The sequence below is a fragment of the Halobacterium salinarum DSM 3754 genome, from assembly GCF_008124605.1.
Lineage (GTDB): Archaea > Halobacteriota > Halobacteria > Halobacteriales > Halobacteriaceae > Halobacterium > Halobacterium salinarum.
On the sequence record NZ_VRYN01000006.1, the window covers coordinates 1 to 56181 of the forward strand.

Below are 56181 nucleotides of genomic sequence, written 5' to 3' on the forward strand. Positions count from 1 at the left end.
CGGATCGAAGAGCAGCAAGAGCGGATCGAAGAACTCGAAACACGTCTCCGGAAGTACGAGAATCCACACACTCCACCCAGTAAGCGACGGTCGGGGACCGACGAGTCCCCGACCTCGCAGGACGACGAAGACGACGATGTCCGAACTGATGGTGGTACTCCCGGTCGAAAGGACGGTCACAACCCGGAGTGGCGCTCTCCGCCCGATCCTGATGAAGAAATCGAGGTCACCTCTGACTGTTGTCCCGAGTGTGGCGACCACTTCGACGAGTCGGTGGGCGTCAGCCCCCGACTCGTCGAGGAAGTCCCGGATCCACAGCCACCAGAAGTCACCCAGTACAACCGACACCGCTACCAATGCGACTCCTGTGGAACTGAGACGGTTGCGACTCACCCCGACTGCCCCGATGAGGGGCAGTTCGGGGTGAACGTCATCGCGCAATCTGCCCTGTCACGGTACGATCACCGCCTTCCCTACCGGAAAATCACGGACCGCTTCGAGCAACTTCACGGACTCGAACTCTCAGGTGCATCCGCGTGGCACGCGACCGAGCGCGCTGCGCGCGCCGGTCGCTGTGAGTACGAGCAGATCCGTCGAGAGATTCAGGAGGCTGAAATCGTCCACGTTGACGAAACCGGCATCAAGCGTGACGGTGACCAAGCGTGGATCTGGACGTTTCGGACGGACGAGCATACGCTGTACGCGGTCAGAGAGAGTCGTGGGAGTGATGTTCCCGCGGAAGTCCTTGGCGAGGACTTCGCGGGAACGGTCATCTGTGATGGGTGGACGGCGTATCCAGCGTTCAGCAGTACGCTTCAGCGGTGCTGGGCACATCTTCTCCGGGAGGCTGAAGACGTTGCTAGTGACCACGAGGAGGCAGAACCGGTGTACCGGTATCTCAAGCAGATGTTCGTCGGTCTCCAGTCGTGGCTGGAGACCGACCCAGATCCTCGTGCGAGAGCACAGATGCATCGAGCGTGTCAGGACGGCCTCAGATCGCTCGTTGAGCGGTCAGTGACCGACGAACCAGTGGCAACACTCCTCGGGAAGATCGAAGGTGGACTCGACCACTGGCTCACCTTCGTCGGTGAGCCAGCGGTCTCCCCGACGAACAATGCCGCAGAAAACGCCCTTCGTGAACCTGTTGTTCTCCGGAAAATCATCGGAACACTCCGGAACGACCGTGGCATGTTCGTTCACGAGACGATCTTGTCCCTGCTGGCGACGTGGCGCCAGCAGGGACGCAACCCATACGAGGAACTTACGCGGGTTGTCCACGACAACGAAATGATCTCACGAGAGCAGACTGTGCCGGTTGTTGAGACCTCGGGGTAAACACGTACCTTTTTTGTAAGTGCGGTGTAAGTATCCCAACACAATAGTGAACGTTCGTTCCTGGCTCCGCCACGCCCTCCAAATCGCGCGCATCGAACGCACGCGGAACAAGCGCCAACCCGGCCACTCCGCTACGTGGCGGGCGCTCCGTATGATCACCCTCATTGTGCTCTCTATCGGGGGCGGCACCGGCGCATACTTAATTGGGAAGTTGATAGCTCGTGGCGACTTCACACTGCCGGTCAGCGCCATTCAGACCGCAGCAGTTGCGGGGTTCATCACATTTCTTTCGCTGGGAATACAGCGGACGTCAAGCGTGAATGAGCGTCTCGATACGGGCTACCTGTTGACGACGGTCGGCGCGCACGAGGCAGCGCTTGGACTGGTGTTCACCGTGTACCGCCAAGTGGCTGTCCCGGTGTTCCTCCCAGCTCTCGCTGTCGCCGTTGGGCTCGCACTCGGCTCACAAACACCCGCTACGGCCGTTACCGTCGGTGTCGCGGTTGTGGGATTTGTCACGCTCGCCGCCCTGCTCGGTGTTGTCCTCAGTCTGGCCACGAAACTCGCTACGAGCCGGTCGCCGCGCCTCCGGCGATACAAGAATTACACCTACGTCCTCACTTTCATTCTCGGGTTCCTCATCTGGATCACCATACTCCAGGGCCCCCTCTCGAATCAAGGTGCCTGTGACTGGCTTCAAGTAGTCCCACCGGGGTGGTTCGTCGATCTTGCCCTGTTCGGGCTGACAGACGTCCCCACTGAGCCAGCTCGCGGTCTCAGTGCGCTCGGCGTGACTGTTGTGGGATTTCCCGTCCTAATGGGAACCACGATCGCGTTGACTGAGCGTGTCTGGACGGCTGACCGCGTCAGCGGGTCAGTACTTCACCGCTCCCGGTCTCTGGTCGGCACAGGCCTCGCCGAGTGGCTGTTCGCCGGCTGGGTGTCGCGGCCGGTGTTGACGGTCGCACGGAAGCGCTGGCTCCAAGAGCGCCGTGTCCCCATTGGACTCCTCTTCCAGGGCTATCTGCTCATGCTCGCCCCACTCGTGTTTCTCCCGATCTTCGCCGCTGGCGAGGTGCCTGGCGTGGCACTTGTCGGACTCGTATTTCTGTCTGCGGTCGGAACGGCACTCGCCTTCGGAGCCGAGCTGGTTGGAACCGAATACGCATCGTTACCGATGACGCTCACCTCGGTGTCGGGACGACACTTCATTCGGGGGACCGTATTCGCTGGCATCACGATTAGCGGCCCGTTCACACTGCTGGTGGTTCTCTTGCTGGGCCTTGGGAGTCCACTTGTTGGCGTTGAACTGCTGGTGCTGGGTGTTGTAGGTATCGTGCTCATCGCGTGTAGCGTGGTGGTTTCGGCTATGCTGGGCCTGGATGCGCCGTACTATGCGATCCGAGCAGAGGCAATCCCATTCACCGACATCACAGCGTACACCGAGAGTGGTGGCGTTTTCAAGTGGGGAAAGGTGTTCGCAGTCGTTGGACTCGTCTGTATTCCGGCATACATGGTGTATGGAGCCAGATTCGTCGGCGGGCCAGTAGCGACGGCACTCGGCGCCTCTATGCCAGTAGTTCGAATCGGGGCACTCATCGTGACCAGCCTTTTCGCTATCGCCGTAGCGGCTCTGGCTTATCGACGGGCAGTCGCCCGATTCAACGAGTACACCCTCCCATGACCACGAGATCCAGCCATGGCGGGATTCTAAACGGTGCGAATGAGAACAGTAACAGTGGTTGCTGGCGCGGTTTCGTCATTCAGACGGTCCTGAAGCTGAAGCGACTGAATCGGTACGTACAGAGCGCGTGCCTGTCACGCCCCCAATACCCTAATTCAAGAAGTCCAACATGAAATAATACTTGGATATGGTTCCAGTGACCACTGTTTCGCCACAAGCAGTATCTATCCAATCGGTATTCACAGAGCCGCGAGGTCAAGAATTACTAAACAACTGCGCTCTCAGAACGATTGGTGTTTAGCGACGAGCTAAAACCGCCCAATTGCGGAGTGCTGCGGTGAGGCGGCCTACGACGATGGCGAAGACAGTTCGCATGTCATCTGGCGGCGGAAAGAGAGGGCCCCCGCTATTGCGACAGCGATCACTACCGCACCGGGGATGAATCTAACCTGTTGACTTCGCGGCGCATCCGTGAACGTGGTCTCGCTCATAGCCAACTGTTCATCATAAACGGAAGATAATAATTCCGGGAGGCTGATCAGCGAAACGTACGTATCGTCTGCGTTCGCTGATAACAAGGGCACTCTCAATACGGGCGAAGTTCAATACATCAAGTAATGACCGACCACCTGGCGATCACCACAGACGATCTCACGAAAGAATACGGCGATACGACAGCCGTTTCAGGCTTTACTCTGGCCATCGAAGCGGGCCACGTATATGGGTTTCTCGGGCCGAACGGCGCGGGGAAAACGACGACAATCCGCATGCTGACGGCGCTCACCGAGCCAACCAGCGGCGCCGGCCACGTCGCCGGCCACCCCATCACGAACCGACAGGCAATCATTCCCCACATCGGGTACTTACCTGAGTTGCCACCGATCTACGACGAACTCACCGCCCGTGAACAACTGGAGTACCACGGCGGCCTCCGCGATATGGACCCAGTCGAGATCGAAGATCGCATCGAGGAGTTGCTGGATCGGTTTGATTTGACGGGTGACGCAGACGACCGGATTTCGACGTACTCCAAGGGAATGAAACAGAAGACTGGGCTGGTTCAGGCACTCATGCACGAGCCTGATGTCGTTATCCTCGACGAACCAACCAGCGGACTCGACCCGCGGGCGGCGCGCACTGTCCGAGACACGATCACCGAATTAGCCGCTGGTGATCGGACGGTCTTCCTCTCAACACACATCCTCCCAGTCGTGGCGGAGTTGGCGACTGAGGTCGGGATTCTCTACGACGGCGAATTAGTCGCGGAGGGAGCGCCCGAGGAACTCAAAGACCGCATGGAAGCGGGCGGCGAGAGCACCCTCGAAGATGTCTTCCTTGAAGTCACCACCGACGAGGCCTACGAGGCGGATGAATCGCCAAGCGATACCGGAGTAAGCAGGTCAGCGTAATACTCCTTTTCTCCCCAACTGTGCATGGTCGACTCAATGACTAGGTGGACGATGCCGAGGAACGTTGCCGACGCTGTCTCGTTCGTGCTATGGCGTCACTTCCGAGATGATTGGCGAGACCAACAAGGGCGCTCGTGTCAGCGATGACCGTTCGCAGTCCCGGTCGCTCATCGATCGTCGTCGCTCGCAGACTCAACCGTCGTTACCCCCCGCCGCCCTCGTAGATGTCGGCGTCGTCTGGCACAGCAAGATCGAGAGGTTCGTCCTCGAGATCCGCTTTGAACAGGCGGAGTCGCTGGGCGGTCTCGGCACCGACCAGTTGCTTGACCGTCTCGAACTCGAGATGATTGTCGTAGTACTTCGTCGCAACTAGCTCTTGGAGCGACTCGCTGTCGGCCGTGTATTCCTGTTCACTCCGAAGTATCCTCCTCGGTGTCAGGGCCCCTCGCACAACGAGCGGGCTCGTTGCACGTAGCTCTTTGCGTCCCAGCTACGGGCGTCGCTGATCCCATCGTCGTAATAGCCGGCAGCGATCTCCTGGGTGAGTGCGTCGTCATGAGCGGCGTCTTGGAGGTACTCCCGAAGCGCGGTCACGAGGACATCTGTTCGGTCTTCCCCGGACGACTGCGGCCAGTGCGTCGGCCCGGTCGATGAGCCGATCGGGGGCCCGGAACTGTACGCGTTTCTTATCGGTACTCATAATGTGTACAATTGAGCCTCACTTGGCCACAGGATGTTTCTTGAGGTCACGAGTCCAGTACGTGGCGGGGCCCACCAGGGCGACACCGAGCACACAGTTGGAGCGATCCCTTGAGATGGGCGAGTTCGACGCGAAAGCGCGTTGACGACGATCCCACAGCCGTCCCAAGCGTGGTGATCACGCTCGATGGGTGGGAAAACGGCGACTTCGGCAAATACGTGACCACTGCCAGCATCAACAGCGACCTCTACTCGGCTATCCGAAACCAGGCCATTCGAGAGGCTAAATCGGATCAAAGTAACGATTGGGAGAATTCGCCACCCAGGGAGTCAGCCATTCGCCGTCAACAATCAGAACTGGGAAATCGACACAACCGAGAACGGTACGGTCGTCGTCGGCTTCCTGTGCGTCTCCCGATGAACCCTTCGTCACTCCTCAGTAACGAGCTGGGAAAGGGAACAGAAGAGATCGGTAAGCGTACCGTGGCGTGGTCTATCCGCCGGAGAGAACTGAACTGCCACAGCGTCGGCTTCCTCATGGACAGAGAGTGCCGAAACGGCATCACTTGGGAGATCTACCCGAGCAGCCGCCGCTCCGGCAAGCCCAAGGTCTCGACGGAGCGCGGCTGCAAGTGTTGTGGTGGGTACCTGTGAGTCCAGCGTCATTGACACACGAAGCTCTCCGTCGTCCGAGATAGCCCCATACCGACGTGTAACGTGGTCGTACACTGGCGGTTTCCGAACAGGGCTAACGGAGTTACACGGTAATTGAATGTCGCCGAGGCTGAACCGAAACGGGGACTGTCGCTGGGTCAGGGAGTACGTCCGAAGAGTCGATTCGCCGATTGGGTCCGTGTCACCATGCCAGACTCCGATGGTGTCCGCGACGATCGACGGGTGACCGACGACGAACGCGGTCTCTGCGAGCACGCTCCCGGCCGTTTCCCCGGTGGTGTACATTGGCCGACCGTGGCGCATCTCAGCCTGGCGGTCGGTGGAACTATCGACACCGACGAAGTCAGCGAAGTGTTCTTCCGTCCAGTTTGCCCAGACGACGACCGCACCACGACCACCGGCAGAGCCGATGAATGCGAGTTTTCCGATGCGCGACGCATCGACAGCCTGGGACGAACCCGTGGACATCAGCCTACGGAGTCGAGCGGGAACTGAAGCAAACGGAAGAGCTTCGGCGACGGATCCGGCGACGGCACGGACAGGCTCCGGAGGCTCTCCTCGGTTGATCTGAGCCACGGCGAGTGTGTCTGCACTCGCCGGAATCGTTCCGGCGGTAAGGTCATCAGCGCCGAGTTGGGTGGAACCAGTTGCGTTTCCGTTGACGGTGATGGCGTCAGTGCCGAAGGCTGCGACACTCCCGCCGAGTATGACGCTACCGGCACCCGCGAGGACTCGCCGTCGTGACTTACCGGATGGCATTTTTTCTAACAAGTAGACAGATATCTAAATAACTTGCTGTCAGGGATTCTCTCACCCCCAATTTTCGATCAAGGCATCTAACTCACCCGTGTTCGGGAACCTGTGAGACAGGCCCGTACTCGTGGGGAAACCAATCGTCGCAATTCTCCTCGCTGGGAACCGTGGAGGTGCCGGAAGTTGCATTTCGTTGATGTCAGCTTGGGCCTCTGCGAGCAGTTCGTCAGCCCCCCATGTAGTCGATCAGGTTTCGTCATAACTATGTGGTTACAAGTATCCACTGTCTGGAACGGTTATTAGAGAATATTTGAAACGATGGTAAAAAACACACTAACAGACGTTCGAAACGAGCTTGAAGAGGATCTCCGTCGTCCACTTCTCGGATACACGCTTCTCGGCTTGACAACCGGAATCAGCGTGTTAGCGACCGGAGAGTTGCTTTCGGCAGCAGCAGTCCCAGAGTCCGTCGTCGTCGCAGGTGTCCTTCTCATAGCGGGTGCTGTACCGACGTTCACGTGGTACGTCCTTCGCAAACTCGGACTCTAACCCATCCACATTCCACTCTCTGGTACGAACAAAACCTATGTGACTGTATTTCTTGCTCGTGGTAAATTCGCTCAGTTCTGGCTAGTATGGTTGCTTAATTGGTAATTCGTAGATTTCCAAACGCAGAATCTGTGCTCGAAAGTGACTGCATTCTATATATCAATATAAGATTTATTAGTCGTTCGATAGCTGCTGGGCACAGCGTGCTAGCTCATTGGTATGTAGAGAATAGCTCTCACCCAAATGAGTGTGATTAATTACTGCGCTAATCACACCCAATCTTTACAGAGCTAGCGCTGGCAATAGCTGATTACCGATGAAATCAAGGCAGTACGAGTCGCTACGGCAGCCCTGGTGGCGAGTCGACGCTAACACACGGGATCGGTCTGGTCGGGGGAATCACGGTGTCGCATAACAAATCCGGGACTCGGATCGAAGCGAGCTTCCAGCCATATCTCCGAGACATCGGCAAGGGTCGCGACGGAGGGGGCGGCCATTACCGGCGGAACGTCGAGCGAGAGCTCAATCAATTCCGTGACTGGGCAAGCGGTGACGGAGGACCGGACTCATGGGTCGGAGTTGTTCCGGCGGCTGACAGCCGCGAGCCACGGTTTAGCGACCTCTCTGAGACGGTGTTCCGCGACTATGCACGGCATCTCGCCAACGAGCGCGGGTTGAAGCAAAACACCACACAGACGTACTACGCTTACCTGTCCTCGTGGACTGGGTGGTGTGTGACGGAGGGATATCTCGATGTGCACTACGCGAAGCGCTCGACAGCTCGGGGACCACTGCCGGACGACGATGGGCGCCGCCCTGGAGATCAGCAAGCATGGAGTCCGGATCACCGTCATCAGCTCACTGAATTCGTGACAGAACAGTTCAAAACCGCACTCCAACAACACCGTCAGACAGGTGCGGAGTCACCGGAGCGCGCCAGCAGCAGGTATTACGCGATCAAGGCGGCACGGGATAGAGCGCTCGTGTACGTGGTTGCCTACACCGCGGTTCGAATCGGGGAACTGCTCCGAGATCCATCCGATCCTCGTCGACGGGGGCTTCGGTGGGAAGAAGTCAACGTCGACGACGGAAGCATCACCGTCTACCGGAAAAAGCAGCAGTGGGATACGGCAAGTCTGCCGGATCCAGTTGTCCAGCCACTCGAAGCATACCGGACTCTGCTCGATCCGCCCTCGGACCGTTGGCCCGTCTTCCCGACGTTTAGCCCGCGGAGTCTGGGGAACCTGCTTCGAGAGACGCTGGCCGATCGGGGGGTCACCGACGCGGAAATCGAGCGTCGCCGGGCAACCCATGCACGTGACTTGTTGTTGGCGCTTGATGAGAACGTTCGGCCACAGTCGATGACCACGAAAGGGGCGCGAAACGTGCTTGACCGCCTCACCGACGCGGCTGACATCGATGTTTCGGATCCGAACCACGACTATCTCGCGCCCCATGGTGGGCGTCGCGGGATGGGGGAAATCCTCGTGCGGTCGTTCGGGTATACCGTTGCAGCTCGGTACCTGGATAACTCCGAGGAGATGGTTCGACAGCGGTATTCACACATCGAAGCCGGGAAGCTCGGTGATAAGGCTACAGCGGGGATCGAAGACGTGGACCCGGCGCCGCGTTCGTGGAATGGAGACGAGGACAACCCCTCGTCATAAATTATATACCGCGATATCTTTTGCCTGGGTGCTGTTTGGATAGGGTCCTTTGCGCGTGCCTGCAAAGCGCACAGCGTTCAGCATGGAAGGTCGCTCGTATCTGTATACGGGTCATGGACCAGACTCCCGCATGAATTTGAGACATAGTAAGTCTGTCCCAGATTGCGGTTCGATCCATCCACGGGACGTAGGAAGCCAGTGAATACACTCTCAGCAGCATTTCCCAATAAAAGCGACAACGTTCAACTGAAGCACGAGAGTGTCGATCACCCCCGACAGACGATGTACAGCGAGTCGTTCGGACACGTCCGACCCGCCTCTATGGTGCACGACCGAATGCAACGGTCGCTGTTAATTCGTGATTTGAGGGTGGTCTCTCGACTGGGCTGTCTCGTGTGAGATGACATCCCAGTGTTCCGGTGACACCGTTTCACCGTCGAACGATCCAGCTTCGGGATACGCGGTTGTCACCAGGATCTCGGCCGTGTTCTCTAGATACTCGATCATGTGCCGAATGTGTTCCGCTGCGAGCTGTCCGATACCATCCAAAAGAATGCACGGAACCCGGTCGCCGACACTGAACGTTCGGTAGCCCGCCAGCGCCGTCACGATCCCAACCAGCTCGCGCTCCCCCTCGCTGAGAGTGTCTAAATCGGTTGTGTGGCCGTCGCGCGCCAGATTGATTTCGAATCCGACAGTGTCGTTTGCATCGGTCTTCTGGTCGAGGTACGCCCCGTCAAAGCCGGGTGCGAACCGACCGATGATGTCCGCCATCGCTGCGTCGAACTGGTTGACGAGCTCGTTGTACTTCTGTTTCCGGCGCTGTCTGAGGGTTTCAAGCTCGTCTCGCTTCGTCTCCAGCTGTTCTTGGCGGTCGTTTCGCTTCTGCAGTTCCGCTTCGATACGCTCGAGTTCGGCTTGGGCTCGATCCAACTTGGTTTCCGTGCTGCCGATCTTCTGCTGGATCGTTTTCAGTTCGGCGCTGTGCGATTCGCCCGCCTTCTCAGCCGCTTCGTACTCGGCTTCGCGTTGTTCGATCTCCGCCTGAAGCTCCTCGATGGTCGCTTCGATCGACCGGACCTCGTGTTGGTCCTCCTGAATATCGACGCGGAGTCGTTTGATCTCGTCTTCGAGCTCTGCCTTTTGCTGTCGCTTCGACTCGATCTCACGCGTTCGTTGCTGCATCTGAGTCACCTCCTCGGTGAGCGTGGCCCGCTGTTCCCGCAACGATTCCTGTCGGTCACTGATCTCGTTCAGCCGCTCGGTGACCGCTTCCGCCGTGGTCTCCGCGCCGCAGACGAAACACGAGAACGTGTCCCCGGAGAGGGTGCGTTCGACGTCCGTTATGAGATCTATTTCTCCCTCGTCGATGATCGCCTTGGTGCTGCGGTGGAGATCGTCAAGCAGGTCGATTTTCACTGCTAATTCGTCGATTCGGGTCTGCTTTTCGGCGATGTCCGCCTCTGCTGTGGGGGAGTCTGGGATGTCGAGTGATTCGAGCGCCGCCTCCTTGTCGTCGAGTTGCGCTTTCCGGCGGTCGACCTGGTTTTCGAGGCGTTCGAGGCGGGCCTCCTCGCGTTCGAGATCCGACTGTTTGGCCGTCAGTTCGTCCCGGAGGGCGCGCTGATCGGTTTCTTCGTCGACCTTACGTTCGAGTTCGTCACGTGTCTCGTTGAGGTCGCGAAGCTCCCCTTGGAGCCGCGTCACTTTCTGCTGTGCCGCGGGCAGGTCCGCGGAGGCGGCTTCGGCTGCGGCGACTTCGTCTTCGAGCTCCTTGATCTCGCGTTGGAGCGCCTCGATACGCAGGTCGATGTTCTCAGTCTCAAGCGGCTTCTTCAAGAGCTCGGTCAGGCGTTCTTGGTTTTCCTCCCGCACGGCGGCACGGATGGGATTGTCCTCGCCCAGAACAGCAAACAAGCGAGCAGCGATCTGGTCTTGGTCTCGTGTGAGATATGGCGTTCCGCTGCGCGAGATCGCGGGTTCGTCGCTGTCGGTCGCTCGCGTGAGAGAGACGGTGTACGTCTCTTCGTCGGTTTCAAGCGTGACCTTGCCGTCGTCTTCGTTCTCCATCAACGGGTGATCCTCTGTGAGCAGCCCGGTGGTTCCGATTGCGGTCTGGATCGCAGCGAGGAAACTCGATTTGCCCTGGAAGTTCGAAGCTTGAACGATGTTTGGGCCGGGGCGCAGTGTTGCCTCGCCGGAACGAATGCCACCGATGCAAGTTACATCTACGTTCCACATACTCTGAGTTCTAGTTAGATCGATAATAAAAGGAGCGATGTTATACACTCACTAGATGATCCGAGCCGCGGAAACAATAGCGTACTAACAATAACCGGGGCGTTCTAGGCCACGTCGGAATGGGCTCGACAGATGAACCCACGTGTTCGTGCACGGCTGAGCCGGGTCTGCGTAGAACACCCGTCAACGTGGCACTGGAGAATAATCTGTGTTCGTACAGTGGCGTCCGCGCCGTTCGGAAGCTCTCCCTTTCGGTCAAGGGATTGGAGCACGTCTTCGATGTTCGTCCGCATCGTGTCCCGCGCGTATTCGATCTTATCCGATTCCCAGTCGCTGTTCGAGCGCTGTTTGCTTTTGTTCGCGCCGAGACACTGGGTGAGATGGCGGTACATCGTTGATCGCGTGGCGAAGTCGGTGGTGAGCTCCGTTCCGTCGATCCCGTCGTCCGCGAGGTCGTCGATGATTTCGCCGCGCGTCACCGCGTCGTCTGATTGGAGGGCATCGTACTCTGATTGGATGTGGACGTCGATCGCCTTTCGGTTGTGGCTGTCGTAAACCGATTTCAGCAGCTCCGTGTTGAACCAATCCGTAAGCGGTCGTGTAGCAGTCTCAGGGAAGCCGTGGTCACCAACCCAGCGTGCCGCGAGTTCCTCGTCGAATCCGTCTTCGATGGCGCGCTCCCCCAAGTCGTAGGTGGCGATCGTGCGCCCGATCTTACAGCAGTGGTCCGTCATGGTCGTCTCGGCATGCTTCGTTCTCTGTATTCAAACCTGCTGATCAGAGATTGTGCGAATCATCCACGCGTTATTCGGGCCATCACAGCCCAAATGACGCTCCACCCGAGCGACCAGTAGACCATCCCTGATCCCGGTGTGCGTTTCGACCTTGGCGCGTTGTTTGATGTGCTCAAATTCACCGAGCAGACAACGAATAAATCCGAGAGTGTCGTGCAAAAGACATTCAAAGCAGTGCCTGCAGCTATCTGTACACATAATTTAGTCGTATCAGGAGTGGTTACATGCCTTTTTTGAGTACTTCAAACACTCACGGGATGCAGATTTCCATCCTCAATTATCAAAATCTTGTACTGCTAGGACATCGTTAAAGCCTCGTTTCACCAGTTACTGTGCGATACCCGTCTACAATGTGTATAATCGACCGTTTTAGAGAACCAACCAGCGGTACTTGGTCACGGGCCCACCGGAGGCGGAATCGCTTGTACAAGGCGAAAGACTCCACAATAGTGCCATCTCACGATCAAGGACGGTGTTTTTGATAGTTTCAATCCCTGGCCGTGTATTCACGGGAGTATAAACAGTTGCTATCCATACGAGTAGTATGGACCCAGAAGCCGCCAACAACGGTGAGCCGCGACGGATAACATCCGTTCTCAACGCGGTCGAAATCATCGACGCGATCAAAGAACACCGCGGGATAACGCTCCAAGAGTTGACCACCGAACTCGACCTGACGAAAGCGACGATTCACACGTACATGGCGACCCTGCGGCAAGTCGGAATCGTCGAACAAGACGGGGACGGAACGTACCAGCTTGGGGATTGGTTCGTTCCGGTCTCGAACTATGCCCGAAACAGTACTGATCTCTACCGGCTCGGACGCGAAGAGATCGACAAGTTGGCGACCCAGACTCGGCACACGGCTCACCTCGTCACGGAGTCAGACGGCCGCCAGATCGTCCTCTACGAATCGATGGGCGAGGAGTCAGTGACCACCGAGTATCACCTCCGAATGCGGGAGACGCCACGGAAACTCCACACCAGTGCGGCGGGCAAATCGATACTCGCGTTCCTGCCCGAGGGCCGTCGGGAGACGTTGATCTCGGAGATCGAGTTCGGCACGGAGTCGTCCACCCCGATCGGCAGCCCTGATGCCCTCCGCGAGCAACTGGCGACCGTCCGCGATCAGGGATACGCGATCAACGACGAGGAGGAGATCCATGGCATCAGATCGATCGGCGCACCGATTCGTGGCCGAACGGAGGACGTCGCGGGCGCAGTGAGCGTTACCGCACCGAAGACCCGGCTGCAGAACGCGGAGTTCGCGGGGGAAGTCCCCGCACTCGTGATGGAAGCCGCAAACATAATCGAGGTGAGGTTAGAGACAGCGTAGCCGCCGCGTGTCATAAACATCGGTATATTTTGGCGACGGCTTTATCAGGCTATATCCAGAATACTCAACTGAATTCCCATGAGTAGTGAATCACCGGAGTCCGTAGATGACAGCACGAAGGTGCAGGCGACCGCCGAATGGGACCCGCTCCAAGCGGTCCGGATGCACCTCCCGGGGGCCGAAACGTTCGTTGGCATCATGGACCCCGAGCCGAACCTGTTTCTGAACGACTTCTCGCTTGTCGACGCCCAACAGGAGCATCTGAGTCTCAGCCAGGACCTGGAGGCGGCGCTTCCAGCATCGAACCCGATCCATTATCTCCACGACGATCTCGCCAACGGCAACGGCATGAACGCACTGCTCTCCTCGCGAGTCAACTTCGATCTCAGTGAACTCGGAGAGGACGAGCAGGTCAACCGGCGCGACAAGATGTGGGCACGGCTGCACGAGCTCAGCCCACATACGCAGATCCAGGCCGTGCTCGGGAACGCCGAGGTCATCCGGCACCACTCCCACTCCGACGAGGAGGTTCCTGGCTCGAACCCGGACCGCTGGGACACGACGAGTGTGCAGTTGGAGCAGCCGCTCACGAACATGTACTTCCAGCGTGACCAGCAGTTCGTCACGCAAAACGGCGTCGTGCTCTGCTCGATGAAAGAGGACACGCGCAAACCGGAGGTCGACATCGCTCGCGCGTCCTGGGAGGCCCTCGACGGGGACGAATTCGACGTCGACATCGTCGCCGACATGAGCCAGGTTCGGGAACACGACGTAACGGAGCACGTCCCCGAGCGCGACGACATCCAAGAGACGGAAGTGCTCGTTGAGGGCGGTGACTTCTATCCGGCTGGCGAGTTCTCGCTGCTCGGTGTCTCGGCGAAGATTCCCGAAGGAGAGGCGTACCCGAAACACGACATCGCCGAGGATGACACCGAGTACGTCCATCGGACCACGTACGCCGCAGGTCACCGACTCCTGATGGACGACGCCTTCGGATCCGAGGAAGTCGGCCTCGTTCGTGCGCCGTTCGAAGCCGCACAGGCCCACAAGGACGACGACAACGGGGAAGTCGAGATGGACATCATGCACCTCGACACGTGGTTCAACTTCGTCGACGACGATCTCGTTGTCGCCCACAAGGAACTCGTGGAGAACACGACGCTTGACGTGTACGCACGAACCCACGGCGGCGAGAAGCCGTACACGCTGGAACGACCCGACGTGAACTTCGGGGAGTACCTGCGCGAGAAGGGCTTCGAAATCGTCGACGTGTACGACTACGTTGACCCGTCCCATCCGGACACCGACATGGCGTTGAAGGCCATCACGAACTTCCTGACGGTTGGGCCACGGAAGATCCTGCCAGTCCGCTTCTCCGACGACGACGACGGCGTGATGAAGCAGTTCATCGATGGGATCCAGGAGGACTACGATGTCACGGTCATTCCGGACGGAGAGGGGCGCAAGATCATCAACCTCCGTGCGGGCTACGGGGCGATCCACTGTATGACGACGCCGCTTCGACGCACTCCGGAATAGCGGTCGACGCGGGCATCGGGAGTAGGCACGTCCACCGCGGTTGGGCTCTTCTTTGACTGCGTGTGTCTGCGGTGTACCGGGCACGTTCGTTCCGGCGGTGGGACGTTCACTGTGTTCTGCGGTCCGTGGCTGATCCGTTTCGTGTCAGTGCTGCGCTGTATCGCGGCTTCTGCACGGGGTCGACGGGTGGGAACCGGCGCAAGAGTTTTTGCGTCACCCGTGTAACTACGAGGCACCCATGAGTTACACCGTTGTAGCTCTGGGTGGGAACGCCCTACTCAGAGGTGGCGAAGGATCAATCCAGGACCAGCGAGACACGATCGAGCAGACTGTCCCCCACTTCGTGGATCTCTACGAACGCGGACACGAACTCGTCTTCACTCACGGCAACGGCCCACAGGTCGGACAGCTCCTGTTGCAGAACGAGGAGGCGGAGTCCGCCGCCGAGAAACCGCTGGACGTGCTCGGTGCCGAGTCACAGGCCCAGATCGGATACCTCCTCCAGCAGCAGCTCCGCGAAGAGCTCGGTGAAACACCGGCGACGGTCATCACACAGACGATCGTCGACGAGGACGACCCGGCGTTCGACGATCCGACCAAGCGCATCGGTCCGTTCTACGACGAGGACGAAGCCTCAGAGAAGGACTTCCCTGTCAAGGAGGGCACCGACGGCGACGGCAACGTGGGATACCGGCGGGTCGTTCCGTCCCCGAAGCCGGTCGACATCGTTGAGGCAGAACACATCAAGACGCTCGTCGAAACCGGGAAGCCGGTCATCAGCAGCGGCGGCGGTGGCGTTCCGGTCGTCGAAGACGGTGACAGCCTGACTGGTGTTGCGGCCGTCATCGACAAGGATCGTGCTGCCCAGTCGCTTGCGACCGACATCGGTGCCGATGAGTTCCTCGTGTTGACCGACGTCGATGCGGTCTACCGGAACTTCGGCACCGAGGATGAGGAGGAACTCAGCGAACTCACAACCGAGGAAGCGGCGGACATGCTTGCCGCCGGAGAGTTCGGTGAGGGGAGCATGGCGCCGAAAGTCGAAGCGTGCATCGAGTTCGTCGAAAGCGGCGGTGACCGTGCGATCATCACGAAGCCGGAGACCGCAACCGAGGCGCTCGATGGGGCGGCCGGCACGACAGTCGTGCCAGCCGACGAGTGACCGCGAGTTGGGAACAGTCGAAGGATTAAATAGTCGACCCGGAGATACACAACACGATGGAGCATCTAGTAGACATCAACGACGTCGAGAGCGAAGAGATCGAACAGCTGCTTGACCTGGCGGCGAGCATGAAGGAGAACCCGGGCGAGTTCTCCGGCGTGATGGACAACAAGTCTCTCGTGATGTTGTTCGCGAAGCCGTCGACGCGAACACGGCTGTCCTTCGAGACGGGAATGACCCAACTCGGTGGGCACGGCATCTTCTTCGAGATGGGGTCCTCGCAGCTCAGCCGCGGGGAGCCGATCTCCGACGTGAGCCAGGTGATGTCCCGGTACGAGGACGCCATCATGGCTCGGTTGTTCGAGCACGACGAGATGATGGAGCTTGCTGAGAACGCGGACGTGCCAGTCGTCAACGGGCTGACCGACTTCCTGCACCCGTGTCAGGCGCTCACCGACATGTTCACGATGCAGGAGAAAGACCGCCTCGATACGCTTGCGTTCGTCGGGGACGGAAACAACGTCGCCCACTCCCTGATGCAGGCGTCCGCGAAGATGGGCGTCGACTGTCGGATCGCGACACCCGAGGGAATGGAGCCCGACGAGGAGATCCAGGACCGTGTCAGCGACGCCAACGTGACCGTCACCAACGATCCCTACGAGGCGGTTGATGGCGCGACCGCAGTCTACGGCGACGTGTTCGTCAGCATGGGCGAAGAGGAGCAGCGCGAGGAGAAGCTCGCCGAGTTCGACGGGTTCCAGATCGATCAGGATCTCATGGACGCCGCCCGCGACGACGCGATCTTCATGCATTGTCTCCCGGCCCACCGTGGCGAAGAGGTCACGGCGGAGGTCGCCGACGGTCCGCAGTCGGTGATCTTTGACCAGGCCGAAAACCGCATGCACGTGCAGAAGGCCATCGTCCACACGCTCGTCAACCAATAACTGCATCGACCTCACTGCTTTTTTGTTGCCGTATGCGCTGTGTGAATGGCCAGCGTGAGCGGGACTTGTGGAACAAGCCGCGGTAGTAGTACGGAGGCGCTCATTAGTCTTGCCCACTGGCAGTGGTGTGATGAGCCGGCCTAGGTGTTTGACGTTGGCCAGCAGTGAGCTGACTCAGATGCCCCGAGCATCATATATGAATTATAATAATTATTGCTAGCTGTGGAGTTTGTAGACAATAATTTATCTGAGAATAGGATTAACTACGGCCGTAGGAATTGGCGGTAGCTTTATCCTACCCAGGGAATAACGCCAACACGTAGGAGAATAAGAGATGCTCCTGACGCCACAAACGGCAGCTGATGGATCGCCAACTAAAATGAAAACAAACAAATAATTACCAATGGTAGAATTCGAACCGAGAAGTTACGAGGACTTTGATCCGGAGAAACGACCGTCGTTCGGACAAGCGCTCCTCCCGATCGCTGGGATGATTACGTTCCTGGCCGTCGGTATCGTTCTTTTGGGCCTTGACGCCCAAATGCCCCTGCTTTGGGGGATCGCCTTCACTGGTGTGATCGCACGATACGGCTGGGGATACACGTGGGACGAACTCTTCGACGGGATTTCAAACAGCATTGTCATGGGATTGGGGGCGATATTTATCCTGTTTATTATCTACATGCTGATCGCGTCCTGGGTTGATGCTGGGACGATCCCGTTCATCATGTACTGGGGGCTGGAGTTCCTCACACCGGCGGTCTTCGTTCCGTTGGCAGCGCTCCTTTCGTTCGTGGTTGCGACGGCAATCGGTTCCTCATGGACGACAGCCGGCTCGCTCGGTATCGCGCTGGTCGGCATTGGCTCCGGACTCGGGATCCCAGCGCCGCTGACTGCGGGTGCGATCCTCTCCGGCGTGTACATGGGCGACAAGCAGTCGCCGCTTTCCGACACTACACTGCTCGCCTCGGGTGTCAGTGACGTTGACCTCTGGGATCACGTGCGCGGGATGTTCCCGAACACTATCATCGTTGGGGTTATCTCTCTTGCACTCTACGCCGTCCTCGGGTTGATGGCAGAGACCGGTGGCACTGGTGGTACAGGCGCGGAAGTCGCACAGATCCAGGGCGGTCTGGCAGGCACATACACGCTTTCTGTCCTGGTGTTGCTCCCGCTGGTCATTACCTTCGGGTTGGCGATCAAGGGGTACCCCGCGCTGCCGTCGCTCGGTGCCGGCGTGTTCTCCGCGGCAGGCGTCTCGATCCTCATCCAGGGTCGTGGGTTCGCTGAGGCATGGCAGATCATCTATAGCGGAACAGGACCGAAGACGGGTGTCGACCTCGTTAACAACCTCCTCAGTACCGGTGGGCTTGAAGGGTCGATCTGGGTTATTACCATTGTCTTCGGTGCCCTCTCGATCGGAGGTATACTTGAGGCGACAGGCGTATTGTCGGTTATAGCGCACAACACTGCAAAAGCTGTCGATAGTGTCGGAGGGGCAACTCTTGTCACCGCGCTCGGCCCGCTCGTGATCAACGCACTCACTGCGGACCAGTACATGTCCATCGTTATCCCTGGCATGACGTTCCGCGACCTCAACGACGAGTACGATCTCGACGGAACGAGCCTGTCCCGGACCCTCGAAGAGACTGGGACTGTCTCGGAGCCGATGATTCCGTGGAACTCCGGTGGCGTGTTCATGGCCAGTGCGCTCGGGGTGCCCGTGTTGAGTTATCTGCCGTACTACTTCGTGGGGATTCTCTCGCCCATCCTGGTTGTTATCATGGGTTTCACCGGCTGGAAGATGTACATGAAAGACCCCGAGGAGTCACCCGAAGAGTCGGCCGATACGGCCGCATAACGTCGGCGTCTCGGATCCGGTCTTCGAGCCGTCTTTTTTACTAGTCCGTACGGAAGACACCGGCGCTCCTGTGTCGTTCTTACAGCGATCGTAGTAGCTGCCAACCGAGTTTCACGGACCTCAAAACCGATTCAACGATGTCCAGCGCGGTTACATCTCTTCGAGCACGTCGATGCCGAGCAGGCCGAGGCCGTTGTCGAAGATCTGTGTCGTTGCCTTCGTCAGCAGGAGGCGCTCCGTGCGTGCGTTTTCGGCGTCCAAGACCGCGTTCTTGTGGTAGAAGGAGTTGAACACGTGTGCGAGCTGGAGGAGGTAGTGGGCAAGCGGTGCCGCGTCGTACCGTTCCTCACAGCGTTCCAGGACGAGTGGGTAGCGGGCCAGCTCGAACAGCAGCTCCACATCGGTGTCGTTGAACACCGATGGATCGAGGTCGTCGATCTCGGGAGCGGCGTCCGCTCCGTCCAGAATGCTGTAGCCACGGGTTGCCGCGTACTGAACGTACGGTCCGGTGTCGCCCTCCAGTGCAACCGACTCGTCGATGTCGAACGTCGTGTCGCGTTCGCGTTTGGCCGCCACCATCTCGTATTTGATGGTTGCGAGCGCGATCTTGGTTGCGACCGATTGGGCTTCGGCGTCGTCGATTCGGCCTTTCTCCGCGATGATCTCCTCGGCGCGGTCCTGGGCACGATCAAGGACTTCCCGGGCGGTGATGATCTGTCCTTTCCGTGTCGACATGCTCCCTTCGGGGAGGCTGATCAGCCCGTAATCGATGTGCTTAAGTTTGATGTCGTTGTATCCCATCTTTCGGGCAGCGACGAACAGCTGTTGGAAGTACTGGTTCTGTTCGTTTGCCACCACGTAGACCGACTGATCGGCGTCGTATTCCTCGATCCGGTACTCGATCGTCGCCAGGTCGCGGGTTCCGTACAGCGTCGATCCATCGGACTTGACGATGTAGAACGGATCGAAGTCGGCGTCTTCGAGGTCGTCGTTGGCCTCCCGCATCTGGCGTGCGCGATCGAGCGAGGCGTCCACGTCTGCCGCTTGCGGGTCGCCGACGTTCTCGTAGTCGTCAGGGTACACCGGGATGTACACCGACTCGCCCTCGCCGCGCATCGCGACGTCGTTCTCGATCGCCTTCTCGATGATGACGTCGTTCCAGCCCTCCTGAGCGTAGAAGCTCTCCCCGTTCCAAACGTCGAATGCGACATCGAGGTCGTCGTAGGTCTGCTTGAAGCGATCGATGCTCACGGTACGGAACCGCTCCCAGAGGGCAGTCGCGTCCTCGTCGCCCTGCTCGAGCCGGGTGAACCACTCCTTGCCGCTGTCGGCGTGGTAGTCACGTTCCTCGGTGACGGCGTCGGCGAACTGGTCGGTCACGGTCTCATCGTCTTCGAGATCCGCGAGCATCGAGTCCCGCTGCTCGAACTGCTGGTAGAGATCCAGGAGGTGTTCGATGGCGTCGTCTTCCAGCGTCGCTTCGTCGCCGAACTCGGTGTACTCGTGCATCAGGTTCCCGAACTGCACGCCCCAATCCCCGAGATGGTTGTCCCGCGTGACGTCGTGGCCGCGCGCCTCCAGGATGTTCATCACTGCATCGCTGAGGATCGTGTTCCGCAAGTGGCCGACGTGCAGCGGCTTGGCGATGTTGGGCGAGGACACGTCGGCGAGGATGGTGTCCGGGTCGGCGTCCGTCCGCGTGCCGTACTCCGAACCGTCGCGGAGGATCGTCGACAGCGTCGCGTCTGCCAGATCGGTCGTGTCGGCGTGGTAGTTGATGTGGCCGCCTTCGACGGTCACCGCCTCGACTTCAGCCGGCAGCCCGTTGGAGCGGTGGGCGTCGGCGATCGCCGCCGCGACATCGACCGGGGGCGCTCCGGCCGCGGCCGCGATCGAGAACGAGATCGGTGAGGAGAACTCGCCTTTCTCCTCATCGGTGATGTCTTCGAGTTCGATCGCGGACTGGTCGACTTCATAGTCGTACCCCGCGTCAGAGGTGGCAGCCCGGATTCCAGCGAGCAGTTCCTGCCGAAGGTTATAAAGCATTATATGCGAGCCTTCACCCTCCAGAACGATAAATTCTGCTACATCCGGGCCAGTGGTTCGCCCGGCAGCAGTCGAACAGTAATCAACACAATAACGAGAGAAAGCCACGAAAAACCACGAGTACGGCCGCCTACTCCGGATCTATCAGTGACGGGATGTCCTCACTGACGATCTGTTCGCAGTACTGACATCGCATCCCGTCGTCGAGCACGTCGAACCCGGATCGCACGGGCTCGTCGTTGGCGGTGATGCAGTTGGGGTTCGGACAGGAGAGCACACCCGCAACGACGTCGGGACGGTCGACGCGACGTTTCTCGTCGACCTCGTAGTCACGGACGATGTTGATCGTTGCGTCGGGCGCGATCAGCGACAGGACGTCGACTTCGTCCTGGCTCAGCTCTCGACCCTCGATCTTGACGATGTCCTTGCGGTGGTGGCGTTCCGAGGTGACGTTCATCCCGACGGTGATCTGGTCGTCGCTTGCTCCGTTGGTCCCGAGGATCTGAAGCACTTGCAGCGCCTGCCCGGCCGGGATGTGGTCGATGACGGTTCCGGCCTGGATTTTGCTGACCTGGAGGTGTTGGTCGCTACTCATCGTCGACACCCCCATCGGCGGACAGCACCAGATCCAGCAGTGCCATGCGAACCGGCACCCCGTTGTGTGCCTGCTCGAAGTAGGCCGCGTGGTCGGTGTCGTCGATTTCGGGTGCGATCTCGTCGACTCGCGGGAGCGGATGCATGATGGTCAGGTCGTCTTTGGCGGCTTCGAGGTGGGTGGCGGTGAGTTGGTACTCTCCGGCAACCTTCTGGTACTCGTTTTCGTCGGGGAACCGCTCGCGCTGGATCCGAGTCACGTAAAGGATGTCCAGCTCCGGGAGCACGTCCTCGAAGGAGTCGTGTTCGCGGACACGAGTGCCGGACTCCTGTTCGAGGTCGTAGACGACGTCTCGGGGGAGCTGGAGGCTCTCGGGACTGATGAAGTGTTGGTCGACGTCGAAGTTCGTGAGCGCGCGGGACAGCGAGTGGACCGTCCGCCCGTACTTGAGATCCCCCATGATGCCGATCGTGAGGTCTTCGAGGCCGGCGTTCTCGCGGATGGTGTAGAGGTCCAGGAGGGTCTGTGTCGGGTGATGGCCGGCGCCGTCGCCGGCGTTCAAAAGCGGAACGTCGACGAACTCGCTCGCCATCTGGGCTGCTCCCTGGTTGGGGTGGCGCAGCACCAACGCGTCCGCGTACCCTTCGATGACGCGAACCGTGTCTGCGAGTGTCTCCCCCTTCTTGACGCTTGAGGAGTCTACGGACCCCATATCGACGATGTCGCCGCCCAGGCGTTTCATCGCGGTGTCGAAGCTCATCTTGGTGCGGGTGCTCGGCTCGAAAAAGAGGAGTCCGAGCACGGTGTTTTCGTACCGGTCGGCGAACGCCGACGGGTCGGCGTCGATCTCTGCCGCGCGGTCGAGCACGGTCTCGATGTCCGCCCGGGAGAGTTGTTTGCTCGTGATGATGTGGTCGAGATCCATCACTCTGTGTCTCCGGTCCAGGTGACTTGAATCTTCCTTTCTATCATGAACAACTAACTGATCGAACGTTTCAACGGCATCCGTCGACAGCATCCGCCGATCCCGCTGTGGTCTCGCTAGCTATGGCGCGTTTTTCCGGAATATCCAAACAGGAGCTTTATTCGTGGGAGTTCAAACGCGTGTTGAGTTCCCGACGATCCCATAGCGAATGTGACGAGAACGCCACGGATACGAAGCAGTCGTCATGTGTTTTTGAAACGACGCCAGCATATGGTATCGTTAGCTTTACAGCCAGCATTTCGGAATGCTGTGCTATGTTGAACCGCCTTCGAGACGCATGGGCTGCGTATCGATCCGTTGCGATCATCTACCGGATCGCGGTCGCGTTCGTTCTCGGCTCGGTCTGTGGGCTCGCGGTCGGCGCGCCAGCCGCACAGCTTGAGCCGCTCGGAACGCTGTTCGTTCGGTTGCTCAAAATGATCATCATTCCTGTCGTCGTGTTCACGCTGCTCATGGGAGCGCGGCAGCTTTCGCCGACCCGCATCGGCAAGATCGGCGGCGAGGTGATCGCGCTCTACCTGGGGACGACGGCGGTCGCGATCGCCATCGGGCTGTTGGCGGGCAACCTCATCAACCCGGGAGTCGGGCTTGAGGTGGCTGATGCCGCCGTGGAGACGACGCAAGCCCCGGATCTGGGGACGGTGCTGATGAACGTCGTTCCGACGAACCCGATCGGTGCGATGGCCAACGGGGACGTGTTGCCGACGATCTTTTTCACGATCGCGCTCGGCATTTCGTTCGCGATCCTGCAGGACGAGTTCGAGCCCGGCACACCGGTGCACGACGGTGCACAGGCCGTGTTCAAGATCGCAGAGGCGGGCTCGGAGGCGATGTTCAACGTCGTCTGGGGCGTCATGGAGTACGGCGTGATCGGCGTGTTCGCGTTGATGGCGACGACGTTCGGGGAGGCAGGCGTCGACGCCATCCTGCCGTTCGCAAAACTCATCGGTGCGCTGGCGCTCGCCGTGGTCCTCCACATCGGGGTCACGTATCTGTTCGTCATTCAGTGGGGGCTGCTGCGTGAATCGCCGCGGGCGTTCCTCGCCGGCGCCAAAGAAGCGATGGTGACGGCGCTGAGCATCCGTTCCAGCAGCGGGACGCTGCCCGTCACGATGAACAACGCCGACGAGAACTTCGGGATCGACGAGGAGGTGTACAGCTTCTCGCTGCCGCTCGGTGCGACGATCAACATGGACGGAACGGCGATGTATCAGGGCGTGGCGGCCATCTTTGCGGCCAATCTGGTGGGGCAAACGCTCACGCTCGCCGAACAGGCGACAGTCATCGTGACCGCCCTGCTCGCGAGCGTCGGCACTGCGGGTGTCCCGGGCAGCGGGCTGATCATGCTCACGCTGGTGCTCACGCAGCTCGGGTTGCCGCTTGAGGTCGTCGGCATGGTCGCCGGTGTCGACCCGATCCTCGACCGGCTTCGGACCATGAACAACGTGACCGGTGATCTGGCGGTCACGACGCTCGTCGCGGACTGGAACGACCGGATCGACCGCGAGAACACGGTCTGGGAACGCACCGACGACTGAGCCGGTGTGGCGGGCAACGATGCCCGGACGGGCGCGGCCGCCCGTGACGTGTCCCGGATCGTGGGTCGGCGACGGCAGAGCATCGTGGATATGACTTCGATATTCTTTACCGCATACTCGAAGAATAGGGAGACATGCGTTCAGCACAGTCCAAACGATCACAGTCCACAGCCACCGGGGAGCGGACGCTGCACATCGGGCGGGATCGCCCGATCCGGATCAGCGCCGGCCACCGACTGCAACACCACGACGGCAAGTGTAGCCGCCCACACGGCCACAACTACGAGATCAGCGTCGAAATCACGGGGCAGCTCACGGACGAGGGGTGGGTTGTGGACAAGGGCACAGTCACGGCGGTGGTGTCCGACTGGGACCACCGGTTCCTGCTTGAGGACGGCGACCCGCTCGTTGACGCGTTCCGGGAGGCGGGCGACGGCGACGCGGTTGTCGTGCTCGAACAGCCGCCGACCGCCGAGGTGATGGGCGTCGTGCTGGAGCGGAAGCTCCACGACGCGCTCCCTGAGACGGTGTCAGCGGTCTCCGTCACGGTCGCGGAAACGCCGGCGCTTACTGCTGGCCCGAACTGATGCCGGTCAGCGAAACCACGGACCGGCAGGCGAGCAACGGTGGTGACGGGCCGGCGCTTCCGATCAACGAGCTGTTTTACTCCCTGCAGGGCGAGGGGAAGCTCGCCGGCACGCCGTCGGTGTTCGTCCGCACGAGCGGCTGCAACCTCCGGTGTTGGTTCTGTGATTCATACCACACGTCCTGGGAGCCCACCCACGCCACGATGTCCGTCGACGACATCATCGCGGAGGTGCAGTCGTACGAGCACGCCGACCACGTCGTACTCACCGGTGGCGAGCCACTGCTCCACGACGACGCCGTGGTGCTGCTTGACCGCCTCGCAGCGCTTGGCTACCACACCACCGTCGAGACGAACGGCACCATCCACCGTGACGCCCCCATCGACTTGGCGAGCGTCAGCCCGAAACTCGCCTCCAGCACACCCACGGCCGAGACCGACCCCAAAGGCGACGGTGAGTGGGCGGCCCGCCACGACGCCCGCCGCATCGACGTGGCGACGCTCGGCGCGCTCGCCGACGACTACGACACCCAACTCAAGTTCGTCGTCACCGATCCGTCGGATATGCCCGAGATCGAATCACTGCTTGCGGAGATCAGGACAGCCACTGACACCCGAATCGGCGACGAGGACGTGGTGTTGATGCCGGAGGGCACAACCCACGCGGAGCTCGACGCGCGACGAAACGAGGTTGCGACACTCGCGATGGAGCACGGCTACCGGTATACGCCGCGGCTCCACGTTGCACTGTGGAACGACGCCCCGGAGACCTGAAACAATGACAGACTCCACTGACGATACGATCGACACGAACGCACGCGCTCGGCGCGACCGCACAGCGACGACCAACCGCAGAACGGCCGCGGGTGCCACGCACCCGAGTGGTGGACGATGAGCGCGAAGCGCGCTGTCGTGCTTGCATCCGGCGGGATGGACAGCGCCACCGCCGCTGCGGTTGCGCACAACGCCGGCTACGAGGTGTACATGCTCCACACCTCGTACGGCCAGCAGACCGAGCACAAAGAACACGAGTGCGCAACGGCCCAAGCAGCGGCCCTCGGTGCCGCGGACTTCCTCCATTTGACCACGGATCACCTCTCGAAGATCGGCGCGTCGAGCCTCACTGACGACGAGATGGCGGTCGCGGACGCCGACATGGAGAGCGACGAAATCCCCACCTCCTACGTGCCGTTCCGGAACGCCAACCTGCTGGCGATGGCGACGTCGTACGCCGAGGCCAACGACTGTGAGGCGGTGTTCATCGGCGCGCACAGCGAGGACTTCTCGGGGTATCCGGACTGCCAGCCCGCGTTCTTCGAGGCGTTCCAGCAGACCGTCGCTGCCGGCACCAAACCCGACACCGAAATCAGCATCAACGCACCGTTCGTCGACTGGTCGAAGACCGACATCGCCGAGCGCGGCCTGGAACTCGGTGTCCCCTACGAGCACACGTGGAGTTGCTACCGCGCCGAGGCCCCCGCGTGTGGGACGTGCGACGCGTGTGCGTTCCGCCTCCAGGCGTTCCAGAACCTGGGCGAACGCGACCCGATCGAATACGCCGAGCGCCCGTCGTACACGTAATGGCGGCCGTTCGCGCGCCCCGGTGGAAACGGCGAGCGCCGGTGACCGCTCCGGTCAGGAGTCGGGAGTCACCGTCAGCGACGTGATCCGTGCGCCGTCGACGCCAGTCACGCGGAACGTGTGCGTGTCGATCACGGCACGATCACCGACCGTGGGGGCGTGCCCGAGTCGGCTGACCACGAGCCCGGCGACGGTTTCGACCGCCTCGTTCTCGAAATCCGTGCCGAGGTGGTCGTTGAGTTCGGTGATCGACACCGCGCCAGGAACCTCGTAGCCGCCATCGTCGCGGGGCTCGATGGACTGCGCGTGGGTCGCCAGATCGAACTGGTCGCGGATGTCGCCGACGATCACTTCGAGGGCGTCTTCGATGGTTGCCAACCCCTCGAAGGCACCCCATTCGTCGATGACGACCGCCATCTGGCGGTGCTCGGCCTGGAACTCCGCGAGCAGCTCGTCGACGCGCAGCGTCTCGGGAACCACGACGACCGGCCGGCTCAGCTCCCGGGCCGTGACATCGCCCGACTCGTCGATGGCGTCGCTGGCGCGCAAGATGTCTTTCACGTCGACGAACCCGATCACGTCGTCGTCCGGGCCTTCGGTGACCGGGTAGCGGGTGTATTCGCCGCTGGCGGCCATCGTTCGGAGTTCGGGGAGCGGAGTGTCTGCGGACACGCTGGTCACGTCGGGGCGTGGCCGCATGATCTCACGAACAGTCGTGTCGTCGAGGCTGAAGACGTGCTCGATCATCGACACCTCCGCCGGGCTGATCCGGCCGGCGGCGCTGGCTTCCGAGAGCACGCTCAGGATCTCCGGCTCGGTGTGGGTGTCGTGGCCCTCTGTCTCCGGGGAGACGCCGATGAGTTGGACCGACCGTGTCGCGATGCCGTTGAACAGGATCGTGCCCGGCAGGAACACGTAGTAGAACAGTTTCATCACGGGCGCAACCACGAGCGCGACGCGCTCGGCGCGCTGGATCGCGATCGTCTTCGGCGCGAGTTCGCCGTACACGACGTGCAACAGGGTCACGATCCCGAACCCGAGGGCCACAGTCACGGTGTGGCGAACGGGAGCCGGGAGCACCGGCTCCAGTAGTGGGTCGACCAGAACCGCGACCGCGGGTTCACCGACCCACCCGAGCCCGAGCGACGCGATCGTGATCCCGAGTTGGGAGACCGCGAGGTAATCATCGAGGTTGTCCGTGGCTTCCTTGACCGCCGTTGCGCCACGCCGTCCGTCCTGAACGAGCGTCTCGACGGACGCCGACCGCAGCCGCACGAACGCGAACTCTGCGGCGACGAAAAAGCCGTTCAGGACGACGAGGAGGAGGGCGAGCGCGATCCGACCAACCGCAAGTGACGTAGCTGACACTACGCACGGCGTTCGCCGGCCCCGCTCATCTGCCTTCCGAAGGGCGCTGGGGTGACGCCACCGCATATATAGGCGTCCGGACGACTATTATAAGTGGCTTTGAGCGCAGTGGTGGTACAGCCGTGTAGAGCGATCAGATGCCAACACCGCACACCACAGAGTCACCCAGTGTCGATCGGCGCACGTTCCTGGCGGGCCTCAGCGGGGCCGTCGCCGGGGGCGCAGTCGCGTCACAGTTCCAGACAACGGCGCGCGCACAGGCCACGGCGTCCCCGGCTGCGAACGCCATCGCGTACATCGTCGATGGGATGGGGCAGACACAGATCTCCGCCGCGCGCTACCTCAACGCCTACAAGACAGCGCCCGAGCGCTTCCCGCTGAACGTGAGTCCGGCCGAGACGCCGACCGGGTTCGACGCGTTCTCGTCCCGCGGTTCGATGACCACGTTCCCCGATGACCCCTACGAGACGACCACCGACTCGGCGGCCGCCGCAACCGCGTTCGCCAGCGGCGTCAAAACCTACAACGGAGCGATCGGTGGCGTCCAAACCTCAGGCGGCGGGTTTCAGCGCGTCGATACGGTCCTCGAACGGGCCAGCGCCCAGGGGTACGCGACCGGCCTCATCACGACGACCGAGGCGACACACGCCACACCCGCAGCGTTCGCGGCACACGTCGAGGATCGCGGCAACCAGACCGAGATCGCGCGCCAGTACATCGAAGAGACCCAGCCGGACGTGATTCTCGGGGGGCAGCGCCGCGACTTCGAGGCGGACGCGTCCAACGGCGGCACGCTGGTGGATGCGGCCAGGGACAACGGCTACACGATCGCCGAAACGGCGGCTGAACTGGACGCGGTCGACGACCCACCCGTACTCGGGCTGTTCAGCCAGGAGAGCCACCTCGACTACTACCTGGACCGCAAAAACGACCCCGAGAACACACAACCCAACCTCGATGCGATGGTCGACGCGGGGGTTGACCTGCTCTCGTCGGCCGGCGACCCCGACAAGGGGTTTTTCCTGCTGGTGGAGTCCGGGCGCGTCGATCACGCCGGCCACGCGAACTACCCCGCCCAGGTCGCCGAACAGTACGAAGCCACGCAGGTGGCGGGCCAGTTGGTGGAGTACGCCGAGACGACCGCCGAGCCGACGTTCCTCGTTTCGACCGGCGACCACGAGTGTGGCGGTCTCACGCTGGGTCGCGACTCGCCCTACGAGGTCGAATACGACGTGCTCGCCGCGCAGAAAGCGACCACCAGCCGGCTTCGGGATCTCCTCGCCGGGGTCCGGAGCGCTGACGAACTGGAGTCGATCGTCGCCGCTCACACGGGCATCACCGCACTGACCGACCGAGAGGTGGCAAAGCTCCGCGACGCTCCGGGTTCGATCAGCACGATTCTCGCGGAGCGAGCCGGGATCGCGTTCACCACCGACGGACACACGGGCACCGACGTGCCGGTGTTCGCACACGGCCCGAACGCGGCGCGGTTCGACGCCGCACGCGACAACACTGCGGTCGCCGACGCGCTCGCTGCGGCGCTCGGTGTGTCCCTGTAAGCCGCGGCCGCATCCGGTGTTTTTTACTGGTGGGTGTGCGGACGGAGCAGTATGTCACGCCCGTCCTGTGAGCCCTTGACAGCGAACGACGAGTTGTTCGGTGGTCTCCCGTGACCAGCCAGATCGGGAAGATCGACGCCGAGTTCTTCGCACAGCACCTGTCCCCGAACCTCGGTGCGGACGACGACGCGGTGACCGTCGGCCCCCAGTACGGGGTTGACTTCGGTGTGCTCTCGATCGGCGGCCAGCGCCTCGTCGTGAGCGCGGACCCGGTGTCAGTGAACCCCGGCGTCGGGATCGAGCGCGCCGGCCGGCTGGCCCTCCACAGCGTGCTTTCGGATGTCGCCGTGAGCGGGGTTCCGCCGTCGTTTCTCTCCATCACCCTGGTGCTCCCGGCGTCAGCACGAGACGACACCATCGCGGCGCTGTGGGACGCGATGGCCACGGAGTGTGAGCGGCTCGGCGTGAGCGTGGTCACAGGACACACCGCGCGCCAGGACGTGTCGTTCCCCTGGATCGGCGGCGCAACGGCCATGGGTGTCGGTGACCCCGCCGAGATCGTCCGCCCCGATGGGGCCACCGCGGGTGACACGGTGCTCATGACGCACAGCCCCGGGGCAGAGGTCGCGGGGCTGTTCGCCGCGCTGTTCGGCGACCACCTCGATGTCGCTGACGACACCGTCGAGCGCGCCGACGCGCGGCTCGAGGACACCACAGTGGTTGGCGACGCGTGCGCCGCGGCGTCCGCACCCGTGACCGCGATGCACGACGCAACCGAATGCGGCATTCAAGGGGCGCTGGTGGAGTTGGCGACGGCCGCCGGCGTTTCGATCAGCGTCTCCAGCGACGCCGTCCCCGTTCCCGAGGACGTGAGCGCCGTCTGTGCGGATCTCGGGCTCGACCCGTGGCAGGTTTCCTCGCGTGGCACGCTTCTCGTCACAGTCCCCGAGGCGCACGCCGACACGGCGATGGCTGCACTGGACGCACGGAACACTCCCGTGGCCGCGATCGGGACAGTGAGTGAGGGCAGTGGCGTGACCGTCGATGGGACGCAGGTCGTGCACCCGGGGAGCGATCCCGCCTGGACAGTGTTCAGTGCGCTTCAGCGGGACGCCGCCGCTCGTTCGCCGTGAGCTGCGGCCGCCGTGCGATCACACGACATCGGTGAGATCCGGCGGCGCGTCGGCGAACAGCCGCGCCGGCATCACGCCCAGTGGGTCCGCAACAGCGGGGTCGAACCCGAGCTGTGCGATCACGGCTCCGGGGTCGATGCCGGGTGCGACCTCCGTGAGTGTGAGGCCGTCAGGCGTCAACTCGAAGACGGCGCGCTCGGTGACGTACACAACCGACTGGTCGGTTTCCAGCGCGTGATCAGCGCTGAATGTGACGTGTTCGACGTCCTCGACGAACTTCGAGTGCGCCCCCTCGGATGTCACCGTGATTGTTCCGTCGGCGACCGCGACCGAGAGACCGCCCGTCGTGAGCGTGCCACAGAACACGACTGCAGCGGCGTTCTGCGTGATGTTGATGAACCCGCCACAGCCCGGGAACTGGGAGCCGAACCGGCTGACGTTGACGTTTCCCTGCGCGTCGACCTGCGCCATCCCCAAGAACCCGACATCGAGTCCGCCGCCGTCGTAGAAGTCGAACTGCTGGGGTGAGGACACGAGGGCATCGTGGTTGACTGCCGTTCCGAACTCGATTCCGCCGGACGCAGCCCCACCAACCGGTCCGGACTCCACGGTTTCCGTGATCGCGTCGCCGACACCTCCCTCAGCGGCGGCCGTTGAGACGAGTTCGGGGATCCCCACGCCCAGGTTGATGACCGCGCCCGCGTCGAGTTCCATTGCGGCGCGGCGTGCGATGATCGTTCGTTCGTCGATCGGGAGCGGATCCGTACTGGGCGTCGGTGGCTTGACTGTGCCGCTGTGTGCGGGGTCGTAGGCCGAGCCGTACGTTTGTGGGTGGTCTTCCGGCGATGCCTCGACGACGGAATCAACGACCACACCGGGTACAGCGACATCGTGGGGCGCGAGTGTCCCCGCGCTCGTGACGCGCTCGACCTGCGCGATCACCCTGCCGCCGGTGTTGTGTGCGGCTTGGGCCAGCGCCAGCATGTTCGAGGCGAGTGCCTCCCGCTCCATGGTGACGTTCCCGTGCTCGTCGGCCGTGGTGCCGCGAATGACCGCGACGTCGATCGGAACCGCGTGATAGAACAGGTACTCAGTGCCGTTGAGTGTGACGCGCTCGACGAGGTCCTCGCTCGTGACGGCGTTGGCTTTGCCACCATCACGTCGTGGGTCAACGAACGTGTCCAGTCCGACATGCGTGATCGTTCCAGGCTTGCCAGCCGCGGTGTCCCGGAGCAAGTGATCTAGGACGCCAAACGGGAGGTTGTACGCCTCGATTTCGTTGTTAACGACTGCCGCCATCAGGTCCGGTGTGAACCCCCAGTGACTGGCGATCGTCCGTTCGAGCATGCCCTCCTGCACGAGATGTGAGACGCCATGTCCTTGCCGGTCGCCCTCTGCCGCGGGCTGGTAGAGTGTGAGATCCTGCGGAGCCCGCGTTCGCTCATAGCGGTCGCCCAGCGCAGCAAGGACTGCTTCCGGGATGCCAGTCGCCACGAACCCCCCGATCCCAACCGTGTCACCGGACTCGACGCACGCGACCGCCTCTCGACGTGACTGTTGTGTTACCATACAGCCCCGTGCAAGGCCAGATAGTTTTGTCTTGGTGTTGGCTCCGTGAATAGAGCCACCGAGAGAGCAGGATCGCTGTGACAGTGAAAACTGGGGGTGCGATCGGTTCGAGCCGCTTACGCGCCGTCAGAGATCTTTACCACGCCATTTCTACTGGCAAAGAACAGGTCAGACCCATGAACTGACAGCGAAGAATAAGACTCTACCGTGGCATTCACATCCAATGACCACTTGCGAGAACCGGTATCAGCGTCGGACGCATACAGTGTCTCCTCCCCAAGCCAGAACTGGGTCCCATCAGCAACGATTGGCGGTGATGTACGGCCATCGGGATGCTTCTCGATGTTGATTGTGCTTCCATCCGCAGCGTCCAAGGTCGTGAGAACGCCACGATCAGACGAATCGGAGGCAGACACGTGGATTCGATTATTGCTAACGGCGAGCGAATGACCATACTCGTTTGGAATGGATGTTTTCCACTGTGTTTCACCCTCCCGTTCCGTCGATAACGCATACAGCTTCCCACCTTCTGCGGAATAATACACGCTTTCATCACCAATAACGATCTGTTGGTCTGTCTCAGGGAGGAGGGACCGCCGCCAGACCTGATCACCAGATTCAGGATCAACCGCTGCAACGCCTGTTTCAAGTTGGATATACACGATCCCGTCCCGAAGCCCTACACTATTGGGTCCGGTGTCTTCAAAGCTGAACGTCCAGCGTTTCTGCCCCGTCGTGGCGTCGTACGCGACGACCGAGGAGGAGTCCCAACTGAGAATCTTGCCACTGACGAAAACAGGTGCATTGCCCAGGAATGGGGAACCTGTGTTCGCCCGCCAGCAAAGGTCACCACTTCGAATATCGTAGACGCGGATGCCTCTGCTTGTTGAGGCGAAAGCCGCGTTCCCAGCGATTGTCACCGATCCACCGCTGCCGGTTGTCTCTACATTCCAGGATCGTGTGTTTTCGTTGATGTCGAATGAGGTGTACGAACCTCCGAATTCATCTGGAGTGAGTGCAAGGATGCCACGGTCACCGGTAAACATCACCTGTGAGTCGGGGTGCAGATTGAATAGCTCAAGTACAGTCGATTCGGTTGCATCACTCGAAGGGCCAGGATCGGTTGTTGCACCGGTTCTCGCGAAATCGTGTTGATACGTCGGCCACGGACCAGTCACCTCCCCAACCGGGGCATCCTGTATGTATTCAACGTCTCCGCCGAATAGAGTGCTACTGCAGCCGGCTACCGCACTCACCGATGTCGCCCCAACTGCTGCTAACAGACGGCGACGTGTACAGATCGAATCTACCATAGTTAAAACATATAAGAACAAAGTAAATATCTTGTGTTGTGAAGGAGTTAACGGTGCGAAAACGCGATGTCGATAACACGGATCGAGGGGCAGTCACAGCAACCAGAACGCACCGGGCAACGATCGAGTGCGCTCGCACCTGCGTGGCGACTGCGCTCGCGGCAACAACTGATAAGCCTCCGGCATGCGTAGGTGGGGTATGAAGCTCCGCCAGATTGCCGGGTCGCTGGCCGCGGCTACCGGTGTCGTTGCTGCCACGAACGCCGCCCTCGCGTGGCGGGCGGACGAGCTTGCGTCGCCACTAGACGGGACGAACAACACGTACCAGTGGCGTGGGTTCGACATCGCGTACACCGAGGCCGGCGATCCGGACGATCAGGACGTGGTACTGCTGCATGGACTGAACGCTGCGGGATCGAGTTTCGAGTTCCGCAACGTGTTCGACGCGCTGGCCGCGGATCACCACGTGATCGCGCCCGACCTGCCGGGGTTCGGTCGCTCAGACCGGCCGCCGATCGAGTACGCGGCGTCCCACTACACGACGTTCGTGGCCGACTTCCTCGCCGACGCCGCCGAGGATCCGATGGTCGTGGCATCATCGCATTCGGGTGCGTACGCGACCGCTGCGGCCGCCGACACCGATTCGGTCAGCGAGCTGGTGTTGGTGTGTCCGACGACCGCGGGGTTCTCGGGGACGCGCCCGCTCGTCGGCGCGCTCGTCAGGGCGCCAGTGGTCGGCACGGCGCTGTTCAACGTGGCCACGAGCAAGCGCGCCATCCGATATTTCAACGCCGATCACGGCTACCACGACGAGTCGGTTGTCACCGAGGACGTGGTCGAGTACCACTGGCGGACCGCCCATCAGCCGGGCGCTCGGTTCGCCGCCGCGTCGTTTTTCGCGGGCGCCCTGGATGTGGATATGGACTTGGGTGCCGAGCTGGCGGCTCTCGATCTGCCGGTGACAGTTGTTTGGGGCCAGGAAGCGACCATCTCGCCTGTCGCTGATGGCCGCGACATCGCCGATGCCGCGGGCGCGCGGCTGGTGGTGCTCGAAGAGTCCGACGTGCAGCCCCACGTCGAGCGCCCTGAGGCGTTCCTCCGGGACGCCGTGGAACCAAGCGCTACAGTTGAGGGCGGCGAGGATGTCAAACACGCCACTGATGGAGCGTGACGAAGCTGCGACTAGCGCGGAAACCAAGCAACCGGCGAAAAAGCGGCGGCCACGAGTAGTCGCTGTTTCGTCGTGAGGTCGTACGGAGCAAAGCGGTAGAAGTCGCGTCAGAAGACGTTGTCCCATTGTGCTGAGTTATATTTGATCGAACACGAGCGGGAGATCCGTACCATTGCCACGCCACAGAGAGAGTAGTGTGGATGGTACTGCAAGGCGCTACAACGTCGATCCGGACTCAAAGGTCGCATAACACGAGATCACAGCCACTGATTTGACGCTTTCGTTCGACCTTCGATAACTACGCTTTAGTATCCCCAAAACATTGTTAGCGTACGCTCAATCAATGGAGAACGAAGACCACAACTTCGGAACAAGCGACTGGTGGCCAAACCAGTTAGACTTGGAGATTCTGGATCAGAACAGCCAACAGGTCGACCCGTACGGCGAGGACTTCGACTACGCCGAGGCGTTCGAGGACCTCGACCTCGCGGCGGTCAAAGACGACCTCGAAGAGATGATGACCGACTCGAAGGACTGGTGGCCGGCTGACTACGGCCACTACGGGCCACTGTTCATCCGGATGGCGTGGCACAGCGCCGGCACCTACCGGACGTTCGACGGTCGCGGCGGCGCAGCCGGCGGTCGCCAGCGCCTCCCGCCGGTCGACAGCTGGCCGGACAACGTCAACCTCGACAAGGCCCGTCGCCTCCTCTGGCCGATCAAGCAGAAGTACGGCCGCAAGCTCTCGTGGGGCGACCTCATCATCCTGGCCGGAAACGTCGCGCTCGAATCCATGGGCTTCGAAACCTACGGGTTCGCGGGCGGACGTAAGGACGATTACACCCCGGACGAGGCCGTCGACTGGGGGCCCGAAGACGAGTGGGAGACCACATCCGGCGACCGCTTCGACGCGGATGGAAGCCTCAAGTGGCCGCTTGGCAACACCGTCATGGGCCTCATCTACGTCAACCCCGAGGGGCCAAACGGCGAACCCGACCTCGAAGGCTCCGCGAAGAACATCCGCGAGTCCTTCGGGAAGATGGCGATGAACGACAAGGAGACGGTCGCGCTCATTGCGGGCGGCCACACCTTCGGGAAGGTCCACGGTGCCGACGACCCCGAGGAGAACGTCGGCGCCGAGCCCGCCGCCGCCCCCATCGAGAAGCAGGGGCTGGGCTGGGAGAACGAGTTCGGTGAGGGCAAAGGTCCGGACACGATCACCAGCGGGATCGAAGGGCCGTGGAACACCACGCCGACCCAGTGGGACATGAGCTACGTCGACAACCTGCTCGAATACGAGTGGGAGCCCGAGAAGGGGCCCGGTGGCGCCTGGCAGTGGACCACCAAGAGCGGCGAGCTCAACGAGTCCGCACCTGGCGTGCAGGACCCGACCGACACCGAGGACGTCATGATGCTGACGACGGACGTCGCGCTCAAAGACGACCCCGACTACCGGGAGGTCCTGGAGACCTTCCAAGAGAACCCGCGGGAGTTCCAGCAGTCCTTCTCGAAGGCCTGGTACAAGCTCATCCACCGCGACATGGGGCCGTCCGAGCGGTTCCTGGGTCCGGAGGTGCCCGAGGAGACGATGATCTGGCAGGATCCGCTCCCGGACGCCGACTACGACCTCGTCGACGACGAGGCCGTCGCGGCGCTCAAATCCGAGCTCCTGGAGTCGGAGCTGTCGATCCCGCAGCTCGTGAAGACCGCGTGGGCGTCGGCGTCGACGTACCGCGACAGCGACAAGCGCGGCGGCGCCAACGGCGCGCGCATCCGGCTGGAACCCCAGCGCAGCTGGGAGGTCAACGAGCCCGAGCAGCTCGAAGCCGCGTTGTCGACCTACGAGGACATCCAGGCGGAGTTCAACGACGCCCGCAGCGACGACATGCGTGTGTCGCTGGCTGACCTGATCGTGCTCGGCGGGAACGCCGCCATCGAGCAGGCCGCGGCCGACGCCGGGTACGACGTCGACGTGCCGTTCGAACCGGGCCGCACCGACGCCACGCCCGAGCAGACCGACGTCGAGTCCTTCGAGGCGCTCAAGCCGAAGGCCGACGGGTTCCGGAACTACCTCGGCGACGACGCCGAGCGCGAACCCGAGGAGCTGCTGGTCGACAAGGCCGAGCTGCTGAACCTCACCGCCGACGACATGACGGTGCTCGTCGGCGGGCTCCGGGCGCTCGGAGTGACCCACGGCGACTCCGAGCTGGGCATCTTCACCGACCAGCCGGGGACGCTGACGAACGACTTCTTCACGACGCTGCTGGACATGGACTACGAGTGGGAAGCCGCCTCCGAGGACCGCGAGGTCTTCGAGTTGCGCGACCGCGAGACCGGGGACGTCGAGTGGACCGGCTCGCGAGTCGACCTGCTGTTCGGCTCGAACACGCGGCTGCGCGCCATCGCGGAGGTCTACGGCAGTGATGCCGACGAGGAGCTGTTCGTTCAGGACTTCGTGGACACGTGGAGCGAGGTCATGAAGCTGGACCGCTTCGACCTCGAATAGCGCGCCCGATCCACGCGCCGTCCACCCGTGGCGGTCGGCGTGTCGCTAACGCGGTGGAGCTGTTGCTGTTTCTGACTACGGCTGTGAGCAACTGCGATCAGGACGAATGGTATCCGCGCCAGTGTGTGACGTTCGAGCGCTGGTGCGACGGGCAGTATGTGATCTGCTTGGCAACCCCTGGGTCCGACCCGATACGATACGAATTGAATCGCGCAGGATGGAAGGTCGGCAGCGGACCGGGTGTCCACGAAGATGCTTCTAGCGATTCTGAGCCAGAAAACGGCGGAACAACGGTGTGGAAGGGCCGGCAGCTAACGGTTGGCCGGGCGGCTAATCATCACGTGGACCCGTGAATGACGAGATCGTAGTCACGACAACGGACCGCAGACGTAGTGCTCGCCACTTCGAGGCGAGGAACCCGGACAGGATGAACGCAAACCCCACGACGGTTGCTGGCGTGATCTCCTGTCCAAGCACGAGCCAGCCGGCCAGCGCCGCGAAGACGGGGATTACGTACTCAATGAAGCTCATCTCGATGGGACCGAGGTCGTCCAGTAATCTGAAGTAGAGCAGGAACCCACCGACGCCGGCGACCACAGAGAGGTATGTGAGTGCGCCGAGCGCGGACGGCGTCCAGGTGGCGGCCGCAAACGACTGGCCGGGGAGCACGAGTACAGCGACGTGGAGGACGACGGCGCCGGTGGCCATCAGCCACGCCTGGGTGGATAGGAACGGCAGCGATGGCGATCGGCTGTGTGTGACGACCGCGGCGACGGCGAACGCGAACGCGGACGCAAGCACAAGTGACACGCCAAGGACGCTGTCCGCGATGTTCGTAGGGTCGGGGTTAGCGATGATGACGACCCCAGCGAACCCAAGCATGACGCCGACCGCAGTGGCGGCGGTGAGCTGCTCATCGGTGGCGACGAGGCGCGTGAGCGCAGGCGTCACGACGGGAACGAGACCCAACAGAACAGCTGCGACACCGCCGGTAACGTACTGCTGACCCGTAAAGAGGAACGCATGATGGGCGCCGATCGTGAGGGTGCCGCCGACGAGCACGTAAACGAAGTCATCCATAGTTCGGGGGTAGACGTCAGCGTCCGAGACGAAGACGGCAGCAAACAGCAGTGCGGCAGCGATGTCGAAGCGTACGGCCGCGAATGGGACTGCGGGGAGATCGGCCAATCCAACGTCGGTTGCCATGAACGCCGTTCCCCAGACAGCGCACAGGAGCAAGAAACGACCGGTCGTCCGGTAACGACTCATTCGTGAGGGGTTCGCTGTCAAGGGGCAAATATGCGTCGAACTGCACGGACTCTCGGGGCATCCGGACCTGCGTGATGGCGGTGGCGGCTGTGTAGTATGCTGTCGCTATCGATGACCGCCAGCTACCCACCGCACGTTTTTCGCGGCTCGGTGTCGGTAACAGTAGTTGAAAACACGCCGATTCTATTCAGCAACGCGCCTCGGTAATCAGTTAATGTCTGATGCCCTCAAACTACCCTTGAGAAGATCGGCAAACAATTGTCTGATTTATGGTAATTGGGCTGAGAGTTGGGGGTCGTGTAGGTGTCTTAGTTGGCACTGTCTAGTTAAGCCAGTTTGAGAAGTGAGCAGTTCGTTGGTTTTGGTGTCTATGCGAAACCAAGAACTGCTCACAGAGACGTTGAACACAGCGAATCTTGAATGTTGGGAGCGAGAGCGGACGGCGAAGCCGTCAAGGGTCGCAGTTGACGAGACCGCTATCAAAATCAACGGCGAATGGTCTTGGCTGTACGCTGCAATAGACCTCGACACAAAATTGATTCTTGACGTGGAATTGTTTGGACGGCATGGGACTGATCCAGCGGCTGCATTTCTTCATGGACTCCGTGAGAAACACGATCTCTCCGACGCTGTGTTTCTCGTTGACCAGTTCGGCTACCGGACTGCCCTCTCCCGCTTAGGGCTCAACGGTCGGGTTGACTATATCGACAGAAACCTCATCGAAAAGTGGTTTCACACCTTCAAAATGCGTATCGCCCGTTTCCATAACTCCTGGGTCGGCAGTCGGGCGAGCGCACGCGAATGGATTGAACAATTCGTACATTACTACAACCGCCAACGACCGCATCAACCACTCGACGAACGAACGCCAGCTGAAGCCGTGCTTAACTAGACAGTGCCCTGAGGAAGAAGTAATCAGAGTTCTGCACTACTGCGATTCTGCTCCGCTTAATGATGACATTGACCGGCTTCTAAGAGCGTGTATGGATAGAGGAATAGACAATATTCGTCGAAATGACCGTGCCCAGTCAGCAATGCACGCCGTAATTATCAATTCGACGGGTGTTCAGGTTGGCCCGACTACTGAGGAGTCATACTCACGCCAGTTTGAACTCGTTCGAGGGTGGAAAAACGACGAAAATCTTAGTCCGGGAGTCCGTCGGTTTGCCCGTAATCTAGAGGGCGACCTCTATGATACGGTTGATGAGGACATAGATTCAATCTAAAATTCCTATCAATCGGCATCTGAGGGGGCCCAGTCAGCATCAAATATATCTTCGAATACCTGCCGAGTTTTTGGCGGTTCGGTCGGAATCTGAAGGTCGCGCGGATCGTCCTCGATGGCCTGCATTAATTCACCAGCGGTGACTTGCTTTCCTTCGCTTAGGTCTTCGCCAGTTTCCTCAGCGCGGAGGATGTTCGTCACCGTCCAAATGTTGAAGGGGTGGGCCGCGAAGTTGAAGTAGAACGCCCGAAGCGCCGGATTCTTCGACCCAGACTTGGCCAAGAAGTCGCGTTTGATTTTCCGGAAGTCCGTTTCGATGCCCCACCGACGGCGGTACGCCTTCCCCAACTCTTCTGGTGGGACTTCCTCCGGGTGAAGGTTCGTGTAGAAGTACGTGTAGTCGTCCATCGGCTCATTAGCCCCTGAGTTCCGTAGTTTCACCGTCTTGTCCGACTCCAGCCCAACCGCGTAGTAGCTATCTTCGTCGAGGTTGCCCACGCCGTAGGAGTAGTACGACGACCGCAGATCGGTACGGGCCATCCCGTTCAGGAAGTGCTTGATGGTCGAAATCGTGTCCGAGTTGTAGAACTCTGTCCCGGCGTCAAGGTAGACGCGGCCGATATCCACGTGTTGCCTGCTCAGCCGGAGCATCCAACGGATATACTTCGAGGCCTTCGACTTGTCTCTGACAAGGAGCACGACCAGAATCAGCGGCGTGTCGGTCCCGACGACAGCGAGCGTGATGTACTTCCACGCCCACGAGTAGTTCCGGCCCGGCTTCGTCCGGCGAATGTACTCGTCACTCTCTGAGTCGCCGTAGAACGGCCAATGCGTGATGTCGATAGCGACCTCTGCATCCTCGGGGAAGTAGTCGTACCGGGCGGCGATCTTGAACAGTTGCTCATTCGCCTCCCGGAACATCCGCATGACTGACTCCCGTGAGGACTTCCGAAGGTGGTGCGTGAGGTTCTGTCCGGTCGGGATGTCGCCGTCGTCGTAGAACGGTTTGTACTTGAGGTTCTTCGCGGCGTCGTTGACGAACCCGTTCCCGTTCGCGGCGGCGATGAGCACCCGGAGCGACGGATCTTTGGTCACTTCCGTGCTGTCGTCGCGCTTCAGTCGGAGGTACTTGAACGTCTTCGAGCGAAGCTCCCGAGCGATCACCTGAACCGGCGGGAACCCCTCGCCGTCAGTGGCTATCGTGTCCGGTGTTGGGCCTCGAAACCAGTGTTCGAGCTTCGTGCCCTGCAAGCGCCGGACCAGCGTTTCAGTCTCGCTCGCGTAGTAGTGCCGCGTCGCGTCCTCTCCATCCAGATTCTCGGTGAGGTTCTCGTTAGTCGGCTTCGACCAGTAGTACGGACGAAGCTGGACCTTCCCGAGTGCCTTTGCGAGCCGATGCTCGGGCGTCTCTAGCTCGTCGTACCGATCCCGTTCCACCGACCAATTGTGGATGCTGTAGGCCTCTGATTTGATTACTTCCCACAGCGGCGGGATGATATTCTTGGCCGGATTGCGCGTCGGGAGGGCCGTGTACCCCCAAGTGTCATACCGCGGGTTGTCGGGTAGCTTACTCTTGGCTTCTCTGTACCGGCTTGAAATCTCCGCCTTTTCTTCTGCCGCTCATGGATTTCACCCTTCGACTCAGGGTCACGGTCGGCGTTCTCGTCTTTCTCCTTTGCCACGACAAATCCCCCCTACTCATCGTCTCGCCACGACCCCCATACCTCCCGATACTTCCCGAGTTCGCGGTACTCCTTCTTCCGCTCGAAGGCATCGATGGCGTAGATCACCTCGTTGTCCTTGTCCCACTCGATCAGGACGCGGAAGTCACCGACACGAAGCTTGTAGCCGGGGTGGTTCTTCAACCGATCAAGAAAGTGGCCCGGGAAGTCGCCGATGTCCTCCAGCTTGTTGATGATCCGCTCGGCTTCCTCTGTCTCAAACTGTTCCAGCGTTTCGACCAACGTCTCCGTCAGAACGACCTCATGAGCCACCGTTCAGCCCTCAGTCGTCGATACCGAGGCGTTCTCGGGCCTCATCTGTGGACATCGTCCGGCCCGCTGCAACGTCCGCGTAGCCCTCTGAGACGCCTTCCTGCGCACCAGGCGTCAGAATCGGCTCCGTGGTATCGCGCAGCACCTCACGGATGAACTCCGAGCGGTTGGTGTAGTTCAGTTCCTCCGAAAGCTCATCAAGCTCGTCCAGAAGCCGCTTCGGCACCTTGACGTTGAGCTTCACCATCTCACCCTCCTCCCCGTTATCCCCGGGCGTGTCCGTGCTCATACGCTGTGGTACGCCGGTGGTACTCAAAGAACTGTCGCTCAGTCGTCCCGCGGATCGCTGACCAGTTCGTAGAGGCCGCTTTCATGGGCTTTTTCGACGTGTCCAGCAGCGACAAGAACGTTTAGACGGTTGTGAATGGTCTGTTTCGACAGGCCAGTCCAATCTACAAGAACAGCAGGCGTACACCGTCCTTTCTGAAGCTCATCAAGGATTTTTCGGTCACTTTCTATCAACTCGTCTGCTTCCATCTTTGTTGCTTGCATGCGTGACTATGGGCATAGGTATTACGAGTGGTTAGTTAGTCCTTTTGGATAGTATGGACTAAATGGATTGACTAACAGTAAATCATATGAGGATGGCGGTGAGAGTGATTGTTGAGAAGCGCGGGACGCCGGTCAGAAGTTGCCCGGGGCGTGTTTGGACCACGCCCGACCGTGCTTCGCTGGAGACCAACGAAGCATGTCAATGAAGACATCCGCCGGACTTCAGGATTCCGGCACGGCGAACGAATCGAACCCCGAAAACGAGGAGGCCGACTCCGCTCTTGCGGAGCTTATCGAGCAACACGAGAACACCGACTGGAGTGACGTTCCAGGCATCAGCGCCGCGGAAGCAGGTGCGTGGACGGCACGACTGATCGAGGCGCGAGAATCCACCCCGGAGGGTCTGTGATGCAGCGTCGTCAGTTCCTCGCCGCGGCCGCAGCACTCACGGCACTTCCGCAGGCGGCACAAGCTGAGGCGGCTGGCAACACGACCACCCCCGGCGAGATCGTCGAAGACCGAAGCGTGACCGACGATGGAACGTACTCGCTCACCGACTGTGGCTCCGTTCCAGGTGGGCTGAACAACGTCCACGTCACGGCAGAAATGAACGACGGCCCGCTCGAAATTGAAGGTGTTCACGAAGAGAACGGCTGGTGCGGTGTCGGGCTCCGCTGGAGTTCTGGCCCTATCGAGGTTGGCACTGGACTCGATCCAGACGACGCCCGCGAGGAGTTCGCTGGCGTGCCCGTGAACCAGTCGGTGCCCGAGGGCACGGACGGCGATGCGGCGGCGCTCTCGCGGCCTCAGCAGAAGCAAGAGCAGACCGTCCCCGACCCACAACGACCACTACCGGCTGTCCCTGCTCACCGGCGAGACGGCCTACGACCCTGGTGAGTTCTCGCAGGCGACCATCGAGATCGAGGTGTCGGACCTCATCGGCATCGAGGACGCACAGACCGCGCACGAGCGGTGGCTGGCGTCCGACGTGGCAGCCGCGTTCAACGAGTCGGTGTATCACCCGTACACCTCGTTGAAGTTCCACACGCTCCTCGTGGCGGCGCTACTGGATAACCCCCGGGCCGATCACGACTTCGGCGATCTCCGGCTCATCGTGGACCCGGCGGGCGACGTCGTCCCGTTCCGCACGGTCTTCAACGGCGACCGCTTCGCGCTCCGTATCGACGAGAACACCGACGGGAGTCCGTCGGCCCGGCTTGGAAGCCGGCCGTGGCGGTCGTGGGCGTCAGTGTGGAACCGCCTGACAGCGCACCCGCTCGATACCGGTCACGACAAGTACGACATGACCCTCGATGCCAACCTTCGGCGGATGCAGTCCTGGAGCGCGGCGCTCCAGTACATCGAAGACTACCACGAGTGGAGGCCCGACCGATGACGGCGATTCAGCAAGTCCTGTGGGAACTGTGGATGGACTACATCGGCCACCCGTACTACGTCTCGGGGAACGCCATCCTGCACGCCCTCGGCCAGCACCTCGATCCCGAGATCCACGGGTCGGTATCGGCCAGTCATGGCGTCTTCGTCCCCGGTCAGTTCGGGACGTTCCCCGAGGAACACACGCAGTCGGGCATCCGGCCGTACCTCGGGAGCGGCCTCCCCGACGTCAAGGCCTACGACGACCTCTTCCTCCAGCGGGAAGCGATGCATCCGTGGCTGCTGGACACCCGCGCTCGGGACGCGCTGAACACGCATGATCTCCGGGTCCACGGCGGCCACCCGGCGCTCGCCCACGAGACGATCATGGGTCGCCGGGAAGACCAGCGGAAGCAACAGCAGACGACGAAGTGGTACGTTCACGCCTACCTCCACGCCGATGACCCGACGGTACTCCCACTCGGCGAGGATGTGCTGGAGGGACTCCAGTTCGGCGGCAAGCGCAACTACGGCTACGGCGAGGTCCAGCTGAAGGACACGCAGATGGTGGACCTCGATGAACTGGACTACTCGCGGCTCGAAGGCGCGGAGACGTACCTCATCGAACTCGTGACGCCGTTCGTGGTGGAGTCGGAGTATCCCGACGCGGACGACCGGCCTGTCCCGTGGTGGTGGGCTGAGAACCGCGACGGTCTCCGGCTTCGTGAGGAGAAGATCCTCGAACAGCGCGAGGTATTCAGACTGGAGACGGTGGACCACGGGCAGGTCGTGAAGTACCTTGGCGACCGTCCGGTGGAGACCGCGAAGAACGGCCTCACGAGGGTCGGCTCGCACTCCCGATACGGCTTCGGTGAACTGCGGCTGAAGCCCCTCGGCGAACAGTATCAGGAATCAGAGAAGTAACGACTAACAAGCAACCGATGGAACACCAGAATCAGGATGAATCGGACGAGAAAAATACAGCGGTGCGGCTGAATAAAGAAATCGTATTACCAACAACTGGTAATGGAACCGCATCGTTCGGTGGGTGCACGAGCTACTGTGACGGGGTTGGTTTGGCGGGTTGGTCTTCGGACGCCGCGTGGTAGATCGCGTCACCGGTCTCGGGGTCAAACAGGTGGAGGCGTTGCTGATCGAAGCACAGACGGATCGTGTCCCCGGTCGAAACGTCCCGGCGAGGTTGGACTTTCACCTGTAGCTCGTCGTCACCGATGGTGCAGTGTAACAGGAGCTGTTCACCGAGCGGTTCTCGGACGGTTACCCTCGCCTCAAAGGACTCCTCGTGTCCAGTGGCAGAGCGCCCAGCCAATAGGACGTCCTCGGGTCGAACCCCGAATGTCAGGCGGCGGTCAACGAGTGCCGAGTTGGAGCCGCCGTCGGGAAGCGGGTGAGCGAACCCCTCGTGGTCGGCAACGAGACCACGGGGGCGGTCGCGAACCCGCACGGGAACCAGGTTCATTGCCGGTTCGCCGATGAATCCGGCGACGAACTGGTTTGCGGGGAAATCATAGAGTTGCTGTGGCGGCGCGACCTGTTGGACGGTGCCGTCGTTGAGGACGGCGACGCGGTCGCCAAGCGTCATCGCTTCGGTCTGGTCGTGGGTCACGTAGACGGTTGTGGTGTCGAGTTCTCGATGGAGTTTCGACAGCTCCGCCCGCATGTGGACGCGGAGCTTCGCGTCGAGGTTCGACAGTGGTTCGTCGAGCAGGAACACGGACGGCTCGCGAACGAGCGCGCGCCCGATGGCCACGCGCTGGCGCTCACCACCGGAGAGGGCGTCTGGGGTCCGGTCGAGTAACTCCGTGATACCGAGTGTTGCGGCTGCGTCGGCGACGCGGTCCTCGATCTCGGCGCTGGAGTAATCGGTGACTGACTGCATCCCGAAGGTCATGTTCTCGGCGGCAGTCATGTGTGGATACAGGGCGTAGTTCTGGAACACCATAGCGATGTCACGGTCCTCGGGTGGTGAGTCGGTGACATCAGTGCCGCCGATCCGGATGGTGCCGGCCGTGGCGTCCTCGAGGCCAGCGATGAGCCGAAGCGTCGTCGATTTGCCACAGCCCGAGGGGCCAACGACGACGAGGAACTCCTCGTCGAGGACATCGAGATCGATCCCGTCAACCGCGGCGATGCTGTCGTAGTGTTTGGTGAGGTCGGTGAGTGTGATCGTACTCATTGGAATCAGGATTGCTGAATCGCGATGGTTTCGCGAAGCGAACGGTGGAAGACCAGCAGTACGGCAAGCGGCGGCAACAACGCGAGCACCGCCGCGGCCATGATGACGCCCCACTGTGTCAAGCCGGCCTGGGCCGCCCCCTGGATGTATCGAATCCCGACCTGGGCGACCTGACTTGGTTTGTCCGTGACCGCGATGAGCGGCCAGAGGAACTGGTTCCAGGAGTAGATGAACGTGATGACGCAGACGCCGGCGATCATGCTGCGGGACATCGGGATCAGCACGGACACCAGGAAGCGAAACGGGCCGACCCCATCCACGTGGGCTGTCTCGACCAGCGAGTCGGGAATCGAGCGGAAATGCTGGCGGAACAGGAACACCGCGGTTGCGCTGGCGATGTACGGCCCCGTGATCGCTAGGAGGGTGTTCGTCCAGCCGAGATCCGCCATCAGCTGGAAGAGGGGCACGATCCGGACTGGAACGGGTAACAACAGCGTGAGCAGAACGAACATGAAGATCGCGCGCTCGTACGGGAGTTCGTAGTAGACGAGCGCGAGCGCGGCCAGCAACGAGAGGGTGACTTTCCCGATGACGACGGCGATGCTCATCACCAGCGAGTTGAGGAGGTAGGTCCCGAAGTTGTACGTTGTGAGCGCGGCCTGGTAGTTCTGGAGGGCGTTACTGCCGGGTCCGATGGTGGTGGGCTGGTAGACTTCGGCGGTCGTTTGCGTGCTCATCAGCACGGCCAACACGAGTGGGGCGGCCATCAGTGCGATCGCGCCGAACAGCCCCAGGTGCATCAGAGCGTTCTCGGGGAGGATGTCACGGTGGGTCGTCCGGGTCGAAGACTGGGCGGTGTCAGTGGCCATTGTATCACGCCCCATACTGTGCGTATCCCTCTGAAACGCGGATTTGGACGTACATCAGTACCGCGACCAGGGCGAACAGGATGACTGACTCGGCCGACGCCAAGCCCAGGCTGTTGAACTCGAAGGCGTCGCGGTAGAGCTTGAATATCAGGAGATTGGTTGCGTCGCCCGGACCGCCGCTGGTGAGGAGGTCCACGATCGGGAACGTGGAGAAGAACGCGTAGATCGTGTTCATCACCGTGAGGAAGACCAGCGTTGGTGCCATCAGCGGGAGGTAGACGCTCCGGAGGCGTCTGAGGTGGCCAACCCCGTCGAGCGTGGCGCGTTCGGTGAGCGTTTTGGGGATCGTGTTGAACGCGGCAACGACGAAGATGATGTTGTATCCGAGCTGCTTCCAGATCGCGACGACGGCGACGACGGTGAACGCCTGCGGGCCGCTGTTGAACCAGTCTAAGGTGAACGGGGTGACCGCTTCGAGGTAGTGGGTGAACACACCGAGGTTCGGGTGTAGGATGAAGTTCAACAGGATCGCGGCGACGGCCGGCGGCAGCGCGTACGGCCAGATGGCGGCGATGAGGTACGCCGACGAACCGACGGACACGGTGAAGAGGAGATATCCGACCGCGATCGACAGCAGGAGGGTTCCGGTGACGACGATGGCTGCGAACAGGACAGAGATCGCGAAGCTGTGGTGGTAGGCGGTTGAGGTCAGCAGCTGAACGAAGTTCTCCGCGCCGACCCAGGCGGTCTGCTGCCCGAGGAACAGGGTTCTGTACAGGCTGAGTCGGAACGTCTCGAGGCCCGGATAGTAGAGGAACGCACCGAGCACGACCACGGAGGGGAGCAGCAGTCCCAGGGCCTGCAGTGTCGAATCGAATGGGGTTGGCTGTGTGGACATGGGTGGTCGGGTTACGCGCTGTCGTCGATGGAGTCGGTGTAGTCCTGGATGGCGCTGGTCGCTTGGGTGTCCATCTCTGCGAGGCCCGCCGAAACGGACATGTCACCGGTGATGATGCTGACCGAGAGCTCCTCGTTGATCGTTCGGACTTCCGGGAACGCGCCCATGACTGCGCCGCGCGTTGCCGGTGTGTCGGTGGTCTCCTGGAGTTGGTCGAAGGCCGTGCGGAAGTTCGGGTGTTCGTCGAACCAGCCGTCGTCCGTGAGCCGGTCGATGACGCTCTGTCGCACCGGGAAGTAGCCGCTGTTGCGGTGCCACCGCAGCTGCTGGTCGGGCTGGGTGAGATACGCGATGAACGCACCGGCGGCCTGTTTCTCCGCAGTCGTCAGTGCGTCCGGAACCCACAGTGAGCCGCCACCGATGACGACGCCTGAGTTGTCTCCGGTCGGGGTTGGGAGGTATGCGGATCCGAGTTCGAAGCCGCGCTGCTTTGCACCGGCCACCAGCGAGACCAGATTCGACGTGGAATCCCACAGCATCGCCGCTTGCTCGGTGAGAAACGCCTGTCGGGCCTCGTCCCACGCCTCGATCCCGGGGTTCAAATAGAGGTCGGCGTTGGCCATGTCGGTCCACCACTGGTAGACCGCGCGTCCGGCGTCGCTGTCGAAGTTAGTCTCCGTGGGTCGGCCGGCACGGCCGTTGTCGTTGTTGACCAGGAGTTGGTTTTGCTTCGCGAACTGCTGTTCGATCTGCATCCACGAGTGATTCGGCCAGGTGAGGCCGTACTCTAGTTGCGTGTTCGAAACAATGGTGCTGGCCGCTGTCCGGAGTTCGGCAAGCGTCGTCGGCGGGGCGTTCGGATCGAGCCCAGCCGCCTCGAAGGCACGCTTGTTGTAGAGCATGATGGTGTTCGAGGAGTTGAACGGCATCGAGTTGAGCGTGCCATCGGTGCGGTAGTAGTTGAGGACCGACGGGAGGAAGTCCTCGCGGTCGATTTTGTCTTCGGGGAGCAGGGAGTCGATGGGAGTGAACGCGTTGCTGTCGAGGGCGATTCGGGTCCCGATCTCGAAGAGTTGGACGATCCCCGGGGGATCGCCGGCCCGCGACGCCTGGAGGGACTGGTTGAGCGTCTCACGGTAGCCGGTCTTGCTCACGGGGTTGATCGAGACACCGTCGGTCTGTGCTGAGAAATCCGCTGCCATCTGCTCGATTGTGGTCGCCAGTTCGTCGCCGAAAACGTGCCAGAAGTCCAGCGTGATGGTGCTGGAGCCGGTATCCGATTGGGTTGTGGCTGTGTTGAGTGCGCCACAACCGGCGAATGCTGTGAGTCCGGCCGTGCCGGCACCGGCGAGGACTGCGCGTCGTGTCGCTGTGGCTCTCCGTGTCTCTGTGGTGGGCGCCATCGGATAACGCAACTCGGGGTCCTCGGATGAGTGCTTATATGAGTTGAAAATATCCGTCCAGACAGTTCTGGAGACCTATTGAGCCGTGCATGGGGCGGCGCGCAGCAATACCGTCGACGTTCCAGAACTGACCCCGGTTTTTAATATCGAACCAGTCGTTGTGTGGGTGGCTGTTGGATTCATGCTCTCGAACGCAACGCGAGTGACAGTCGTGTGCATCGTTTCGGCGGTCGCGCTCTGGCTCGTCGTGAGACGGATCACCGATGCGGCCTGGGTGCAGTTGGTGACGCTCATCGGCGTTGGCGTCTGGCTGCCGACAGTGCTCGCCAAGCGGGTGGGGCGGTGACAGCGGGAGTGTCCGAGGGCCGTGCGTGGTAGCGGGCGTGACTCGAGTGCGGATCGGGAGATCGTCGACGACCACACCGCAGTCAGTTGTGAGGATGGCGCAGGTTCAAAATGAGGGGGTGGGGATGCGTGCGACACGACGCACGTGGCTGCGGGCAGCCCTCAGAACGGAGGACTGTAGTCCTGGTACTCGTCCATGTCCTCCATGCGGTCAGTTTTCGACGGCATGACCGCGGCACGGGGGCCGCCCGAGCGCACGACGGTCACGTCATCGAGGTCGTCGAGGCTTTCGGGGAGGCGACTTTCGATGGCGTTCATCGTCATCGGTGCGATGCCGCAACCCGAGCACGCGCCGCCGATCGCGACGGTCGCGGTGCCGGCTGCTTCGTCGATCTCCCGGATCTCGAAGTTGCCGCCGTGTTGCTGGATCTGGGGGACGTTGTCACTGAGATAGTTGCGCGTCTGTCGTTCGAGGTTGCCTGCGCTCATTGCGGATGTACAGACGCACCATAGTGTCATAAATCCATGGTATTTGGCGAGCCTAAACCAGCTCAAGGAGGGCGATCCGACGTGGAGGCCACTGGAAGCGGTGAACCCACCACGGGGCCAAGCCTCGTGGCACTCGCCTTGAACCGCCTGTAGACAACACCACGACAGAGTGCAGTAGGGCTGAAGGCGCGATAGAGCGAGTTACACATCGATGACGGGGGGTGAGCGAGCGCGATACATCGCTGGCGGTGCCGGTAGAGAGAGAGTGACATGGCCGAATTTAGGGCACAGATCCCGTATCACACCAGGATAAACATCGATTGGGGTTACGCTTTTCAACCAGGGGGTGTACAGCATACGTATGGCTGGTCGCGACCAAGGTGGGACGCACGGAGTCGGCGACGACGCCGGGGTGGGCGGCGATGACGCGGCCGCCGATGGCTCCGGGCATGGCGCTGGTAGCCAACTCGCTGGCTCGGACGCGGCCACAGACGAGGACGCACAGCGGTCGATCCGTGACATGCTTCACGACGACGGGGACGCGTCGGTGTTCGTCAACCGTGACCTCGTGGAGCCGGACACGATCATCGACGAGGAGCGAATCGTCGGCCGCGACGAACAACTGGAGTCGGTGGTGTCGTTTCTGAAGCCAACGCTGCAAGGGAATCGGCCACCGAACATGCTCCTGTACGGGCCCGCGGGAACCGGGAAGTCGCTCATTATCGGTGCGGTCACCCAACAGATCATCGAACTGTGCCACTCCAAGGGTGAGCGGTTCGGCGTTGTGCAGGTCAACTGCCAGCCGATCAACACGCTCGACCAAGCCGTGTACGAACTCGTCCAGACGGTCGCCAGCGATGTCGGCATCGAACCCGGAGTTCCCGAAACCGGAGTGTCGACGAAACGGAAGTACAGACGGCTCTACGACCTCATCAACGAGCATTACGACTCGGTCATCTTCATTCTGGACGAGATCGATCTGCTGGTTGGTCGGCGCGCAAACGACGAGCCGGCGTACTCCAAACTGCTGTATCAACTCTCGCGCGCTAGCAACACGAACGACATCGAAGGCCAAGTGTCGGTGGCCGCACTGACAAACGACCCCAAGTTCATGGAGAACATCGACGGGCGGGCCGAGAGCTCGTTCAATCCCCGCGATATTTACTTCCCGGATTACGACGCCACACAGCTCCGGCAGATCCTCGAAAACAGGCGTGACGCGTTCCGCCAAGACGCGTTGACCGACGACGTACTCCCGCTCGTGTCGGCGTTTGCGGCACAAAGCCATGGTGATGCTCGGAAAGCGATCGATCTGTTCCGTGGAGCCGGCGATCTGGCCGACGAACAGGGGGATCAAACGGTCCGCGAAGACCACGTCCGGGAGTCCCAAGACGAGATCGACAAGGACCGGTCGCTGAAGTTGATCGCGGGGCTGACGACCCAGAAGAAGATTTCCCTGTACGCGACGGCGGCTGTCGCGCACTGTTCGAGTGCAACGCGGAACTCGGTGCCCAGTCCGGTTGGGTTCCAGGTGTACCAGTGGGTCACCGAGGAGATCGATGCCGACCAGATGACCCGGGAGACGTACGTGAAATACGTCAAGGAGTTGTCGACGTATGGATTGGTGTCGACGGCCCGAAAGAGCCGTGGACGCGGTGGCGGAATGTATATGGACTTCACCTTCAGGGGTGATCCGGAGTCGATGATGCATCGGGTTGTCGACGACACGCGACTGGAGAGAGTCGGCACCGAATCCGAGCGGCTCCACGCGGTGGTGAACGCCCAACTTCGAGAGTTCGAGGAGTAGTTGCCAGGCGATTCCCTGCTGCCTTTCGCTTCCCTCCCCACCCCCCGTCTTCGATGTGTAATCTCCTGTCGTGTCTCTGATCAGATCGTCGGCTCCTGCTGGCGATCGTGGCAAGGCCACACCCCCTCCCCGTCATCGATGTGTAAACGATACCACCGAGGGATCGATGGCACACTGGCAACGAAGTGAGACCAAGACAGAAGCAGGGTTCAACGCCGCTGTGACAGGAAGGCGACGTATTAGACGGAGTTCGAATGCTGTCAAGCACTAGTTACGTGTTCTCCTACAACTACCAAATTAACATACAGCTATTGCAGTGCGGTTACTGTTTTCCCTGGTCTATTATAAATCTTTCCTTAATAGTAATACAGTTCGCTGAGAGGGACAAAACCGGCAGAAGGGAGCTGTCCTCGGCGTGTATCGCGGTCGTAGCTCACCTACTGGTTGGTTCGACCGATCCCCCCACCCTGCGGCAATCCCGTTTACACATCGATGACGGGGGGAGGGAGTCCCCCCTCCCTTTTCGCCGCCGACACGTCCAGCTCCCGCATGAATCTCGGCGGGCCGCCCAGCAGGAACGGTGGTACGGGACCCCGCTATCGATCCCGAACCCGCCGCCCCATCTCGTCGGCGGTCAGCAACGCATCACGCACCATTGCTGGTGTAACGTCAAACGGCTCGTCGTGGATCGTCTCGGCTTCGTCACAGGCCGCCTCCGCGACCACGTCCAGGTCTACCTGTTCAGGGTTCGTGATCCCGATCTCACCGAGGGTGACAGGCAACCCGAGTTCGACCGAGAACTCGATGAACTCCTCGATCCTCGCGTCGGAATGCCCCTCCAGCACGAGCTGCGTGATCGTACCGATGTTCACCTTTTCACCGTGGGTCGCGTCGTGCGTTTCCGCGAGCTGCGTGAGGCCGTTGTGCACGGAGTGGGCAGCCGCCAGCCCGCCGCTTTCGAACCCCAGCCCGCTGAGCAGCGTGTTCGCCTCGATCACGGCGTCGACGCTCTCGGTCACGGCATCGTGCTCGACGGCGTCCAGCGCGCCGGCACCGTGCTCACGGAGCGTCTCATAGCACAGCTCGGCGAGCTTGTGTCCCGCGCGGGTTGGTTTCCCACCGACCTCGTTGTCGCCGCCGGACTGTGCGACTGCGTCCGCCTCGAACCACGTTGCAAGCCCGTCTGCGATCCCCGAGCGCAGGAACCGAGCCGGCGCTGCAGCGACCACTTCGGTGTCAACGATCACCAAGTCCGGGTGCTGCTCGTAGTACCAGTAATCCTCGAACTCGCCGTGCTCGCTGTAGATCACTGACAGCGAACTCGTCGGCGCGTCCATCGATGCGATCGTCGGCATCGACACCATTGCGCCGCCGACCTCCTCGCGGACTGCTTTCGCGGTGTCCAGGGCCTTGCCGCCTCCGGCCCCGATAACGATGTCGGCACCCTCGTCGACAGCAACGGACGCGATCCGCTCGATCTCGTCCTCCGAGGACTCCCCGTTGAACACGACCGATGAGCCGTCGAGTCCGGCTTCCGCGAGGCTTTCGTGCACGTCGCTCTCGATCATGTCCATCACGATCTCGTCGGCGACTAGCAATGCTGTGTCACCGAGTGATTCCGCGTGCGTGCCGATGTCGGTCGTCACGTTGCGTCCCTGTACGTACGTCGATGGCGATTTGAATACGCTCGTCATGAGTTAGGCCGTACTAAAAATTCACCGGGGAGCCGCATATACTTTACGAGAACACGCATTATCTCCGGAGAAACCACGTCATACATCCATTATACTGTGCGATCTTTCACGCACACACAGGTCGTCGCGTCGAGCAGCCCCGCAACCGATTCGGCACCGTCTTCCGGTCGCTAATACCACCCGAGCGCTTCGCCGACCGTGGTCACTCCTCGAACCGAAGCAGGTCCTTTTCCCCGAGTTGCATGAGGAAGTGGCCGAGCGTCTCTTCGACCGGCGCAACGCGCTCCGCGTCGTGTTCATCGGCGACGCGAGACGCGATGTCCGCGACGGTGTTGGTGCCATCGCAGGCGCGCCAGACGGTTGCGCCAACCGCATCGAGCACGAGCTTGCGGTCGCGGTCCGCGTCGAAGAGGTCAAACAGGAACCCATCGACGCGGTTCCGCGGGGCGACCGTTCGCGTGATCGTGACCTGCACCACGTCGTCGGTCTGCGTGACCGTCCACTCCTCTGTTGTGCGCTCCGGAATCGCAGTTGGCGCGTGTGTTGTCATGTGTCCTGTGGGTCGCGGATGACGCCGCCGACGAAGACGGCGACGAGAGCGACGAGCGCCACGCCACCGAGCAGCGTCTGTGTGCCGGATGCGAGTCCCACCGCGTACGGCGCGCCCTCGTCGGCGCCGATCCCGAGCACGTAGATCCCGCCGACGACGATCCCCATGATCGCCTCGCCAGTGATCAGCCCGGCGGCAATGATTCGGCCGCGGTAGGTCGCACGTTCCTTTGCCGCCCCGTCGCCGTCGTCGCTGCGCCAGTCAACGTATCGGTCGACGCCCGCCCGCAGCAGCCCGCCGAGGAAGATCGGCGTGGCGAGCGTGATCGGGAGGTAGATGCCGACCGAGAACGGCAACACGGGGACGTCCATCATGATCAACACGATCGCGAAGACGGCACCGATGAGGATCATCCCCCACTGCGCGCTTCCAGTGAGCACTCCCTCCGAGATCAGCGCCATCATGCCGGCCTGCGGAGCGGGGATCGTCTCGCTTCCGATGCCGTACGCTTGGTTGAAAAACGACAGCACCCAGCCCGCGAACACCGACGAGATCGCGATCCCGACCATCTGTGCGATCTGCTGTTTGCGTGGGGTTGCGCCGAGCAGGTAGCCGGTTTTCAGGTCCTGTGAGGTGTCGCCGGCGACCGCCGCGGCGATCGCAACAACGGAGGCGGTCAAGAGCACCACGACCGGATCCGAGACGCCGGTGGATTTCATCGCGAGTGCGGCGATCAGGACGGTCGCGACCGCCATCCCGGAGACTGGGTTCGACGAGCTGCCGACGACCCCGACCAGGTACGCGGACACCGCAACGAACAGGAACGCGGCGACCACGGCAATGACACCGCCCAGAACGCCGAGTTCGACCTGTGGGATCGCAACCAGCGCGATCGTGATCGCGAGCGCCCCGAGCACGACCACTTTCATCGAGAGGTCGCGCTGGGTTCGGGGGATCTGTGTCGCGGTTTCCGATTTGGAGCCGCTGAGTTCGGCGGCCGCGGACGCAAGCGCGTCGCGGATCGTTCCAGCCATCGAGATGATCGCGTAGAACCCGCCCACGATCATCGCGCCCGCACCGATGTATCGCACGTACTGATCCCAGACCGCGTGTGCTTGTCCCATCAGGGTGAGATTCGCCGCCTGATCGGGCACAAACCCGCCCGTGATGAGCAGCGGGATCAACATCATCCACGCCACCAGCCCGCCACCGAACACGTACGCTGCGATCCGCGGACCGATGATGTAGCCGACGCCGATCAGGGCGGGCGTGAAGTCACCGCCGATCGCGAACCCGCGGGTCTGACCCGCCGAGAACGCCGTTTCGAGGGTCGTCTTCATCACGGCCATGCCGTTGGCCAACCACATGTAGATGAAGCTCACGAAGAATCCCAGTGAGATGAGTTTCACCCCGCCGTCGCCTTCCGAGCCGGTTTCGAGCACGTCCGCACACGCCGTGCCCTCGGGGTAGGGCAGCTGTTCGTGCTTGTCGACGATGAGATACCGCCGCATCGGGATCATGAACAGCACGCCGAGCAGCCCACCCAACGCAGCCACGGCCGCGGTTTCGACGATGTTGATGGACTGATCGAGGAACGTGACGCCCGCGATCGTGAAGATCACACCGGCGGCCAGTGCCTCGCCCGCCGAAGTCATCGTCTGTACGATGTTGTTCTCCAGGATCGTGCCGCCGATGCCCGCGTACCGCAGCGCGTAGAACAGTCCCATGCTGATGACTGCCGCCGGGATCGAGGCGCTGATCGTGAGCCCCGACCGCATCCCGAGGTACATGTTCGCAGTGAGCAGCAACACGTTGAGCGCGAGCCCGATCAACACCGCCTTGACGGTGAGCTCGGCGACGTTCTTTCCGGCGGGAACGGTTGGAGCCGGCCCAGGCCGTGTGTGGTCATTTGTCGTGCGATTCGTGTCCGCCGTGGATGGTGACTCCGATGGGTCTTGTGGCATAATCGAATCGGGCGGTCGTCTCCACACCTGCGCCGTCGTCGCGCAGCCCACCGACCACACCAACCGAACTACCGGATTTCGTATGTATGCTAAATCGTCGCTGGTGTGTCCGATGAGCGCACTGACGGTCTTGGAGAGTGATTCCGCGTTTTCGGTGACGGTAGTCAGTTCCACGCATAAATACCGAACGTTCTTAGACAATCGTTCAGTACCACTGTCGTGTCTTCACTGGGCAAAGCTCTCGATAACACTTCTCATGGCTGTGTCTCTCTCCCAACAACTATGATTCTGTACATACTATGGACGGGTTATCCGCTATGGTTTGACTGCTGCAAACGATCCGTCAATTCCAGCTCAGTTCTGTTTGGCTCCCACAATTCGTTATTGGATATTGCTGATCGTTTCTGTCCGAGATCCACACTGCAGGGCCACACCCTGGGTAGTGTATTTCTGCTCTCCGTTGAACTCGCCCTTAATTCCGTTTCAACATACATAATGAAACAAAATTATATTATTTACCGGGTAGAAAAGAAATGTGTATCATGTCACGCCAACGAACGCGACGCGACATCATCCGTACCGCCGGTACGACTGCAGCGGGGTTGGCAGTTGTCTCTAGGGTGTCATAGAACGATTCACAAGGGTTAGTTTCAGGCCATATGTATCGAATCACCCGCTAAGTGGGATTGCGGATTGAGCGAATTCGCCTACTCAGTATCCATGAATACACCAATAGTTCCGAGGAATCCGGACGCGAAAACCGTGAGCCCGACAACTGGATTGAAGTAGTGAGCAATAGCGAGACCAAGTAAACTGACCTGTGTACCCAAAATCATCATCTGCGTCCCGAGACGGTTGATATCGGCATCAGACTTCGGCACAGAAAAACAATAAAAAGGAGCCATGTTAAATATTGATAGAGCGTCAGTCTGTACTTAGCGATTCAACGAGAG

At 61.1% G+C, this 56181-nt stretch carries 45 protein-coding genes and 6 pseudogenes; 25 read left to right on the plus strand and 26 right to left on the minus strand.

Features of this window, described 5'->3' with window-relative positions; translation table 11 throughout:
• The 3 genes from APQ99_RS10035 to APQ99_RS10045 form a co-directional block, all read left to right on the plus strand.
• Window positions 1-1335: IS66-like element ISH10B family transposase (locus APQ99_RS10035; protein ID WP_148889168.1), on the plus strand; the 1335-nt coding region annotated here is incomplete at its 5' end.
• Window positions 1336-1486: 151 nt separating this feature from the next.
• On the plus strand, window positions 1487-3019 hold the full coding sequence (locus APQ99_RS10040) for a hypothetical protein (protein WP_010904170.1): 1533 nt from the start codon (window positions 1487-1489) through the stop codon (window positions 3017-3019).
• A gap of 617 nt (window positions 3020-3636) precedes the next feature.
• The gene (locus APQ99_RS10045; protein WP_010904169.1) at window positions 3637-4428 is read left to right on the plus strand and encodes an ABC transporter ATP-binding protein; all 792 of its coding nucleotides are present in this window, start codon (window positions 3637-3639) and stop codon (window positions 4426-4428) included.
• A 167-nt stretch (window positions 4429-4595) separates the two neighbouring features.
• Here the strand turns inward: APQ99_RS10045 and APQ99_RS10050 are convergent.
• The 3 pseudogenes from APQ99_RS10050 to APQ99_RS13085 all read right to left on the minus strand — a co-directional run.
• A pseudogene (locus APQ99_RS10050) lies at window positions 4596-4837 on the minus strand (hypothetical protein); the annotation flags it as partial.
• Between the two features lie 92 nt (window positions 4838-4929).
• Window positions 4930-5128 (minus strand): annotated as a pseudogene (locus APQ99_RS13000) (hypothetical protein); the annotation flags it as partial.
• 18 nt (window positions 5129-5146) lie between these two features.
• Window positions 5147-5319, minus strand: a pseudogene (locus APQ99_RS13085) (DUF7558 family protein); the annotation flags it as partial.
• Here APQ99_RS13085 and APQ99_RS13005 point away from each other — a divergent pair.
• Window positions 5311-5545 (plus strand): annotated as a pseudogene (locus APQ99_RS13005) (RNA-guided endonuclease TnpB family protein); the annotation flags it as partial. The pseudogenes APQ99_RS13085 and APQ99_RS13005 sit on opposite strands and share 9 nt — an antisense overlap.
• An 11-nt stretch (window positions 5546-5556) precedes the next feature.
• Here APQ99_RS13005 and APQ99_RS10065 read toward each other — a convergent pair.
• Entirely contained in the window at window positions 5557-6561 is a 1005-nt protein-coding gene (locus tag APQ99_RS10065; RefSeq protein WP_010904167.1) for a hypothetical protein, read from the minus strand.
• A 312-nt stretch (window positions 6562-6873) separates the two neighbouring features.
• On the opposite strand from APQ99_RS10065, the gene APQ99_RS10070 reads away from it, so the two are divergent.
• On the plus strand, window positions 6874-7104 hold the full coding sequence (locus APQ99_RS10070; protein WP_010904166.1) for a hypothetical protein: 231 nt from the start codon (window positions 6874-6876) through the stop codon (window positions 7102-7104).
• Between the two features lie 404 nt (window positions 7105-7508).
• Window positions 7509-8771, plus strand: coding sequence for a tyrosine-type recombinase/integrase (locus APQ99_RS10075; RefSeq protein WP_012289643.1), 1263 nt, complete (start codon window positions 7509-7511; stop codon window positions 8769-8771).
• A gap of 351 nt (window positions 8772-9122) precedes the next feature.
• Here APQ99_RS10075 and sph1 read toward each other — a convergent pair whose 3' ends face one another.
• Window positions 9123-11012, minus strand: coding sequence for an SMC-like protein Sph1 (gene sph1 / locus APQ99_RS10080; RefSeq protein ID WP_010904164.1), 1890 nt, complete (start codon window positions 11010-11012; stop codon window positions 9123-9125).
• Window positions 11013-11116: 104 nt separating this feature from the next.
• Window positions 11117-11746 (minus strand): rod-determining factor RdfA, encoded by a 630-nt coding sequence (gene rdfA, locus APQ99_RS10085; RefSeq protein ID WP_010904163.1) that lies wholly within the window; start codon window positions 11744-11746, stop codon window positions 11117-11119.
• Window positions 11747-12350: 604 nt separating this feature from the next.
• Between rdfA and APQ99_RS10090 the strand changes: the two genes are divergently transcribed.
• From APQ99_RS10090 to arcD, 5 genes are all read left to right on the plus strand, one after another.
• Entirely contained in the window at window positions 12351-13142 is a 792-nt protein-coding gene (locus APQ99_RS10090; RefSeq protein ID WP_010904162.1) for an IclR family transcriptional regulator, read from the plus strand.
• A 78-nt stretch (window positions 13143-13220) separates the two neighbouring features.
• Complete coding sequence (gene arcA, locus APQ99_RS10095) at window positions 13221-14681, plus strand: arginine deiminase (protein WP_010904161.1); 1461 nt, start codon at window positions 13221-13223, stop codon at window positions 14679-14681.
• 238 nt (window positions 14682-14919) lie between these two features.
• Window positions 14920-15843, plus strand: coding sequence for a carbamate kinase (gene arcC / locus APQ99_RS10100; RefSeq protein ID WP_010904160.1), 924 nt, complete (start codon window positions 14920-14922; stop codon window positions 15841-15843).
• 56 nt (window positions 15844-15899) lie between these two features.
• Window positions 15900-16787, plus strand: a complete 888-nt coding sequence (gene argF, locus APQ99_RS10105; protein ID WP_010904159.1) for an ornithine carbamoyltransferase — start codon at window positions 15900-15902, stop codon at window positions 16785-16787.
• 403 nt (window positions 16788-17190) lie between these two features.
• Window positions 17191-18648 (plus strand): arginine/ornithine antiporter ArcD, encoded by a 1458-nt coding sequence (gene arcD / locus APQ99_RS10110; protein WP_010904158.1) that lies wholly within the window; start codon window positions 17191-17193, stop codon window positions 18646-18648.
• Window positions 18649-18798: 150 nt separating this feature from the next.
• On the opposite strand, the gene APQ99_RS10115 is transcribed toward arcD, so the two are convergent.
• The 3 genes from APQ99_RS10115 to pyrB all read right to left on the minus strand — a co-directional run bounded on the left by APQ99_RS10115 (window position 18799) and on the right by pyrB (window position 22214).
• Window positions 18799-20694 carry an arginine--tRNA ligase gene (locus tag APQ99_RS10115; protein ID WP_010904157.1) on the minus strand — a complete coding sequence of 632 codons (1896 nt, stop codon included), beginning with the start codon at window positions 20692-20694 and terminating at the stop codon, window positions 18799-18801.
• Between the two features lie 130 nt (window positions 20695-20824).
• Window positions 20825-21289: an aspartate carbamoyltransferase regulatory subunit gene (gene pyrI / locus APQ99_RS10120; protein WP_012289641.1), complete on the minus strand. Its 465-nt coding sequence runs from the start codon at window positions 21287-21289 to the stop codon at window positions 20825-20827.
• The gene (pyrB, locus tag APQ99_RS10125; RefSeq protein ID WP_012289640.1) at window positions 21282-22214 is read right to left on the minus strand and encodes an aspartate carbamoyltransferase; all 933 of its coding nucleotides are present in this window, start codon (window positions 22212-22214) and stop codon (window positions 21282-21284) included. Before pyrB ends, pyrI begins: the two co-directional genes overlap by 8 nt.
• Window positions 22215-22528: 314 nt before the next feature.
• On the opposite strand from pyrB, the gene APQ99_RS10130 reads away from it, so the two are divergent.
• The 4 genes from APQ99_RS10130 to queC all read left to right on the plus strand — a co-directional run bounded on the left by APQ99_RS10130 (window position 22529) and on the right by queC (window position 25979).
• Entirely contained in the window at window positions 22529-23812 is a 1284-nt protein-coding gene (locus APQ99_RS10130) for a dicarboxylate/amino acid:cation symporter (protein WP_049892719.1), read from the plus strand.
• A 134-nt stretch (window positions 23813-23946) separates the two neighbouring features.
• Window positions 23947-24399 (plus strand): 6-pyruvoyl trahydropterin synthase family protein, encoded by a 453-nt coding sequence (locus APQ99_RS10135; RefSeq protein ID WP_010904153.1) that lies wholly within the window; start codon window positions 23947-23949, stop codon window positions 24397-24399.
• On the plus strand, window positions 24399-25172 hold the full coding sequence (locus tag APQ99_RS10140) for a 7-carboxy-7-deazaguanine synthase QueE (protein ID WP_010904152.1): 774 nt from the start codon (window positions 24399-24401) through the stop codon (window positions 25170-25172). The genes APQ99_RS10135 and APQ99_RS10140 overlap by 1 nt, the downstream gene beginning before the upstream one ends.
• Window positions 25173-25289: 117 nt before the next feature.
• Window positions 25290-25979, plus strand: coding sequence for a 7-cyano-7-deazaguanine synthase QueC (gene queC / locus APQ99_RS10145; RefSeq protein ID WP_010904151.1), 690 nt, complete (start codon window positions 25290-25292; stop codon window positions 25977-25979).
• 54 nt (window positions 25980-26033) lie between these two features.
• On the opposite strand, the gene APQ99_RS10150 is transcribed toward queC, so the two are convergent.
• Complete coding sequence (locus tag APQ99_RS10150) at window positions 26034-27413, minus strand: hemolysin family protein (RefSeq protein WP_010904150.1); 1380 nt, start codon at window positions 27411-27413, stop codon at window positions 26034-26036.
• Between the two features lie 71 nt (window positions 27414-27484).
• Between APQ99_RS10150 and APQ99_RS10155 the strand changes: the two genes are divergently transcribed.
• A complete protein-coding gene (locus APQ99_RS10155; RefSeq protein ID WP_010904149.1) occupies window positions 27485-28906 on the plus strand; it encodes an alkaline phosphatase in 1422 nt (473 codons plus the stop codon).
• A gap of 110 nt (window positions 28907-29016) precedes the next feature.
• Entirely contained in the window at window positions 29017-30039 is a 1023-nt protein-coding gene (locus APQ99_RS10160) for an AIR synthase family protein (protein WP_012289639.1), read from the plus strand.
• 18 nt (window positions 30040-30057) lie between these two features.
• Here APQ99_RS10160 and APQ99_RS10165 read toward each other — a convergent pair whose 3' ends face one another.
• Both APQ99_RS10165 and APQ99_RS10170 read right to left on the minus strand, forming a co-directional pair.
• The gene (locus tag APQ99_RS10165) at window positions 30058-31608 is read right to left on the minus strand and encodes an acyl CoA:acetate/3-ketoacid CoA transferase (RefSeq protein WP_010904147.1); all 1551 of its coding nucleotides are present in this window, start codon (window positions 31606-31608) and stop codon (window positions 30058-30060) included.
• Window positions 31609-31724: 116 nt separating this feature from the next.
• On the minus strand, window positions 31725-32921 hold the full coding sequence (locus tag APQ99_RS10170; protein WP_010904146.1) for an outer membrane protein assembly factor BamB family protein: 1197 nt from the start codon (window positions 32919-32921) through the stop codon (window positions 31725-31727).
• Window positions 32922-33120: 199 nt separating this feature from the next.
• Here APQ99_RS10170 and APQ99_RS10175 point away from each other — a divergent pair, with 199 nt between their 5' ends.
• Together APQ99_RS10175 and katG are read left to right on the plus strand one after the other, a co-directional pair.
• Window positions 33121-34092 (plus strand): alpha/beta fold hydrolase, encoded by a 972-nt coding sequence (locus tag APQ99_RS10175; protein WP_012289638.1) that lies wholly within the window; start codon window positions 33121-33123, stop codon window positions 34090-34092.
• Window positions 34093-34435: 343 nt separating this feature from the next.
• Complete coding sequence (katG, locus tag APQ99_RS10180; RefSeq protein WP_010904144.1) at window positions 34436-36598, plus strand: catalase/peroxidase HPI; 2163 nt, start codon at window positions 34436-34438, stop codon at window positions 36596-36598.
• A gap of 330 nt (window positions 36599-36928) precedes the next feature.
• Here the strand turns inward: katG and APQ99_RS10185 are convergent, their stop codons facing one another.
• Window positions 36929-37867, minus strand: a complete 939-nt coding sequence (locus tag APQ99_RS10185; protein ID WP_010904143.1) for a DMT family transporter — start codon at window positions 37865-37867, stop codon at window positions 36929-36931.
• A 439-nt stretch (window positions 37868-38306) separates the two neighbouring features.
• Here APQ99_RS10185 and APQ99_RS10190 point away from each other — a divergent pair.
• Window positions 38307-38759, plus strand: a pseudogene (locus APQ99_RS10190) (IS6 family transposase); the annotation flags it as partial.
• Window positions 38760-39101: 342 nt separating this feature from the next.
• On the opposite strand, the gene APQ99_RS10200 reads toward APQ99_RS10190, so the two are convergent.
• From APQ99_RS10200 to APQ99_RS10215, 4 genes are all read right to left on the minus strand, one after another.
• Window positions 39102-40529, minus strand: coding sequence for a transposase (locus APQ99_RS10200; RefSeq protein ID WP_012289637.1), 1428 nt, complete (start codon window positions 40527-40529; stop codon window positions 39102-39104).
• A 257-nt stretch (window positions 40530-40786) separates the two neighbouring features.
• Window positions 40787-41086 (minus strand): type II toxin-antitoxin system RelE family toxin, encoded by a 300-nt coding sequence (locus tag APQ99_RS10205; RefSeq protein ID WP_049892715.1) that lies wholly within the window; start codon window positions 41084-41086, stop codon window positions 40787-40789.
• Window positions 41087-41096: 10 nt separating this feature from the next.
• Window positions 41097-41375 (minus strand): ribbon-helix-helix domain-containing protein, encoded by a 279-nt coding sequence (locus tag APQ99_RS10210; RefSeq protein WP_010904139.1) that lies wholly within the window; start codon window positions 41373-41375, stop codon window positions 41097-41099.
• Window positions 41376-41413: 38 nt separating this feature from the next.
• On the minus strand, window positions 41414-41623 hold the full coding sequence (locus APQ99_RS10215) for a winged helix-turn-helix domain-containing protein (protein ID WP_249040717.1): 210 nt from the start codon (window positions 41621-41623) through the stop codon (window positions 41414-41416).
• 211 nt (window positions 41624-41834) lie between these two features.
• Here APQ99_RS10215 and APQ99_RS10220 point away from each other — a divergent pair, with 211 nt between their 5' ends.
• From APQ99_RS10220 to APQ99_RS10230, 3 genes and pseudogenes are all read left to right on the plus strand, one after another.
• A complete protein-coding gene (locus APQ99_RS10220; RefSeq protein ID WP_010904137.1) occupies window positions 41835-42047 on the plus strand; it encodes a hypothetical protein in 213 nt (70 codons plus the stop codon).
• A 281-nt stretch (window positions 42048-42328) separates the two neighbouring features.
• Window positions 42329-43034, plus strand: a pseudogene (locus tag APQ99_RS10225) (hypothetical protein).
• Complete coding sequence (locus tag APQ99_RS10230) at window positions 43031-43936, plus strand: hypothetical protein (protein ID WP_010904135.1); 906 nt, start codon at window positions 43031-43033, stop codon at window positions 43934-43936. The pseudogene APQ99_RS10225 and the gene APQ99_RS10230 overlap by 4 nt, the downstream one beginning before the upstream one ends.
• 133 nt (window positions 43937-44069) lie before the next feature.
• Here APQ99_RS10230 and APQ99_RS10235 read toward each other — a convergent pair whose 3' ends face one another.
• Genes APQ99_RS10235 through APQ99_RS10250 form a run of 4 tightly spaced genes read right to left on the minus strand, consistent with a single transcriptional unit; the run spans window position 44070 to window position 48379 of the window.
• Window positions 44070-45209 carry an ABC transporter ATP-binding protein gene (locus APQ99_RS10235; RefSeq protein ID WP_010904134.1) on the minus strand — a complete coding sequence of 380 codons (1140 nt, stop codon included), beginning with the start codon at window positions 45207-45209 and terminating at the stop codon, window positions 44070-44072.
• Window positions 45210-45214: 5 nt separating this feature from the next.
• Window positions 45215-46078 (minus strand): carbohydrate ABC transporter permease, encoded by an 864-nt coding sequence (locus APQ99_RS10240; protein ID WP_049892710.1) that lies wholly within the window; start codon window positions 46076-46078, stop codon window positions 45215-45217.
• A 4-nt stretch (window positions 46079-46082) separates the two neighbouring features.
• Window positions 46083-46976: a carbohydrate ABC transporter permease gene (locus APQ99_RS10245; RefSeq protein WP_010904132.1), complete on the minus strand. Its 894-nt coding sequence runs from the start codon at window positions 46974-46976 to the stop codon at window positions 46083-46085.
• Between the two features lie 11 nt (window positions 46977-46987).
• Window positions 46988-48379 carry an ABC transporter substrate-binding protein gene (locus tag APQ99_RS10250; protein WP_010904131.1) on the minus strand — a complete coding sequence of 464 codons (1392 nt, stop codon included), beginning with the start codon at window positions 48377-48379 and terminating at the stop codon, window positions 46988-46990.
• A gap of 181 nt (window positions 48380-48560) precedes the next feature.
• Between APQ99_RS10250 and APQ99_RS12620 the strand changes: the two genes are divergently transcribed.
• The gene (locus tag APQ99_RS12620; RefSeq protein ID WP_010904130.1) at window positions 48561-48725 is read left to right on the plus strand and encodes a hypothetical protein; all 165 of its coding nucleotides are present in this window, start codon (window positions 48561-48563) and stop codon (window positions 48723-48725) included.
• A gap of 161 nt (window positions 48726-48886) precedes the next feature.
• Here APQ99_RS12620 and APQ99_RS10255 read toward each other — a convergent pair whose 3' ends face one another.
• Window positions 48887-49213, minus strand: a complete 327-nt coding sequence (locus APQ99_RS10255) for a NifU family protein (protein WP_049892709.1) — start codon at window positions 49211-49213, stop codon at window positions 48887-48889.
• A gap of 520 nt (window positions 49214-49733) precedes the next feature.
• Between APQ99_RS10255 and APQ99_RS10260 the strand changes: the two genes are divergently transcribed.
• Window positions 49734-51020 carry an orc1/cdc6 family replication initiation protein gene (locus APQ99_RS10260; protein WP_173362416.1) on the plus strand — a complete coding sequence of 429 codons (1287 nt, stop codon included), beginning with the start codon at window positions 49734-49736 and terminating at the stop codon, window positions 51018-51020.
• A gap of 596 nt (window positions 51021-51616) precedes the next feature.
• On the opposite strand, the gene APQ99_RS10265 is transcribed toward APQ99_RS10260, so the two are convergent.
• The 4 genes from APQ99_RS10265 to APQ99_RS12625 all read right to left on the minus strand — a co-directional run bounded on the left by APQ99_RS10265 (window position 51617) and on the right by APQ99_RS12625 (window position 56109).
• Window positions 51617-52714 carry a glycerol dehydrogenase gene (locus APQ99_RS10265; protein ID WP_010904127.1) on the minus strand — a complete coding sequence of 366 codons (1098 nt, stop codon included), beginning with the start codon at window positions 52712-52714 and terminating at the stop codon, window positions 51617-51619.
• 202 nt (window positions 52715-52916) lie between these two features.
• Window positions 52917-53264 (minus strand): PqqD family protein, encoded by a 348-nt coding sequence (locus tag APQ99_RS10270; RefSeq protein WP_010904126.1) that lies wholly within the window; start codon window positions 53262-53264, stop codon window positions 52917-52919.
• Complete coding sequence (locus tag APQ99_RS10275; protein ID WP_010904125.1) at window positions 53261-55228, minus strand: OPT family oligopeptide transporter; 1968 nt, start codon at window positions 55226-55228, stop codon at window positions 53261-53263. The genes APQ99_RS10270 and APQ99_RS10275 overlap by 4 nt, the downstream gene beginning before the upstream one ends.
• 707 nt (window positions 55229-55935) lie before the next feature.
• A complete protein-coding gene (locus APQ99_RS12625; protein ID WP_168731177.1) occupies window positions 55936-56109 on the minus strand; it encodes a hypothetical protein in 174 nt (57 codons plus the stop codon).
• Window positions 56110-56181 lie beyond the last annotated feature (72 nt).

Excerpts from the sequence above, each read along its gene's own strand:
- APQ99_RS10045 (WP_010904169.1), top strand. The coding sequence starts at position 3,637 with ATGACCGACCACCTGGCGATCACCACAGACGATCTCACGAAAGAATAC.
- katG (WP_010904144.1), top strand. The coding sequence starts at position 34,436 with ATGGAGAACGAAGACCACAACTTCGGAACAAGCGACTGGTGGCCAAAC.
- APQ99_RS10150 (WP_010904150.1), bottom strand. The coding sequence starts at position 27,413 with ATGCGGTGGCGTCACCCCAGCGCCCTTCGGAAGGCAGATGAGCGGGGC.
- APQ99_RS10270 (WP_010904126.1), bottom strand. The coding sequence starts at position 53,264 with ATGACAACACACGCGCCAACTGCGATTCCGGAGCGCACAACAGAGGAG.
- APQ99_RS10155 (WP_010904149.1), top strand. The coding sequence starts at position 27,485 with ATGCCAACACCGCACACCACAGAGTCACCCAGTGTCGATCGGCGCACG.
- APQ99_RS10065 (WP_010904167.1), bottom strand. The coding sequence starts at position 6,561 with ATGCCATCCGGTAAGTCACGACGGCGAGTCCTCGCGGGTGCCGGTAGC.
- APQ99_RS10235 (WP_010904134.1), bottom strand. The coding sequence starts at position 45,209 with ATGAGTACGATCACACTCACCGACCTCACCAAACACTACGACAGCATC.
- APQ99_RS10220 (WP_010904137.1), top strand. The coding sequence starts at position 41,835 with ATGTCAATGAAGACATCCGCCGGACTTCAGGATTCCGGCACGGCGAAC.
- sph1 (WP_010904164.1), bottom strand. The coding sequence starts at position 11,012 with ATGTGGAACGTAGATGTAACTTGCATCGGTGGCATTCGTTCCGGCGAG.
- queC (WP_010904151.1), top strand. The coding sequence starts at position 25,290 with ATGAGCGCGAAGCGCGCTGTCGTGCTTGCATCCGGCGGGATGGACAGC.
- APQ99_RS10040 (WP_010904170.1), top strand. The coding sequence starts at position 1,487 with ATGATCACCCTCATTGTGCTCTCTATCGGGGGCGGCACCGGCGCATAC.
- rdfA (WP_010904163.1), bottom strand. The coding sequence starts at position 11,746 with ATGACGGACCACTGCTGTAAGATCGGGCGCACGATCGCCACCTACGAC.
- pyrI (WP_012289641.1), bottom strand. The coding sequence starts at position 21,289 with ATGAGTAGCGACCAACACCTCCAGGTCAGCAAAATCCAGGCCGGAACC.
- pyrB (WP_012289640.1), bottom strand. The coding sequence starts at position 22,214 with ATGGATCTCGACCACATCATCACGAGCAAACAACTCTCCCGGGCGGAC.
- arcC (WP_010904160.1), top strand. The coding sequence starts at position 14,920 with ATGAGTTACACCGTTGTAGCTCTGGGTGGGAACGCCCTACTCAGAGGT.
- APQ99_RS10130 (WP_049892719.1), top strand. The coding sequence starts at position 22,529 with ATGTTGAACCGCCTTCGAGACGCATGGGCTGCGTATCGATCCGTTGCG.
- APQ99_RS10275 (WP_010904125.1), bottom strand. The coding sequence starts at position 55,228 with ATGCCACAAGACCCATCGGAGTCACCATCCACGGCGGACACGAATCGC.
- APQ99_RS10175 (WP_012289638.1), top strand. The coding sequence starts at position 33,121 with ATGAAGCTCCGCCAGATTGCCGGGTCGCTGGCCGCGGCTACCGGTGTC.
- APQ99_RS10115 (WP_010904157.1), bottom strand. The coding sequence starts at position 20,694 with ATGCTTTATAACCTTCGGCAGGAACTGCTCGCTGGAATCCGGGCTGCC.
- APQ99_RS10245 (WP_010904132.1), bottom strand. The coding sequence starts at position 46,976 with ATGTCCACACAGCCAACCCCATTCGATTCGACACTGCAGGCCCTGGGA.
- argF (WP_010904159.1), top strand. The coding sequence starts at position 15,900 with ATGGAGCATCTAGTAGACATCAACGACGTCGAGAGCGAAGAGATCGAA.
- APQ99_RS10230 (WP_010904135.1), top strand. The coding sequence starts at position 43,031 with ATGACGGCGATTCAGCAAGTCCTGTGGGAACTGTGGATGGACTACATC.
- APQ99_RS10070 (WP_010904166.1), top strand. The coding sequence starts at position 6,874 with ATGGTAAAAAACACACTAACAGACGTTCGAAACGAGCTTGAAGAGGAT.
- APQ99_RS10170 (WP_010904146.1), bottom strand. The coding sequence starts at position 32,921 with ATGGTAGATTCGATCTGTACACGTCGCCGTCTGTTAGCAGCAGTTGGG.
- APQ99_RS12620 (WP_010904130.1), top strand. The coding sequence starts at position 48,561 with ATGCTCTCGAACGCAACGCGAGTGACAGTCGTGTGCATCGTTTCGGCG.
- APQ99_RS10185 (WP_010904143.1), bottom strand. The coding sequence starts at position 37,867 with ATGAGTCGTTACCGGACGACCGGTCGTTTCTTGCTCCTGTGCGCTGTC.
- APQ99_RS10215 (WP_249040717.1), bottom strand. The coding sequence starts at position 41,623 with ATGGAAGCAGACGAGTTGATAGAAAGTGACCGAAAAATCCTTGATGAG.
- APQ99_RS10140 (WP_010904152.1), top strand. The coding sequence starts at position 24,399 with ATGCCGGTCAGCGAAACCACGGACCGGCAGGCGAGCAACGGTGGTGAC.
- APQ99_RS10210 (WP_010904139.1), bottom strand. The coding sequence starts at position 41,375 with ATGAGCACGGACACGCCCGGGGATAACGGGGAGGAGGGTGAGATGGTG.
- APQ99_RS10135 (WP_010904153.1), top strand. The coding sequence starts at position 23,947 with ATGCGTTCAGCACAGTCCAAACGATCACAGTCCACAGCCACCGGGGAG.
- APQ99_RS10250 (WP_010904131.1), bottom strand. The coding sequence starts at position 48,379 with ATGGCGCCCACCACAGAGACACGGAGAGCCACAGCGACACGACGCGCA.
- APQ99_RS10240 (WP_049892710.1), bottom strand. The coding sequence starts at position 46,078 with ATGGCCACTGACACCGCCCAGTCTTCGACCCGGACGACCCACCGTGAC.
- arcD (WP_010904158.1), top strand. The coding sequence starts at position 17,191 with ATGGTAGAATTCGAACCGAGAAGTTACGAGGACTTTGATCCGGAGAAA.
- APQ99_RS10265 (WP_010904127.1), bottom strand. The coding sequence starts at position 52,714 with ATGACGAGCGTATTCAAATCGCCATCGACGTACGTACAGGGACGCAAC.
- APQ99_RS10255 (WP_049892709.1), bottom strand. The coding sequence starts at position 49,213 with ATGAGCGCAGGCAACCTCGAACGACAGACGCGCAACTATCTCAGTGAC.
- APQ99_RS10090 (WP_010904162.1), top strand. The coding sequence starts at position 12,351 with ATGGACCCAGAAGCCGCCAACAACGGTGAGCCGCGACGGATAACATCC.
- arcA (WP_010904161.1), top strand. The coding sequence starts at position 13,221 with ATGAGTAGTGAATCACCGGAGTCCGTAGATGACAGCACGAAGGTGCAG.
- APQ99_RS10165 (WP_010904147.1), bottom strand. The coding sequence starts at position 31,608 with ATGGTAACACAACAGTCACGTCGAGAGGCGGTCGCGTGCGTCGAGTCC.
- APQ99_RS10260 (WP_173362416.1), top strand. The coding sequence starts at position 49,734 with ATGCTTCACGACGACGGGGACGCGTCGGTGTTCGTCAACCGTGACCTC.